Annotated in this window: 56 protein-coding genes; 21 read left to right on the forward strand and 35 right to left on the reverse strand. The window is 69.3% G+C overall.

The window, feature by feature from the left end; genetic code table 11:
• The first annotated feature begins 248 nt into the window (after positions 1-248).
• The gene (locus ACIRON_RS29620; RefSeq protein ID WP_402998616.1) at positions 249-1421 is read left to right on the forward strand and encodes a glycoside hydrolase domain-containing protein; all 1173 of its coding nucleotides are present in this window, start codon (positions 249-251) and stop codon (positions 1419-1421) included.
• 47 nt (positions 1422-1468) lie between these two features.
• Here the strand turns inward: ACIRON_RS29620 and ACIRON_RS29625 are convergent, their stop codons facing one another.
• From ACIRON_RS29625 to ACIRON_RS29650, 6 genes are all read right to left on the reverse strand, one after another.
• Positions 1469-2020 (reverse strand): hypothetical protein, encoded by a 552-nt coding sequence (locus tag ACIRON_RS29625; protein ID WP_402998619.1) that lies wholly within the window; start codon positions 2018-2020, stop codon positions 1469-1471.
• An 81-nt stretch (positions 2021-2101) separates the two neighbouring features.
• A complete protein-coding gene (locus ACIRON_RS29630) occupies positions 2102-2734 on the reverse strand; it encodes a hypothetical protein (RefSeq protein ID WP_402998622.1) in 633 nt (210 codons plus the stop codon).
• A gap of 2 nt (positions 2735-2736) precedes the next feature.
• Entirely contained in the window at positions 2737-4527 is a 1791-nt protein-coding gene (locus ACIRON_RS29635) for a M91 family zinc metallopeptidase (protein WP_402998624.1), read from the reverse strand.
• Positions 4528-4537: 10 nt separating this feature from the next.
• On the reverse strand, positions 4538-4957 hold the full coding sequence (locus tag ACIRON_RS29640) for a hypothetical protein (RefSeq protein WP_402998627.1): 420 nt from the start codon (positions 4955-4957) through the stop codon (positions 4538-4540).
• A gap of 103 nt (positions 4958-5060) precedes the next feature.
• A complete protein-coding gene (locus ACIRON_RS29645) occupies positions 5061-5567 on the reverse strand; it encodes a general stress protein (RefSeq protein WP_402998629.1) in 507 nt (168 codons plus the stop codon).
• 24 nt (positions 5568-5591) lie between these two features.
• Positions 5592-6143 (reverse strand): TetR/AcrR family transcriptional regulator, encoded by a 552-nt coding sequence (locus tag ACIRON_RS29650; RefSeq protein ID WP_402998632.1) that lies wholly within the window; start codon positions 6141-6143, stop codon positions 5592-5594.
• 173 nt (positions 6144-6316) lie between these two features.
• Here ACIRON_RS29650 and ACIRON_RS29655 point away from each other — a divergent pair, with 173 nt between their 5' ends.
• Positions 6317-7756 (forward strand): MFS transporter, encoded by a 1440-nt coding sequence (locus ACIRON_RS29655; RefSeq protein WP_402998635.1) that lies wholly within the window; start codon positions 6317-6319, stop codon positions 7754-7756.
• A gap of 63 nt (positions 7757-7819) precedes the next feature.
• Here the strand turns inward: ACIRON_RS29655 and ACIRON_RS29660 are convergent, their stop codons facing one another.
• Complete coding sequence (locus ACIRON_RS29660) at positions 7820-11212, reverse strand: alpha-N-acetylglucosaminidase TIM-barrel domain-containing protein (RefSeq protein WP_402998638.1); 3393 nt, start codon at positions 11210-11212, stop codon at positions 7820-7822.
• A gap of 224 nt (positions 11213-11436) precedes the next feature.
• On the opposite strand from ACIRON_RS29660, the gene ACIRON_RS29665 reads away from it, so the two are divergent.
• Positions 11437-12708: an ROK family protein gene (locus ACIRON_RS29665; RefSeq protein WP_402998641.1), complete on the forward strand. Its 1272-nt coding sequence runs from the start codon at positions 11437-11439 to the stop codon at positions 12706-12708.
• Here the strand turns inward: ACIRON_RS29665 and purQ are convergent.
• Positions 12674-13345 (reverse strand): phosphoribosylformylglycinamidine synthase subunit PurQ, encoded by a 672-nt coding sequence (purQ, locus tag ACIRON_RS29670; protein WP_402998642.1) that lies wholly within the window; start codon positions 13343-13345, stop codon positions 12674-12676. The two genes, ACIRON_RS29665 and purQ, sit on opposite strands and share 35 nt — an antisense overlap.
• The gene (gene purS / locus ACIRON_RS29675; RefSeq protein WP_402998644.1) at positions 13342-13593 is read right to left on the reverse strand and encodes a phosphoribosylformylglycinamidine synthase subunit PurS; all 252 of its coding nucleotides are present in this window, start codon (positions 13591-13593) and stop codon (positions 13342-13344) included. Before purS ends, purQ begins: the two co-directional genes overlap by 4 nt.
• An 80-nt stretch (positions 13594-13673) precedes the next feature.
• Here purS and ACIRON_RS29680 point away from each other — a divergent pair, with 80 nt between their 5' ends.
• Both ACIRON_RS29680 and ACIRON_RS29685 read left to right on the forward strand, forming a co-directional pair.
• Positions 13674-14918 carry an MFS transporter gene (locus ACIRON_RS29680; RefSeq protein ID WP_402998646.1) on the forward strand — a complete coding sequence of 415 codons (1245 nt, stop codon included), beginning with the start codon at positions 13674-13676 and terminating at the stop codon, positions 14916-14918.
• A gap of 205 nt (positions 14919-15123) precedes the next feature.
• Positions 15124-15642 (forward strand): hypothetical protein, encoded by a 519-nt coding sequence (locus tag ACIRON_RS29685; protein ID WP_402998649.1) that lies wholly within the window; start codon positions 15124-15126, stop codon positions 15640-15642.
• Between the two features lie 43 nt (positions 15643-15685).
• Here ACIRON_RS29685 and ACIRON_RS29690 read toward each other — a convergent pair whose 3' ends face one another.
• The 4 genes from ACIRON_RS29690 to ACIRON_RS29705 form a co-directional block, all read right to left on the reverse strand.
• The gene (locus tag ACIRON_RS29690; protein WP_402998652.1) at positions 15686-16330 is read right to left on the reverse strand and encodes a hypothetical protein; all 645 of its coding nucleotides are present in this window, start codon (positions 16328-16330) and stop codon (positions 15686-15688) included.
• On the reverse strand, positions 16317-16658 hold the full coding sequence (locus ACIRON_RS29695; protein WP_402998654.1) for a type IV toxin-antitoxin system AbiEi family antitoxin domain-containing protein: 342 nt from the start codon (positions 16656-16658) through the stop codon (positions 16317-16319). Before ACIRON_RS29695 ends, ACIRON_RS29690 begins: the two co-directional genes overlap by 14 nt.
• A 102-nt stretch (positions 16659-16760) precedes the next feature.
• Positions 16761-18323, reverse strand: a complete 1563-nt coding sequence (locus ACIRON_RS29700) for a long-chain fatty acid--CoA ligase (RefSeq protein WP_402998657.1) — start codon at positions 18321-18323, stop codon at positions 16761-16763.
• 94 nt (positions 18324-18417) lie between these two features.
• Complete coding sequence (locus ACIRON_RS29705) at positions 18418-19326, reverse strand: phosphoribosylaminoimidazolesuccinocarboxamide synthase (protein WP_402998659.1); 909 nt, start codon at positions 19324-19326, stop codon at positions 18418-18420.
• A gap of 83 nt (positions 19327-19409) precedes the next feature.
• On the opposite strand from ACIRON_RS29705, the gene ACIRON_RS29710 reads away from it, so the two are divergent.
• Positions 19410-20396, forward strand: a complete 987-nt coding sequence (locus ACIRON_RS29710; protein ID WP_402998662.1) for a sulfotransferase family protein — start codon at positions 19410-19412, stop codon at positions 20394-20396.
• Here ACIRON_RS29710 and ACIRON_RS29715 read toward each other — a convergent pair.
• Complete coding sequence (locus ACIRON_RS29715) at positions 20380-21279, reverse strand: hypothetical protein (protein ID WP_402998665.1); 900 nt, start codon at positions 21277-21279, stop codon at positions 20380-20382. The genes ACIRON_RS29710 and ACIRON_RS29715 overlap by 17 nt on opposite strands.
• 161 nt (positions 21280-21440) lie before the next feature.
• On the opposite strand from ACIRON_RS29715, the gene ACIRON_RS29720 reads away from it, so the two are divergent.
• Positions 21441-22037, forward strand: coding sequence for a hypothetical protein (locus ACIRON_RS29720; protein ID WP_402998668.1), 597 nt, complete (start codon positions 21441-21443; stop codon positions 22035-22037).
• Positions 22037-22636 carry a nucleoside deaminase gene (locus tag ACIRON_RS29725; protein WP_402998671.1) on the forward strand — a complete coding sequence of 200 codons (600 nt, stop codon included), beginning with the start codon at positions 22037-22039 and terminating at the stop codon, positions 22634-22636. Before ACIRON_RS29720 ends, ACIRON_RS29725 begins: the two co-directional genes overlap by 1 nt.
• An 8-nt stretch (positions 22637-22644) precedes the next feature.
• Here ACIRON_RS29725 and ACIRON_RS29730 read toward each other — a convergent pair whose 3' ends face one another.
• Positions 22645-23853, reverse strand: a complete 1209-nt coding sequence (locus tag ACIRON_RS29730) for an MFS transporter (protein ID WP_402998673.1) — start codon at positions 23851-23853, stop codon at positions 22645-22647.
• 84 nt (positions 23854-23937) lie between these two features.
• On the opposite strand from ACIRON_RS29730, the gene ACIRON_RS29735 reads away from it, so the two are divergent.
• Positions 23938-24270, forward strand: coding sequence for an ArsR/SmtB family transcription factor (locus ACIRON_RS29735; protein WP_402998676.1), 333 nt, complete (start codon positions 23938-23940; stop codon positions 24268-24270).
• Here the strand turns inward: ACIRON_RS29735 and ACIRON_RS29740 are convergent.
• Positions 24267-24851 carry an antibiotic biosynthesis monooxygenase gene (locus ACIRON_RS29740; protein WP_402998679.1) on the reverse strand — a complete coding sequence of 195 codons (585 nt, stop codon included), beginning with the start codon at positions 24849-24851 and terminating at the stop codon, positions 24267-24269. The two genes, ACIRON_RS29735 and ACIRON_RS29740, sit on opposite strands and share 4 nt — an antisense overlap.
• Positions 24852-24909: 58 nt before the next feature.
• On the opposite strand from ACIRON_RS29740, the gene ACIRON_RS29745 reads away from it, so the two are divergent.
• Positions 24910-25227 carry an antibiotic biosynthesis monooxygenase family protein gene (locus tag ACIRON_RS29745; RefSeq protein ID WP_402998682.1) on the forward strand — a complete coding sequence of 106 codons (318 nt, stop codon included), beginning with the start codon at positions 24910-24912 and terminating at the stop codon, positions 25225-25227.
• Here ACIRON_RS29745 and ACIRON_RS29750 read toward each other — a convergent pair.
• From ACIRON_RS29750 to purB, 3 genes are read right to left on the reverse strand one after another with little or no spacing between them, the layout of a single operon-like run.
• On the reverse strand, positions 25214-26122 hold the full coding sequence (locus ACIRON_RS29750; RefSeq protein ID WP_402998684.1) for an oxygenase MpaB family protein: 909 nt from the start codon (positions 26120-26122) through the stop codon (positions 25214-25216). The two genes, ACIRON_RS29745 and ACIRON_RS29750, sit on opposite strands and share 14 nt — an antisense overlap.
• A 40-nt stretch (positions 26123-26162) precedes the next feature.
• Complete coding sequence (locus tag ACIRON_RS29755; RefSeq protein ID WP_402998687.1) at positions 26163-26555, reverse strand: NUDIX domain-containing protein; 393 nt, start codon at positions 26553-26555, stop codon at positions 26163-26165.
• 5 nt (positions 26556-26560) lie between these two features.
• Positions 26561-28003: an adenylosuccinate lyase gene (gene purB / locus ACIRON_RS29760; RefSeq protein ID WP_402998756.1), complete on the reverse strand. Its 1443-nt coding sequence runs from the start codon at positions 28001-28003 to the stop codon at positions 26561-26563.
• Between the two features lie 39 nt (positions 28004-28042).
• Between purB and ACIRON_RS29765 the strand changes: the two genes are divergently transcribed.
• Genes ACIRON_RS29765 through ACIRON_RS29775 form a run of 3 tightly spaced genes read left to right on the forward strand, consistent with a single transcriptional unit; the run spans position 28043 to position 30881 of the window.
• Positions 28043-29257 (forward strand): DUF4032 domain-containing protein, encoded by a 1215-nt coding sequence (locus ACIRON_RS29765; RefSeq protein WP_402998690.1) that lies wholly within the window; start codon positions 28043-28045, stop codon positions 29255-29257.
• Positions 29258-29287: 30 nt separating this feature from the next.
• Complete coding sequence (purD, locus tag ACIRON_RS29770) at positions 29288-30574, forward strand: phosphoribosylamine--glycine ligase (protein WP_402998693.1); 1287 nt, start codon at positions 29288-29290, stop codon at positions 30572-30574.
• 22 nt (positions 30575-30596) lie between these two features.
• Entirely contained in the window at positions 30597-30881 is a 285-nt protein-coding gene (locus ACIRON_RS29775) for a hypothetical protein (protein ID WP_402998696.1), read from the forward strand.
• Positions 30882-30904: 23 nt separating this feature from the next.
• Here the strand turns inward: ACIRON_RS29775 and ACIRON_RS29780 are convergent, their stop codons facing one another.
• The 6 genes from ACIRON_RS29780 to ACIRON_RS29805 all read right to left on the reverse strand — a co-directional run bounded on the left by ACIRON_RS29780 (position 30905) and on the right by ACIRON_RS29805 (position 36095).
• Positions 30905-31153: a hypothetical protein gene (locus ACIRON_RS29780; protein ID WP_402998698.1), complete on the reverse strand. Its 249-nt coding sequence runs from the start codon at positions 31151-31153 to the stop codon at positions 30905-30907.
• 10 nt (positions 31154-31163) lie between these two features.
• Complete coding sequence (locus ACIRON_RS29785) at positions 31164-31556, reverse strand: hypothetical protein (RefSeq protein WP_402998700.1); 393 nt, start codon at positions 31554-31556, stop codon at positions 31164-31166.
• Positions 31557-31622: 66 nt separating this feature from the next.
• A complete protein-coding gene (locus ACIRON_RS29790) occupies positions 31623-32921 on the reverse strand; it encodes an adenylosuccinate synthase (RefSeq protein ID WP_402998703.1) in 1299 nt (432 codons plus the stop codon).
• Between the two features lie 159 nt (positions 32922-33080).
• Complete coding sequence (locus tag ACIRON_RS29795) at positions 33081-34061, reverse strand: helix-turn-helix domain-containing protein (protein ID WP_402998706.1); 981 nt, start codon at positions 34059-34061, stop codon at positions 33081-33083.
• A 72-nt stretch (positions 34062-34133) separates the two neighbouring features.
• Positions 34134-35636, reverse strand: a complete 1503-nt coding sequence (gene lysS / locus ACIRON_RS29800; RefSeq protein WP_402998709.1) for a lysine--tRNA ligase — start codon at positions 35634-35636, stop codon at positions 34134-34136.
• A gap of 45 nt (positions 35637-35681) precedes the next feature.
• A complete protein-coding gene (locus ACIRON_RS29805) occupies positions 35682-36095 on the reverse strand; it encodes a DUF3151 domain-containing protein (RefSeq protein WP_402998711.1) in 414 nt (137 codons plus the stop codon).
• A 61-nt stretch (positions 36096-36156) separates the two neighbouring features.
• Here ACIRON_RS29805 and ACIRON_RS29810 point away from each other — a divergent pair, with 61 nt between their 5' ends.
• Complete coding sequence (locus tag ACIRON_RS29810) at positions 36157-37623, forward strand: DHA2 family efflux MFS transporter permease subunit (protein WP_402998714.1); 1467 nt, start codon at positions 36157-36159, stop codon at positions 37621-37623.
• Here ACIRON_RS29810 and ACIRON_RS29815 read toward each other — a convergent pair.
• The 4 genes from ACIRON_RS29815 to fbaA all read right to left on the reverse strand — a co-directional run bounded on the left by ACIRON_RS29815 (position 37620) and on the right by fbaA (position 42413).
• Positions 37620-38279 carry a cache domain-containing protein gene (locus ACIRON_RS29815; RefSeq protein ID WP_402998716.1) on the reverse strand — a complete coding sequence of 220 codons (660 nt, stop codon included), beginning with the start codon at positions 38277-38279 and terminating at the stop codon, positions 37620-37622. The two genes, ACIRON_RS29810 and ACIRON_RS29815, sit on opposite strands and share 4 nt — an antisense overlap.
• The gene (locus tag ACIRON_RS29820) at positions 38276-38998 is read right to left on the reverse strand and encodes a FadR/GntR family transcriptional regulator (RefSeq protein WP_402998758.1); all 723 of its coding nucleotides are present in this window, start codon (positions 38996-38998) and stop codon (positions 38276-38278) included. The genes ACIRON_RS29815 and ACIRON_RS29820 overlap by 4 nt, the downstream gene beginning before the upstream one ends.
• A gap of 439 nt (positions 38999-39437) precedes the next feature.
• Positions 39438-41126, reverse strand: coding sequence for a fibronectin type III domain-containing protein (locus tag ACIRON_RS29825; protein ID WP_402998719.1), 1689 nt, complete (start codon positions 41124-41126; stop codon positions 39438-39440).
• A 264-nt stretch (positions 41127-41390) separates the two neighbouring features.
• A complete protein-coding gene (gene fbaA / locus ACIRON_RS29830; protein WP_402998721.1) occupies positions 41391-42413 on the reverse strand; it encodes a class II fructose-bisphosphate aldolase in 1023 nt (340 codons plus the stop codon).
• 160 nt (positions 42414-42573) lie between these two features.
• Here fbaA and ACIRON_RS29835 point away from each other — a divergent pair, with 160 nt between their 5' ends.
• From ACIRON_RS29835 to ACIRON_RS29850, 4 genes are all read left to right on the forward strand, one after another.
• A complete protein-coding gene (locus ACIRON_RS29835) occupies positions 42574-43719 on the forward strand; it encodes a hypothetical protein (protein ID WP_402998724.1) in 1146 nt (381 codons plus the stop codon).
• Positions 43716-44207, forward strand: coding sequence for a SigE family RNA polymerase sigma factor (locus ACIRON_RS29840; RefSeq protein ID WP_402998726.1), 492 nt, complete (start codon positions 43716-43718; stop codon positions 44205-44207). Before ACIRON_RS29835 ends, ACIRON_RS29840 begins: the two co-directional genes overlap by 4 nt.
• Before the next feature lie 56 nt (positions 44208-44263).
• Positions 44264-44827: a dihydrofolate reductase family protein gene (locus ACIRON_RS29845; protein ID WP_402998727.1), complete on the forward strand. Its 564-nt coding sequence runs from the start codon at positions 44264-44266 to the stop codon at positions 44825-44827.
• Between the two features lie 209 nt (positions 44828-45036).
• Positions 45037-45813 carry a septum formation family protein gene (locus ACIRON_RS29850; RefSeq protein WP_402998730.1) on the forward strand — a complete coding sequence of 259 codons (777 nt, stop codon included), beginning with the start codon at positions 45037-45039 and terminating at the stop codon, positions 45811-45813.
• A gap of 60 nt (positions 45814-45873) precedes the next feature.
• Here ACIRON_RS29850 and ACIRON_RS29855 read toward each other — a convergent pair whose 3' ends face one another.
• Positions 45874-46563, reverse strand: coding sequence for a TrmH family RNA methyltransferase (locus tag ACIRON_RS29855; protein ID WP_402998733.1), 690 nt, complete (start codon positions 46561-46563; stop codon positions 45874-45876).
• 104 nt (positions 46564-46667) lie between these two features.
• Here ACIRON_RS29855 and ACIRON_RS29860 point away from each other — a divergent pair, with 104 nt between their 5' ends.
• On the forward strand, positions 46668-47411 hold the full coding sequence (locus ACIRON_RS29860) for a DedA family protein (protein WP_402998736.1): 744 nt from the start codon (positions 46668-46670) through the stop codon (positions 47409-47411).
• Here the strand turns inward: ACIRON_RS29860 and ACIRON_RS29865 are convergent.
• Complete coding sequence (locus tag ACIRON_RS29865; RefSeq protein ID WP_402998738.1) at positions 47408-48574, reverse strand: aminotransferase class I/II-fold pyridoxal phosphate-dependent enzyme; 1167 nt, start codon at positions 48572-48574, stop codon at positions 47408-47410. The genes ACIRON_RS29860 and ACIRON_RS29865 overlap by 4 nt on opposite strands.
• Positions 48575-48593: 19 nt before the next feature.
• Between ACIRON_RS29865 and pyrE the strand changes: the two genes are divergently transcribed.
• Positions 48594-49130 (forward strand): orotate phosphoribosyltransferase, encoded by a 537-nt coding sequence (gene pyrE / locus ACIRON_RS29870; protein WP_091046265.1) that lies wholly within the window; start codon positions 48594-48596, stop codon positions 49128-49130.
• 64 nt (positions 49131-49194) lie between these two features.
• On the forward strand, positions 49195-49869 hold the full coding sequence (locus ACIRON_RS29875) for a DedA family protein (protein WP_402998742.1): 675 nt from the start codon (positions 49195-49197) through the stop codon (positions 49867-49869).
• On the opposite strand, the gene ACIRON_RS29880 is transcribed toward ACIRON_RS29875, so the two are convergent.
• From ACIRON_RS29880 to ACIRON_RS29895, 4 genes are all read right to left on the reverse strand, one after another.
• On the reverse strand, positions 49866-50537 hold the full coding sequence (locus ACIRON_RS29880) for a hypothetical protein (protein WP_402998745.1): 672 nt from the start codon (positions 50535-50537) through the stop codon (positions 49866-49868). The genes ACIRON_RS29875 and ACIRON_RS29880 overlap by 4 nt on opposite strands.
• 42 nt (positions 50538-50579) lie before the next feature.
• On the reverse strand, positions 50580-51638 hold the full coding sequence (locus tag ACIRON_RS29885) for a hypothetical protein (protein ID WP_402998748.1): 1059 nt from the start codon (positions 51636-51638) through the stop codon (positions 50580-50582).
• Between the two features lie 152 nt (positions 51639-51790).
• A complete protein-coding gene (locus ACIRON_RS29890) occupies positions 51791-52336 on the reverse strand; it encodes a chloramphenicol phosphotransferase CPT family protein (protein ID WP_402998750.1) in 546 nt (181 codons plus the stop codon).
• A gap of 23 nt (positions 52337-52359) precedes the next feature.
• Positions 52360-52896, reverse strand: a complete 537-nt coding sequence (locus ACIRON_RS29895) for a hypothetical protein (protein ID WP_402998753.1) — start codon at positions 52894-52896, stop codon at positions 52360-52362.
• Positions 52897-53106 lie beyond the last annotated feature (210 nt).

Genomic DNA, 53106 nt, shown 5'->3' on the forward strand with positions numbered 1-53106 from the left:
TTGGCCCCCCCCCCCGCGCGGGGGGGGGGCCCCCCCCCGCCGGTGCGTTGGGGGGGGGGGGGGGGTTTTTGTGGGGGGGGGGGGGGGTGTTTGGGGGGGGGGGGGGGGGGGGGGGGGGGTGGCGGGGGGGGGGGGGGGGGGGGGGGGGGGGGGCGCCCCCCCCCCCCGCGGCCGCCGCGAACCCGGTCACGCCGGGCAACTTCACCGGCTACGGCTTCGACCAGTGCCAGGCGCCGTCCCAGACCGCGATGGACCGTTGGTGGCAGCACTCCAACTTCGGTGCGGTCGGCATCTACATCGCCGGTAACTCGCGCGGCTGCCGCACCCAGACCAACCTCAGCGCGACCTGGGTGCGCAAGCAGCAGGCCCGTGGCTGGCGGCTGCTGCCGATCACGCTCGGCCCGCAGGCCTCCTGCAACCCGCACTTCCCGCGCTACCGCGACGACCCGCGGATCAGCGCCAACTCGACCAACCAGTACGCCAAGGCCAAGAGCCAGGGCGTCAGCCAGGCCAACGCGACCGTCGACGCCGCCAAGCGCTACGGCATCGCCGCCGGAAGCACGATGTTCTACGACCTCGAGGGGTTCGACCTCGGCAACCAGCGCTGCCGCGAGTCGGCGATGTGGTTCGTCTCCGCCTGGAGCCACCGGATCAAGAAGCTCGGCTACCGCCCGGGGATGTATTCGAGCGCGTCGTCGGGGATCAAGGCGATGTACGACGTCTGGCACGCGCAGCCGCGCGGCTTCGTCTATCCCGCCGACCTGTGGATCGCCGACTGGGACGGTCGCGCCGGCACCTCGACCAAGTACATCCCCGCCAAGCCCTGGAGCCCGCACCGCCGCGTCAAGCAGTACCGCGGCCCGCACAAGGAGACCCACGGCGGCACCACCATCGAGATCGACTCCAACTTCGTCGACCTCGGTCGCGGCTCCTACGCCCGCCCGGTGACCCACTGCGGCGGCGTCCCGGTCAGCTTCACCTCGTATCCCGCTCTGAGGCCGCGCACCAGCTCCTACACCCCGTCGCCGATCTACACGAAGGCCCTCGAGTGCATGCTCCGTGAGCGCGGGGGCTTCGGCGGTCCCATCGACGGGACGTACGACGCAGGGCTGGTGCGCTCGATCAACGCCTGGCAGCGCTCGCACGGGCTGACTGTGCGCAAGACCTGGACCATGGGTGCCTGGAAGACGCTGTGGGCGGCCAACAGCCGACCGCTCCTCAAGCGCGGCTCCGCCGGCGAGACCGTCCGCGACCTCCAGCGCGCCCTCAGCGCCACTTCCGCACCCGAGCGCCCGAAGATCACTGGCGTCCTCGACTGGAACACCCAGGTCGCCCTCGTCGCCTACCAGAAGCGCCTCGGCCGCACCGCGAACGGCATGGCCACCGAGGTGACCTGGTACGACCTAGCCCACGGCCGCTGAGTCCGAGGGTTGTGAAGCCGAGAGTGACCTATGGACCACTCCCAGCTTCACAACTCCGCGGCATCTGAGCAGAAGATCTGCTGGGACTCGGCGGCCGAGTCGGAGTGGGCGAGACCGGTGACCTCGGTCGGGACGCCCTCGGGGTAGAGCTCGCCGAGGTCGAGGATACCGATGCAGAAGATGACCTCCTCGACCGAGTCGGGGAGCTCCGGGACCGAGTCGTCGGCGAACGGGCGATATCCCTCGAGCGGCAGCGGCACGCGTACGTCTCGCTCCATCTCCTCGCCCGCAGCAAGCTCGGCCCAGCCGACCGCCGGCATCTGCGCGAAGGTCTTGTCGTCCGGCAGAGCGAAGACTCGCTTGCTCAGCTCGGCCCGCTTCCCGCCGCTGCCCAGGGCGTAGACGGTGTCGGCCGATGGCGGCTGCACCTCCCCGTTGACGTACGTCGGCACCGAGTCGATCACGTAGACGTCGGTGTCCGCGTCGTTGACCACCCGATAGCTGATCTCGAGCGCGTCCCCCACCGTGGTGATCTCCGACTCGAACCGGACCCCCTCGATCTCCCGCTCCCCCTCGGGGACCTTCGAGCAGCCGCTCATCAAGGCAACGAACACCACCGTGGCCACCAACGTCCTGGTCAGTCCGCGGAGGGGTGACCGCCACAGTGTCACTCCGTCCACCTAACCGAACGCTGCCGACTTCGAGCAGAACAGGTGCTGCTCGGCGCTCGCGTGTCCGACGGTCTGCGTTCCGTCCGCCTCGGTGCGCAGCGTCATCGACTCGGGGAACGGCGAAGAGACCACGCCGAGGCAGAACCGGACCTCGTCGACATCGTTCGGGACCGACATCGGCCCGGACCCGAAGTCGCTTCCGAACGGATGGAACCAGGTCAGCGGCACGGCTGATCTCACATCGACCTCGACAGCCTCGCCCGGAGCCACCTCCGTGACCCCGACCCGTGGAATCGACTCCCAGGTCTGGTCCGAGTCGGGGACCCCGAAGAGCGCCTGCGACAACAGCGCCCCACCGTCGGCATCCTCGGTCACATACGCCGCGTCCTCCCGATAGCGGACGCCGGCCCCAGCCGCCACACCCGGCCGGTTGATGAGCATCAGCGGTTCGTCACCGTCGTTGACGAACCGGTAGCTCACCTGGACCTGAGTGTCGCTGACCGCCACGTCGGCGTCGAACGTCGCCTCCGGCGCCGACGCCGAACTCGACGGACCGAACTCACCGTAGGGCGACTCCGCCTTCCCCTCAGCACATCCAGCCAGCAGCAGGAGTGGCAGAGCCGCGACACCGAAACGAATCATCCTCAACCCCTGTAATGCTCGCGCGGGTCCCAATGGAACTCCTCGCGCAAGCCGTTCTCTGTGTAGACGCTCGGGTGATCCGGATCCACGATCTCGGGAGTGCTCGGGTCATCGTCATGATCGATCGGTAGACCCACGGCCTGCCGCTCGCCCACCTTGATGTCGTTGTCCGGATCGCCAGTGGTGTTGCGGTCGACTGCATCGTCGCCCTCGTAGACGTCATCTTCGAAGGTGTCGTTCATGTAGTCGTAGACATGCGCCATCTCGTGGTAGAGCCCGACCACCGGCGGCCGGTCACCGGTGGAAACGTCGCGGCTCGGGTTGTACTCGATCCGGTTCCCGCCGAACGCGCCGTCGTGGGCCTTGTTGTTGTCCCCGACGTACTCGCTGATGGTGAGGCCTTCCTTGCCCATGCCGAGGATTCCGGAGTCGTCGTGGTTCTTCTGGAAGTTGGCGAGCATCTGCTGGCCGGTCGGCGAAGCAGCCAGCATCTCGAGGTCAGCGCGAGTGCGGGCAACGAACTCAGGCGATCCCTCGATCTTGATCCAGTCCGGGACCTCTTTGATCTCAACCGTGACACGGTGCTCCGAGTCATTCGTATCACCGGACTCGTCGTTGGACGTGTCATCGCCAGAACCACCGTACGTGGTGTCGGTGCCTCGGCCGGAGTACGTCACGTCATCGCCGGCGCCCCCGTGAATCCGGTCGTTGTCGTCGCCTCCCGAGAGGATGTCGGCGTCGTCGCCGCCGACCAGGACATCATCACCATCAGCGCCCTCCAGATAGTCGCGTCCGCTACCACCTGCAAGTCGATCGTTGCCACCCAGGCCGTAGACCGTATCGTCCCCGCCAGCTCCAGTGGCCAGATCATGACCGCCTTGACCGTCGATGTAGTCGCGGCCCGTGCCACCCGAGACTTGGTCATTGCCTTCGCCCGCGAAGATCTTGTCCCCGTCTTGGCCACCCACGATGCGGTCTTCTCCTGCTCCGCCATGGAGCTTGTCCTCGCCTCGACCACCGAGCAGCGTGAGATCGACGTTGGTGCCCTGCGGGACGTTGATCTCGTCGTTGCCCTCGCCGGCGCGGATGACGATCTCGTTGCCGGGAGGTACGTCGTACATCTGACCGTTGACGGTGACAACCTGCTTCCCTGTCAACGGATTGATCCCGACCGTGACGACGTCGTCGCCGCTGCCGGTGTTGATGTAGGTCTTTCCGTCGACGTTGATCATGCCGACCGAGTCCACATCGGCGGGGAGGTGGAACGGGTCCTGTCCGGACTCGGCGATCGCAGCCATGCTCGTCGCCAGCCCCCGCCAGGCAGCGGTGGTGTCGATCAGCACCTGCCGGTCTGCGCTGAGGTCGCGATCGAGGCCGGTCCGGAGCTCGGAGGCACGCGTGATGGCGTCGGTGACCAGCTTGCCGTCCTCGGGAGATTCGGGCTCGAACCGGATGTCGCCCGAGGGGCTGCCCTGGTGCGGGATGTGCGCCACCGTCGCCCAGGACTGGTCGAGATGGCCTTGAGCGATGCGTACGGTGCCGGCGATCCGGGCCGTCGCCGAGGACGCCTTGTCGGCAAGCTCGCGCGCCTCGTCGAGGTCGGCCAGGATCGTCTTGCGATGCCCTTCGTAGGACTCGGCCGTCTGGCCCTCCCAGTCGGCGACGACGTCCTTGGAGCCGCTGATGAACGCCTCGGTGACGCCGTCGAGCGCCTTCGCGATCGACGTCCAGCCACGCGATGCGTCGTCGATCGACGCCGCGTCGTCCCACAGCTTCCAGGTGCCTTCGGACATCTCGTGCTCCTCAGCGCGGCGTCGGGGTGGGGCCCGGGGACGGGCTCGGCGTGGGTGAGGGCGGCGTCGGCCCCGGAGTCGGCTCCGGCGGACGCGGCGTCGGTCCGGGAGGCAGCGAGTTGCTCGACTGGGCGGCCCGGGCGACCTCCTCGTCGGTCGAGGAGATGTCGAACGCGCACAGCATGAGGGCGTCGGCGTCCGCCTCGAAGACGGCCGCGAACGACTCGAGGGCGCTGGACGCGGCCTCGACCAGCGGCCCGTGGACAGCCGTCGTGTCGTAGCCGCCCTGGGTGTTGCCGGCGTCGCGTGAGGCGACCTCGAGTGCGCCGGCGTTGTCCGTTGTCGCACCCGTCAGGTCCATCGCCCAGTCGATGCAGCGGTCGGCGAGCCTGACGAGCTCGGCGGGACGTACGTTGATCTGAGATGACATCGGGACCTCCTTCTCCATCGGAGTTCTTCCCCGGAACACGCGTGACTACACGGAATCACCGCGCCTGTCTCACGGTCCGAGACACGGGAGAAGGGTGTGCCCGTCAGGAGAAGGGGTTGGGGAGGGCGCCGGGGAGATCGGCGAGGAGCTCGCGGGCGCGGGCGGCGACCTTGTGCTCGACGAGGACCTCGTACTTGGTCGGCACGATGACCTTGACGCTCGAGAAGTCGCGGGTGCCGCGGGTGGCGGCGTAGCCGATCAGCGACCAGATGAGGCCGAAGACGACGCCGAGGAGCACCGTCGACAGCAGGATGAAGAGGAAGTTCTCGTTGCCGAAGAGCGACATGATCAGGCCGACGAACACGCCGAGCCAGGCGCCGGAGAGGACGCCGGCGAGGGCGACCTTGCTCCAGGTGAGGCGGCCGGTGATCCGCTCGATCTGCTTCAGCTCGGTGCCGACGATCATGCAGTTCTCGACCGGGAACTCCTTGTCGGAGAGGAAGTCGACCGTCTTCTGCGCGGCCGCGTAGTCGTCATAGGTCGCGAGCGACTGGGGAAACTCCAGCTTCAGCGGGCTCTGCGGGCCGTTGACCGGCGAGGTGAAGGACATACGCCCAGTGTGCCCCAGGCGGGGTCAGTTCTTGAGGACGCCATTCGCGATGACGTCGAGCATGGGACGTACGTCCTTGGCCTCGAGCGAGGAGTGGTCGGCCATGGTCGCGACACCGCCGAGGAGGCGGCACACGTCGAGGTTGTCGACACCCTCGCGGAGCGCGCCGTGCTCGGCCATCTCCGTCAGGACGCTCTCGTTGGCGTCGGCGTAGGTCTGGCACTTGGTGCGCAGCGGGGAGTCCTGGCAGCCCAGGGAGGCGGTGATCTTGGCGGCGGCGCCCTGGTGGCGGGTCAGCAGCGAGACGTACTCCTCGAACCAGGCGAGCAGCTTCTCCCGGCACCCGCCCTCGGTCGCCATCGCCTTCTCGACGTGAGCGGAGACCTCTTCGATCCAGGTGGCCATGATCGCCTCGTGGAGCGCCTCGCGGGTCGGGAAGTGGCGGTAGAGGGTGCCGGGGCCGACACCCGCACGCCGGGCCACCTCGTCGAGAGGCGCGTCGAGACCGCGCTCCTTGAAGACCGCATGGGCGACCTCGATGAGCCGCTCGCGGTTGCGCTTCGCGTCGGCTCTCATCCAGACCTCCTCAGTGGCTCCCGCGGCTTTGCGGGGGCCTCAGTTAACAGCAAGCACCGCCATCGCATCTAAATGCGTTGCTAAACGGAGACACCCTCCGGTAGTGTTCCAGTCAAGCGGAGACTTCCTCCGCTTCACTGTACTCCTTCTCCGCCTCCAACAGGAGCTCTTGAATGACATCCACCGTGGCACCACCCAAGCCACCCGCGGCCACCAAGGCCGCCGGCGCCGGGATCGCGCTGGTCCTGGTCGCCCAACTGATGATCGTGCTCGACTCGGCGGTCGTGAACGTCGCGCTCCCCCGGATCGCCGACGACCTCGAGTTCACCCCGGCGGCACTCACCTGGGTGCTCAACGGCTACACCCTCGCCTTCGGCGGCCTGCTGCTGCTCGGCGGTCGCCTCGGCGACGTCTTCGGCAGACGGCGTACGTTCGTCGCCGGCCTCTCCGTCTTCACCCTCTTCTCCCTGGCCGGCGGGCTCGCGCCGACCGACGACCTGCTGGTCATCGCCCGAGCCCTGCAGGGCTTCGGTGCGGCGATCGCCGCGCCGCAGGTGCTCGCCCTGCTCACCACGTCGGCGAAGGACGAGGCCGGTCGCGCCCGGGCGATCGCGCTCTTCGCGGCCGTCTCCTCCAGCGGTGCCTCGATCGGGCTGATCCTCGGCGGCATCCTGACCGACATCGCGTCGTGGCGCTGGACGCTGTTCATCAACGTACCGATCGGGCTCGTGGTGCTCGCGCTCGTCGGCCGTCTCGTCGCCGAGACCGCGCCGCGACCGGGACGCTTCGACATCGTCGGCGCCGTGACCGCCACCGGTGGTGCGGCCGCGATCGTCTGGTCGCTGATCGGCGCCCCGGAGCACGGCTGGACCTCCGCGCGCACCCTCGGCGGGATCGCCATCGGCCTGCTCCTGCTGGTCGCCCTCGTGCTCACCGAACGCCGGGTCGCCCACCCGCTGCTGCAGCTCCACCTCTTCGACAGCCACCGCCGCGTCGCCGCGTTCATCGCCGCGGTCGGGCTGGTCGGGGCCCAGTTCTCGACGTTCTACCTGACCGTGATCTACCTGCAGGGCGCGCTCGGCATGGGACCGCTCGCCTCCGGGCTGGCGTTCCTGCCCCTCACCCTGATGATCTTCGCGATGTCCCGGGTGGCGCCTCGGATCGCAGCCAGGATCGGGATGCCGCGGGTGCTCGTCCTGGGTGCCACCGGCCTCACGGTGTCGTTCCTGTGGCTGAGCACGCTGACGGAGTCGAGCACGTACGCCGGCGCCGTCCTGGCTCCGTTCCTCCTCAACGGCGCCTTCGCCTCGCTCGTCTTCACCTCCACCACGGCTCTCGGCCTGGAGGGTGTCGACGCCGCCCACGCCGGGTCGGCCTCGGGTCTGGTGCAGACGATGCAGCAGCTCGGCGGCTCGATCGGGCTGGCCGTGATCGCCTCGGTCTACGTCGCCAACGGAACTCCCGGCGAGGTCGTCCCGGGGATGCGCGAGGCGTTCTACGCCGCGGCCGCACTGGGCGCGCTCGGCATCATCGCCTCGCTGAGCGTGGTGCTCCGCCGCCCCTCCGGGATGCGTGCGTACGCTCCCGGGCGGACGGCGGTCGAGGTCGACTGAGTCGTGCACCGAAGCTCGGCCCCGGCTCGCGATCGCGAGCCGGGGCCGATGCGTACGCCAGGTTCAGTCGCCGTAGACGGCCAGCTCCTGCAGGTGCAAGGCGTAGGCGTTGCTGGTGTTGCCGGTGCCGGTCACCCGGACGTATCGGAAGCTCCCGTTCACCGGATACCAGTCCCCCACGTCGGTCTGCGGGGAGTCCGCGGTCTTGGCGGCGATCGGCGTGTAGGTGATGCCGTCGACGCTGCCCTCCACGGCGTAGCGATAGGACCGTCGATCCGCGTAGTAGGGCGTCACCCTGACCCCGGAGACCGGGTGCTCAGCACCCAGGTCGACCTGCAGCCACGCGGGCTTGCCGGAGCACTGCGCCGGGTTGCACAGCCAGTTGGTGTGCAGCTTGGCGTCGACCGCGCGGTCCGGGGTCGACGTGCCCTCGCTGCTGGACGCGGTGGCCGGCTTGCCCTCGCTGAGCGGCATGGGAAGCTCACCGGTGCAGGACAAGGTCGGCACCCCGAACGAGGCAGCATCGAAGGAACGGTTGCCGTCGGAGCGATCGATCACGATCCGGAGCTGACGCACGCCGCTGATGTCCACGTCGAGGCGGATCGCCTCGGTTCCGGTCGTCGCCAACCCGCTGCGCAGCACCGCTGTGGCGTGGATCCGCCGGCCATCGCCCCACACCTCCACCACCACGTCGCCGTCGGCGGCATGGTTCATCGCGTCGTCGATGCCGACGACGGTGACGAACCGTTGGCACGCCTGGCCCAGCTCGAACCGAACCTCGCCGGCGGCGTTGGTGCCCAGACCCTTGGAGTAGGCGACACCGTCGAGCAGGATCGGCGCACCGGCACCCGACGGCGTCGCCGGGGTCACGGTGTCGCGGGCGACCGGATGTTCCCCGTCGTGGTTGCGCGAGGAGGAGAACGGCACGTCGCTGACCTGGATCCGGCCGGGTCCCTCGACCGGCAGCACCGCACCGGCCGTCTTCTTCTTCGTCCCGGCCTGCTGGTCGTACGTCACCTCGACGCCGACCTCGGCCTCGGTGGTCTCCGACGGCAGCTCGGTGCCGGCCGCGACCTTCCAGCTCACCGTCGCGGTGCCGCCCGGTGCGAGTCGCGACGGCAGCTCGCCGGTTGCGGTGGCCGCGATGCCGTCCGGAGCGGTGACCCGGGCCGCCATGTTCTCCAGGGCGGCGAAGGGGTTGTTGTTGACCACCGTCAACGCGATCGTGCCCGGGTCCTTCCCGATCGTCCCGGTCGGGCGGACCGACACAGCCGCACCGAAGTCCGCCGCAGACAGCTGCTGGAAGGCACGGGTGGCTTCGGCGTAGGTGTCGCCGCGCGGTCTGCTCGGGTAGCGATCGGTTGCCCGTGACCACTCGTCGGCGACCGCCTGCCAGTTGATCGCCGTCGGCGCCTCACCGGTGCGCAGGGACTCGCGCAGCGTGGCGAAGTAGCGTTCCCACCGAGGTGCGTAGTAGCCGTTGAGCAGACCGGACCAGTCGCGGTAGGCGTAGTCGGTCAGCGACAGGGTCAGCGTCCACGAGGTGAGGATGCGGCGGGCGTCGTGCTCGAGGGCGGTGGCCTCGTCGGGCGACGAGGCGAAGGCACGAGCCTTCGCCAGCCAGGGGCCGACCATCTGATCGGCTCGGGTGGCGCTGACCCGGTCGGCGGTGTCGATAGCCTCGATCCATGCGTCGGTGAGCCGGTCGAACTCCGCAGCGTCACGCTCGGCGTACGCCTGCCGGATCTGGGTCAGCAGCGGGTGGGAGTATTCGATGACCACCTGCCGCGCGATCTCGGCGAGGTCGTGCCGATAGGTCTCGCTGGCGCGCAGCGACGACTTCACCTGCAACAGCGACGGCAGGGCCGCCGCGAAGTCCGTCGGGTCGTAGCGGTTCCCGGGAGCCGTGTAGTTGCTGGGCCGGGTGGCCGTCAGCGACGGTACCGCGGCGAACAGACCGCTGGTTCCGGCCGAGCGGTTGTTGTTCGGCGCGATCGAGTAGGCGGTGTCCTGCAGGGTCTTCCACGCGGCGCGCGCTGCCGGGTCGGTCGCGCCGTAGCGCGCATCCGCGTACTCGGCGAACCAGGCGTCCAGGTCGACCGGCCCGGTCTGCCAGGGCAGCTCGGCGAGGAACTCCATCGCGACCGCGTTGTTGTAGCTGGCCTCCGGAAGGATCGCGATGCCGTCCAGTGCGCTGTTCGGGCGGGCCCGGAACTCGAAGAACCGTTCGTTCCAGGCCTTGATCGGGGCGCCGACCGTCGAGTTCCCGCCGAAGTTCCAGATCGACCCGAAGGCGTACGGCGTGCCCTTCCACTGGGTGTCTCGCTGCGGATCGAGGTTCCGGTCGGAGAGCCCGTCCACGATCAGCATCCGGCTGCGGTCCACCGCGTCGAGGGTCTCCTGGCGCGGGTTGCTCTGCCAGCCGAGGGCCACCCAGATGGCACCGGGATGGGCGGCGTCCAAGGCGTCCTGGACCGCCACCGACGCCTGGCCGACCGGGACGGAACCCGGCGACCCGCCCTCGTGCAGCAGGTCCATCTTGTACATCGTCGACGCTCCGACGACGTCATTCTGGATCTGATAGAAGCGTTCGGCCACCTGACCGAAGAGCTCCTGCGTAGGGGCCAACCAGTCCGGCCGCCGCAGACCGGACCAGGTGCCCTGCGGGACGGTGACGGCGCCCGGGTTTCGGGTCGCGAAGTCGGTCGGCACAGTGCCGAAGTAGCCCGGGAGCACCGGCGTGATCCCCATCGAGCGCATGTAGTCGGCGATACGTCGGCCGAGGTCGGCGCGCTCTTCCAATAGAGCGGGAGTGACCGGGTCGGTGAAGTTCCACATGTTCTGCATCAGCCACCACTGCTGATAGGCCGGCGACGGGATCCAGGCCCGGGCCTCGGTCTCGGAGTAGCCGTACTCCTGCAGCAACCGGTAGTAGACCATCTCGGACCCGACCGGGAGGAACATCTCGTTGACGCCGTGCATGGCGTTGACGTCGACGAGCTCTCGCCAGTCGTCGAAGGTGCGGAACGGCCCCGAGTAGCCGTCCTCGGTGTCGTTGCCGGAGAACCGGTGCGACACCACGGACGTGCCTTCGATGGGGTGCTTGGGCAGGGGCAGCGAGCCGCGGACCGGCACCTGGGTCCCGGTCCAGGAGACATCCGCCTTGGCAACCTTCTTCAGGTAGGCGTTGACCCCCATCAGGAGTGCCGGGGTGCTCGTCCCGTCGACCACGATCCGGCTCCCGCGGGAGCTGACCCGATACCGGTCCGTGCTGTCCGGGCGCAGCGACAGCTGGAACCTGGCTGCGTGCCGACTGCCGAGGAGCCTGACCAGGGCCTCACGGGCGGGACGGGTGTCGGCCGGGTGCGACGAGGCCGCGAACCCGGGCGTCTGCTTCGTCGGGCCGGCCGCCGTGGCGGTGACCGATCCGGTGGCGGCGATCAGGCCGAGCAGCATCGCCACGATGATGCCGACGGTGCTTCCTCTGGTACGCAGCGGTCTCTGCCGACGATCGCTCGTCGGATGAGCCTGTTGACTGCGTCGATGGCGTAGCGGCATCGTGCCTCCAGGATTATGAAGAACATTTTCGTAATGTGCGCCACATACTCCTCCCGCACCGCGTGGCGGTCAAGGGATCTGGGGATATCAGCCGAGCAGAGGGAGCCGGTAACTTGTGGGTCATGGCTGAAGATCGGGGCGCGACGAGGGGAGAGTCGAGCGGGAACGGCGTGCTGCGACGGCTCAACACCACCGCGGTCCTCGAAGGCGTACGAGCCGCCGGGGCGGCCGGAGCGCGCATCACCGAACTGGCTGCCGACAACCGGCTGACCCGGCCGACCGTCTCACAGGCGATCGACGAGCTGGCCTCCGCTGCCGTCGTCGAGCCACTGGCCCCGTCGGAACCGTCCGGAGCCGGCAGGCCCGCCACCCGGTACGTGCTGCGCAGGGGCCTGCTGCCCGTGCTGGGACTGGACATCGGACCCCACCGGGTTGCGGCTTCCATCGTCAACGTCCAGGGCGAATCGCTGGCGCACGAGACGATCGAAGTGTCGCCGGGCGCCGACCCGGCCGCCGTCCGAGGTCAGGTCAGCACGCTGGTCGACGGCGTACTTCTGGCCGCACGGCTGCCTGCAGATCGGATCGGAGCGGTGGTTGCCGGGTCACCCGGCGTCGTCGGCCCCGAGCTGAGCCGCGTGACCATAGCGCCCTCCGCGCCCGGCAACACCGATGCCGGCCTGTTCGCCGACCTCGCCGAGCGATTCCCGGCCCGGCTGCTGGTGGAGAACGACGCGAACTTGGCTGCCATCGCTGCCAGCGTCGAGCACCCCGGCCGGACGCTGGTCGTGATCCACTGGGGTGAGCGACTCGGGGCCGGGGTGGTGATCGATGGCGCCCTCCACCGTGGGGCGCACCGAGCGGCCGGCGAGGTCGGCCTGATCCCGGTCTCGTCCGACGGCGTTCAGTTCGACGAGCACGGCCGGGGGCCGCTCGAGCATGCCCTCGGCGCTGCGGGAATTGCCGAGCTGGCCAGGGCGGAGGCGTCTCGGCACCCCGGCGGGGCACTGCCCGCCGACCGACCCCTGACGGCCCAGCAGGTCTTCGCCGCAGCCGCGGAGGGGGATCGGGCGGCCGTCGCGGCCGTGTCGGCGGTAGCCACGAAGATGGTGGAGCGGCTGGCTCCGGTCTTCCTGACGATCGATCCGGATGTCGTGGTCCTCACCGGAGGCGTCGCCAATGCCGGCGAGTTCCTGGTGGACCAGCTTCGCCGGCTTCTGCCCAGGTTCACCCTGGTCCCACCGGAGCTTGCCCTGCTGGTCCCTGCCGACCGTGCCGTGCTCGCCGGCGCGCTCACCCTGGCGGCGAGCAGGGCCTGGGACGAGCTGATCGCCTCGGTGCAGCCAGGTCACCCCTGGTCGGTCAGCGAGCCAGGACCTTCTCGGCCAGCGAGGTGAAGAAGCCGAGGCCGTCGGTGCCGGAGCCGGTGAGGGTCTCCACGGCGTGCTCGGGGTGGGGCATCAGGCCGACGACGTTGCCGGCCTCGTTGGTGATGCCGGCGATGTCGTTGACCGACCCGTTGGGGTTGACGTCGAGGTAGCGCGCGACGACGCGGCCCTCGCCCTCGAGCCGCTCGATGGTGTCGGCGTCGGCGACGTACTGCCCCTCGCCGTTCTTCAGCGGGACCACGATCTCCTGGCCCTGGGTGAAGGCGGAGGTCCAGGCGGTCGAGGCGTTCTCGATGCGCAGCTTCTGGTCGCGGCAGATGAACTTGAGGTGGTCGTTGCGCAGCAGGCCGCCGGGAAGCAGGTGGGACTCCACCAGCATCTGGAAGCCGTTGCAGATGCCGAGGACCGGGAGGCCCTTCTGGGCACCCTCGATGACCTCGGTCATGATCGGGGAGAAGCGGGAGATGGCACCGCAGCGCAGGTAGTCACCGTAGGAGAAGCCACCCGGCAGGATCACCGCGTCGACGCCCTGCAGGTCGTGGTCGCCGTGCCACAGCGCAACGGCCTCGTTGCCGCCGACACGGACGGCGCGCTGCGCGTCGACGTCGTCGAGCGTGCCCGGGAAGGTGATGACGCCGATCTTCACTTGGCGGACTCTTCCACGCGCACCACGAAGTTCTCGATCACCGTGTTGGCCAAGAAGGTCTCGGCCAGCTTCTCGATCTGGGCGAGCGCATCGTCGGTGACCTCGGGGATCTCCAGCTCGAACCGCTTGCCCTGACGGACCTCGGTGACCCCGGTGAACCCGAGCCGCGGCAGGGCGCCGAGTACGGCCTTCCCCTGCGGGTCGAGAATCTCGGGCTTGGGCATGACGTCGACGACAACGCGAGGCATGGCTGCAGTCTAGGTCGGCCCTACGCCGCTCACCTAAACCGTTCGCACCCCGCCCCACCCGGTCTTTACGATCGATCCTCGTGCGCCATCTGCTGATCGACATCGCCCCGCTGCGTACGTCTCCTGCTTTCCGCCGCTTCTTCGTCGGGCGGACGGTGTCGGGGCTCGGTGGGCAGATCTCGATCGTCGCGGTGATGTACCAGGTCTGGGAGGCGACCCACAGCCCGTTCTGGTCCGGCAGTGTCGCAATCGCGCGGCTCGTCCCGATGCTCACGATCGGGCTCTGGGGCGGGGCGGTGGCCGACCGCGCGGACCGGCGCTCGATCCTGCTGGTCACCAACCTCGCCCAGCTCGTCCTGGCGCTGCTGCTGATGGCACAGGTCCTCTGGCTGGGCACCTCGCCGTCCTCGCTCGGACTCGTCCTCGTGCTGGTCGCGCTCATGGCCGCCGCCGGCTCGGTCGCGGCCCCCGCGGCCATGAGCGTGATCCCGCGGCTCCTCTCCACCGACCAGGTGGCCGCCGGGCTCGCCCTCAACCGGCTGAGCTTCCAGGGGTCGATGCTCCTCGGCCCCGCGCTGGGCGGGCTGATCATCGGCTACGCCGGCCTCGAGATCGCGTACGCCGTCGACGCGGCCTCCTTCGTCGCCGGGTTCCTCGGGGTCCTCGGCCTCCCCGCTCTCGCGCCCGCGACGAGGACGAGCGGTGGCGGAGTCCTCGAAGGCCTGCGCTTCGCGGCCACCCAGCCGGTCGTACGCGGCGTGCTCCTCGTCGACCTGGCGGCCACCGTCCTGGCCATGCCCGTGAGCCTGTTCCCGCTGGTCAACGAGGAGAGGTTCGGCGGCGACCCACGTACGCTCGGCCTGTTCCTGACCGCGATCGCGGTCGGCGGGGTGGCCGCCTCTCTCGTCTCCGGTTCGTTCACCGGACGCAGCCGCCCCGGCGTGATCACGATCGGCGCCGCAGCCGTGTGGGGTGCCAGCGTCGGCGCCGTCGGGCTGGTCACCTCACCGTGGCTGTGCCTCGCCCTGCTCGCCGTCGCCGGGGCCGCCGACTCGGTCAGCGTGGTCACCCGCGGCACCCTGATCCAGCTCGCCGCGCCCGACGACCTACGCGGCCGGACCGCCGCGATCGAGATGATCGTCGGCGCCGGCGGGCCGGAGATCGGCAACCTCCGCGGCGGTGCCGTCGCCCAGCTGACCTCCGGCTCGTTCGCGCTGGTCAGCGGGGGCATCGCCTGCCTGCTCGCCCTCGCCGCGGTCGGCGCGATCTCCCGGCCGCTGCTCCGATTCCAAGCACCGTCGCGGCGTGAGCCAGTCGGCGGGTGACCGCCACAGGGCTTCACCGCCCCATGGAGGCCAGCGGTCCCGCAAAGGCATGGCCAGCCACGTTCCTACACGCGATGATTCGGTGCTCATGGAGACCGGAGATCCCGCGATGACCTCGCCACACATACGGCTCAACAAACGTGCAGAGCGTCGCAACCATCTTGTGAAGGTCACACTCGGGGTCGTGCCACTTGCTGTCTTACTGATGGCCCGGACGTTCGGCGCCGACGGCAGAGCCATCGAGGTCCTGATCACCGTGGCCGTGTCCTGGGCTCTGATCGCGGTCGGGATCGCCCTGGTTACGCCGATGATGACCCGGCGCCGACGCGTCCTCGCGGGACGCATTCGTGCGGCGCATCCCGATGCCTCCGTCGTAACAGGGTTCGCGTCGAAGGGCACCAGGGATCACGCACGAGCGCTGGGTGTGAACCTGGTCGGTCTCAACAACGGTGCGGCGATCGCTCTCGGCGTCCGCCCTGGTCTCATCGAGGTCTGGGGCATGGGCGACTCGGAGCCGAGATGGGTCCTCGACCGGAGAGCGCGAGCTTTCCAGGTGCGGGTCGAACGGCTCCCTCATGCCGACCGCACCCTCCTGGGCATCCGGATCGCCGACGGTCACGCTTCCGTCGAGCTCATCCCGGCCGACCGAGCCGGGCGGATCGCCGCTGTCGAGGCGGCTCTCGACGCGCTCGGTGTGGATCGCAACGATCACATCAGACGGTAGGTCGAAGATCGCAGCCACGGGGTGACTGCGATCTTCGAGCTGATCATGCAGCGGCCGTCGGACAGTCCGGGCACGAGCGAACCTGACCTTCCCAACCCCCGAGCCGAAGCAGCTCACCGATGCGAGCCGCCGTCCGGCACGGGTCACCGAGCACCTGGCCGTAGGTCAGCCGAGCGGTCCGAACCTTGCGGGCGACGGCAGCATCCAGATCACGAGCATGGTCGGCGTCTCGAGCCGCAGCACTGCCGTGGAAGGCACGGCCGTCGAGTTCCACGACCAGCCCGTACGCCGCATACGCAACGTCACGCTCAACCGAGACGCCCCCGATCGAGTCGGCGACCTGGCGCTCGCCCGCCGGCAGACCATGGGCGTATTCGACGCGGCGGAGGTACTCGCGTTCGAGAACCGAGCACGCGCCGGATCTCAGGTCCTCGAGCAGCTCGGTCAGAAGGCTCCGGTTGGTCAACCGGTTGCGGTAGCCGAGAGCCTGGATCAAGGCCGATGCCGTCGCAGCCTTGGACTGAACGAGGTCGGCAAGCATCGAGAACGCCTCACCGACATCACTCCCCTCGGCCGCAGCGTCGATCGCCGCCTCCGCGAGGAACTGCCTCGGCGGGTAGGCGGCCCAGTCGACATACCCATCGAAACGGGCGCGCCGCCGGACGATCACGCCATCAGGTGCGCGCACCAGTACGACTCACCGGAACCATCACCTCGATCGGACCTCGCTCCAGCGGCTTCGGCAGCGCCGATCTCCCTGTCAGCGCCGCCGGCCAGCACACCAGCACCGCTGCCCAGGCACGCTGGCCCCAGGTCGGATTGCCGGTGTGATTGACATAGACGCCCGGATGAATGACCGCGAGCTCACGGTTGCGTACGAGGCGCCGGATGTCGTGGTCCTGCGCATGCAGGTCACGTAGCTGTCGCCGCGAGATGACACCGCCCTGGATCTCGTCACGCAGTCGCACCATGCCGTCATGGTCGAACGGCTGCTTCGCGTCCCCCGAGTGCTCCACGAAACCGTTCTACCCCAGATCAGACCTTCGTAAACTCGAAGATCGCAGCCACCGGGTGACTGCGATCTTCGAGTTACGGCTGCTGTCGGCGTACGGAATGCCCTACTTGAGCTCGCGCTTGAGGATCTTGCCGGTGGCGGTCATCGGCAGGGCGTCGACGATCTCGACGATGCGCGGGTACTTGTAGGCCGCCATCTGCTCCTTCGACCACGCGACGATCTCCTCGGAGGTCGCCGAGGCGCCGGGCTTGAGCACGAGGACCGCCTTGATCTCCTCGCCGTGGGAGTCGTGCGGGACGCCGATCACGGCGGCCAGCGAGACCGCCGGGTGGGTCAGCAGGACCTCTTCGATCTCGCGCGGGTAGACGTTGAAGCCGCCGCGGATGATGAGCTCCTTGGCGCGGTCGACGATGTAGTACCACCCGTCCTCGTCGCGCTTGGCGAGGTCGCCCGAGCGGAACCAGCCCTCCGAGGTGAGCACCTCGGCGGTGGCCTCGGGACGGTTGTAGTAGCCCTTGAAGATGTTGTGGCCCTTGATCGCGATCTCGCCGATCGCGTCGGCGGTCCACTCGATGTCGTCCCACGACGCCGGGTCGATCAGGCGCATCTCGACACCGGGGATCGGGACGCCGATCGAGCCCGGCCGCACCGGCTGGCCGTAGAGCGAGAACGACGCCACCGGCGAGGTCTCGGAGAGTCCGTAGCCCTCGAGGATGGTCACGCCGAAGCGCTTCTCGAACTCCTTGTGGATCTCGACCGGGAGGGCCGAGCCACCGGCGGCCGCGACCCGCAGGTTCTTGGCGAGCGTGGCCACGTCGACGTCCTCGGAGAGGGCACCGAGCAGGCCCCAGTACATCGTGGGCACACCGGCGAAGAAGGTGACGCCCTCCTTGAGCATCGTCGCCAGCGCGGCCGCGGCGTCGAAGCGGGGCAGCAGCACGACGGTGCCACCGAAGGCGATCGCGCCGTTCTGCACCACGGTCTGACCGAAGGCATGGAAGAGGGGCAGCACGGCGAGATAGGTGTCGGGCCGCTCGGCCGAGGCACCGAAGAGCTCGGCGCCGGCCAGCGCGTTGTCGCGCATGTTGCGGTGACGCAGCTCGGCGCCCTTGGGCTGCCCGGTGGTGCCGGAGGTGTAGAGGATGACCGCGGTGTCGTCCTCGTCGGTGGCCACGGTCTCGAAGGTCGGCGGCTGGGCCCCGATGCCCTGACCGAGCGTGGTCACACCCTCGATCGGCGACGCGGCGGTCGGGTCGGCGGTGATCAGGAAGAGGTTCTCGACCCCGGCCTCCTGCGCACCGGCGTGGGCCTCGGCGCCGATGGCGAGCTCCGGGGTGCCCTCGAAGGCGAAGAGGGCCTTCGCGTCGGAGTCCTTGAGGTGATAGGCCACCTCGCGTCCCTTGAGCAGCACGTTGAGCGGGACGACGGTGGCTCCGGCCTTGAGGATGCCGAAGTAGACCATCGTGAAGTAGGGCAGGTTCGGGCTCATCAGGGCGACCCGGTCACCCGCACCGATGCCCTTGCTCGCCAGCAGGTTCGCGACCTGGTTGGCGGCACCGTTGATCTGGGCGTAGTTCAGGCGGATGTCGCCCAGGACGATCGCGGTGCGCTCGGGATAGGTCGCCGCCGAGTCTTCGAGCAGCGAAGCGAGGTTGTACGTGGACACTTGGCCTCCAGTGGTGTGCGTGTTACGCGTCACAACTTACCCGCTGGTAGCCAACCAAGAAACAAGGTCCGCGGTTTTTAGTGCGACACGTGTCTCAGAATCGGTGCCCGGTCAGTTTCTCGTACGCCTCGACGTACTTCGCCCGCGTGCGCGCGACGATCTCCTCGGGCAGCTCCGGCGGCGGGCCACCGGCGGCGCGGTCCCAGCCGGCCTCCGGCGAGAGCAGCCAGCGCCGGATCACGTCCTTGTCGAAGCTGGGGATCGCGGTGCCGGGGTGCCACTGGCTCGCGTCCCAGTAGCGGGAGGAGTCCGGAGTGAGCACCTCGTCGGCGAGCACGATCGTGCGGATGCCCAGGTCGTCCTGACGTACGCCGAACTCGAACTTCGTGTCGGCCAGGATGAGGCCGCAGCCGCGGGCGATCTCGTCGGCGCACTGGTAGACCGCCAGGGTGAGCCGGCGGACCGCGGCAGCGTCGTCCTCGCCGATCAGCTTGGAGATGTATTCGTAGGTGACGTTCTCGTCGTGGTCGCCGAGCTCGGCCTTGGTGGCCGGGGTGAAGATCGGCGGGGTGAGCCGGGAGCCGTCGACCAGGCCGGCCGGGAGCCGGATGCCGCAGACCTCGCCGGTGGCCTCGTACTCACGCAGGCCCGACCCGGTCAGGTAGCCGCGCGCGACACACTCGACGGGCAGCATGTGGAGCTTCTGGGCGACCACCGCACGGCCCTCGACGGCCGCAGGGACGTCGGTCGAGAGCACGTGGGTCGGGACCAGGTCCTCGAACTGCTCGAACCACCACATCGACAGCCGGGTGAGGATCTCACCCTTGTCCGGGATGACCGTGTCGAAGACGTGGTCGAAGGCCGAGATGCGGTCGCTGGCGACCATCAGGAGCTGGCCGGCGTACGGCCCCTCCTCGAGCTCGTAGAGGTCGCGCACCTTGCCGGAGTGGAGGTGCTTCGCGCCCGGGATCGCCGGCGCCGGCGGGATGTTGAGTTCAGCCACAGGATCAGCCTAAGAGATAGTCCTCCCGAACCGTTTCTCGCTTAAGTAGACTGTTTCGAGCGATTTAAGCGAGAGGGCCGCCCATGGAACGACGACCACAGCCAGACTTCTTGATCATCGGGGCGCCGAAGGCCGGGACCACGGCCCTGCACTCGGCGCTGGCGAGGCACCCGCAGGTGTTCGCCACGACACCGAAGGAGCCGAAGTACTGGCTCTGCGACGACGCTCCGCCGCCGCACTGGCGCGGCCCCGGCGACAAGCACTCCCAGCAGGAGTGGGTCTGGCGGCGGCAGGACTACGACCGGCTCTTCGCCGCCGCCCCCGAGCACGCGGTCCGGGGCGAGAGCACGCCGTTCTACCTCTGGTCCACCAGCGCCCAGCGGCGGATCGCCCAGGAGCTTCCGGAGGTGAAGCTGATCGCCGTCGTGCGCGACCCGATCGATCGCGCCTACTCCAACTGGATGCACCTGTGGTGTGACGGACTGGAGCCCGTCGCCGACTTCCCCGCCGCGTTCCGGCTCCAGGACCGGCGCGCCGACGACGGCTGGGCGCCGTTCTGGCGCTATCGCGAGCTCGGGCTCTACGGCCGGCAGCTCGACCACCTCTACGGGCTGGTCGGCGAGGACCGTGTGCTGGTGGTGCGCTACCGCGACATCGTCGACGAGCCGGCCGCGACCGTCGACCGCGCGTGCCGCTTCCTCGGCATCGAGCAGGGCCACGTCGACCACATCCCGAAGGACAACCACAGGACGTACGTCGAACCCGGCTGGCGCCCGAAGGTGCTCGGTCCGGTGATCCGGGGCGGAGCCTGGCTCGGTCAGTTCGCCCCGCCGGAGGTGTGGCGTCGGAGCTACCCGCCGCTGCTGCGTCAACTCTCCGGGCCGGGCGACCACCACCGGCCCCGGCTGAGGCCGGAGCAGCGCGAGCAGCTGCTGCCCGCCTTCGCCGAGGACATCGAGCTGCTCACCAAGGTGAGCGGTCAGGACTTCTCCGACTGGCTCTCCACCGCGAGCCGGGGATCGTTCCAGGAGCGCGCAAGACTCGCGGAGAACCTCAGCGAACCAGCGTGATCAGGTCGTGGGCGCCGTCCTCACGGGCGGCCTCCACGTAGTAGCGGATCCGGCCGTCGGGCAGCGCCACCGCGCTGGCGTAGCGGAAGGCGCCGTCGGAGTGCGGGCTGGTGACCGGGCCGGCCGCCGGGTCGGCGACCAGGCGGGTGCCGTCCCAGCGGGCGACGCCGGTGGTCTCGTACCAGTTGGACTCGGCGTCGGCACGGCCGTCGTAGAGGACGACGAGCGGATCATGGGAGACGACCGTGGTGACCCGGGCCCCGCGGGCGTCCCAGCGACCGGGACGTCCGGCGAGGACCTCACCGTCGTCGTGCCACTCCAAGCCGTCGGTGGAGGTGAGGTAGCGGGTCGTCATCCGGTCCTCGTGGCCGGGCTCGGTGAGCGGGTGGCAGCACAACCACATCTGCCAGGTCTGGGTCACCGGGTCGATCGCGATCACCGGGTCCTTGACCGCGACGGTGTCGCTGCCGGGATGGACGACCTGACGGTGGCCCTCGGGGAGCCCCTCGACGGTGTCGGCGGTGAGGCTGTCGACCCACCAGTGCTTGGAGTCCCAGGTGGCGCAGGAGAGGTAGAGCCGCCAGCCTCCATCGTCAGGAAGCGGCACCAGCACGGGTCGCTCCAGCGACTCGCAGCCGAACTGGTCGCGGTGGACCTCGGTCACGGTCTCGAACCGCACCCCGTCGGTCGACCGGGCGACACTGACCGTCACCCCGCGCCCGTCCGAGAGCGGGCGCCGGTTGCGCCAGGTCAGCCAGAAGACCCCGTCGACCAGGACCGCGCTCGCCGCGCCGGCCCAGTTGCCCGGCCCCTCGCCCGGTGCGGGGACGACGACCTCGGCGCCGTCGTAGGACGGCAGGGACGACAGCGTGGCGATACTCATGGAGCCAATGATAGTCAATCCACTCACTCGACTAATCAGCCGCGCCGTGGTCACACGGGCATGTAACACGTCGTTGGTAGGACTCCTCGCCCTATCGGAACGCCCGGATAGTCCGCCAAACAGCGTGTTACTTCTCCGCCCGCTGTGGCATCGTTCGAGCCATGGCCGAGACAGCTGATCAGATCTATGCCCGCGTCCAGGCCGGCGGCGACCTGCCCGCTCCGAGCGTGACCGAGTGGGACGTCTTCCCGTGGGTCGTACGCGACGGCGAGATCGCTCCCAAGCCGCTCGCTCCCCCGGCGCCCGAGGAGTCGCGAAGCGGCGAGGACGGCGTGGACTGCAACCTGTGCGGCACCGATCTGCCGGGCGTGATCTGGCAGGACGAGAGCTGGCGGGTGAAGCACCTGAAGCAGTCCGGCCTGCCGCTGGTGCTGATCCTCGAGCCGCTCGAGCACTACGACCTGCCCGATCTCGACGAGCACCAGGCGGCCGAGTTCGGGGTCCTCACGGTGCGGCTCGCCAGGATCGTGGAGAGCCTGCCCAACATCGCCCGTTGCCACGCGATGCGGATCGGCGACGGCGCCGAGCACCTGCACATGTGGTTCCTGGCCCGCCCGAAGGACCTGCTCTCCGTACGCGGCAGCTTCTCGCCCGACTGGGACGACATCCTCCCGCCCGGCCCCGAGGAGGTCTGGCGCGCCGACCTCGCCGAGGTGGCCCGCAAGCTCACCACCCACGGCGGCGAAGCCCTGGTCTGATGGACCTGACCGACGAGGCGGACGTACGTCGCCTGCTGGATGTGATCGAGCAGGAGATCGTCCCGCTGACCCGTGCCGGCGTGGCCGCGGGCAACAAGATCTTCGGTGCCGCGATCGTGCGCCGCGCGGACCTCTCGACGGTGGTCGCCGAGACCAACAACGAGACCGAGAACCCGCTGTGGCACGGGGAGATCCATGCCATCAAGCGCTTCTTCGAGCTGCCGGCCGAGGACCGGCCGGCGCCCGCCGACTGCCTGCTGCTGGCGACCCACGAGCCGTGCTCGCTGTGCCTGTCGGGGATCGCCTGGTCCGGGTTCCCCGAGTTCGCCTACCTCTTCAGCCACCAGGACTCGGCCGACTCCTTCGCGATCCCCTACGACCTGGCGATCCTGAAGGGCGTCTACGCCGTCCCGGACCCCGACCGTGACGAGGTGGCCCCGGGACGCGACCTCTACAACCGCACCAACGCCTACTTCGTCAGCACCGGGCTCGCCGCGCTCGCCGACCCCGACCAGCTCGTCCGGATCGCCGTGATCTACGACGAGCTCTCGGCGGCCTACCAGGCGGGGAAGGGCGGCGGCGCGATCGCCCACCCCTGAGGTACGACTCAGTCGCCGCTGCGCCAGCGGAGCAGCCCGGCCGACGCGGAGAGCGCCACGACCACGGCGCCGTAGACGTAGGTCGTGGTCGCGAGGCCGATCTGCGGCGTCAGCACCCCGGCGATGACGGCGGGGACGCCGAAGGCCAGGTAGGACACGATGAAGATCACCGCGAAGACCTCGGCCCGCTCATGGGCCGGGAGGAGCGGCATGATCGTGCGCAGGATGCCGAAGAAGGCCGTGCCGAAGCCGGTGCCCGCGACGACCACGGCGACGAGGTAGGCGGTTGCCGAGCCGGTCGCGAGGGCGAGCAGGCTGAGCACCGTGCCGACGGCCAGCGCGGCCGTGCCGTAGAGCGTCGTCGCTCGCGCCGAGCGGTTCCGGAAGGCGTACGCAGCCGCCGCTCCGGCACCGGCCAGGGCACCGATCGCCAGCCCCTGGAGGATGTGGCTGGAGGCGCCCAGCTCGGTGCGTACGATCGCCGCGCCGAGCGAGAGGAACAGCCCACCGGTGGCCCAGCCGGCGAAGATCGCCGGGGCGCTGCGGGCGAGCAGGCCCCGGATCGCCGGCGGCACCGCGATCCGCGGACGCAGCGAGGCGACCAGCCCCTCGTGACGCGGAGCGGTCTCCGGGGCGAGCCACACTCCCGCCGCGAGCAGGAGCGAGAGCACGACGAGCGCATCAAACACGATGAGCCGCGCGTCGCCGCTCATCTGAAGGGCCACGCCGGCGGCGACGGCACCGACCGCCAGGCCGGCCATCGGCGCGACGGCGTTGACCACCGCCGCCGATCCGGGCCGCGAGGGCCGCTCGAAATCGGCCACGGCGGCCGAGAGGGTCGAGAGCAGCAGGCCGCTCGCGACCCCCTGCAGGATCCGCGCCTCGAAGAGGGCGGCGGCGGTGTCGGCACCCTGGAAGAGCGCGAAGCTGGCCGCCAGCAGGAGGAACCCGACGGTCACCACCGGACGCCGGCCGACGTGGTCGGAGACCGAACCGAACACGAGCAGGGTGGCCAGCAGAGCCACGGCGTAGACGGCGAAGACCGCCGTCATCACCCAGGGCTGCAGCCCGAGGGTCACCTGGAGGTCGGGATAGAAGGGCGAGGGCGCGCTGGCCCCGGCCATCATCAGCACGACCGCCCCGAGGGCCACTCCCGCGCCGAGTCGCCGGCCGACGACGGCGTCCGTCGTCGTACCGCTCACTACCTCTGCCGACATCACCACTCCATCCATCGTTCGAATTATTTCGAACCTTTTAGGAGAGTACGTGCCTTCCACTGACTGTGCAACTATTATCGAACCATGAGTTCTTCCCCGGACCTTCCGCATCCCGATCGGTCGGAGATCTCACTGACGACCGTGCTCTTCGCGCTCAGCGACCCCGAGCGCCTGGCGATCGCCCGTCAGCTGGTCGACGGACCTCTCGACATGGCGGAGTGCCACCTGAGCAACCCGGACGTGCCGAAGTCGACCAAGTCGCACCTGATGAAGGTGCTGCGTACGGCCGGCGTGGTCCGCAACGAGGCCAACGGCCGCGCCCGGCGGCTCTCGCTGCGCCGCGAGGACCTCGACGCTCGGTTCCCGGGGCTCCTCGATGCCGTGCTCTCGGCCGAGAAGGACAGCGCGAACCCCTAGCCGCGGCGCGCGCGCCAGGGGGCCGGGCGTCCGTGCAGGAACCACTCCATGTTGCGGGTGATCCACGGCAGCCCGAAGTAGGTCATGAACGGCAGCGTCACGACCATCACCCCGAGCACCTTCAGCGGCAGCGCCCATTCCCCGACGAGCGGTCCGATCAGCCAGTTGGCGAGCAGGCTGACCGGATAGAACATCAGGAAGATCGTGATCGTCTGCTTCCACCGCGGCGGGGCCGTCGCGACCCCGGAGACCTGCTCGACGTCGTAGGTGCTCGGCGGGTCGAACCAACCCTCGATGCCCGTACGCCGCTCGATCCTGGTCTCCTCGACGAACGGCTCGCCCGCACCGAGCCACCAGCCGCGCTGGCGGCTGTTGTCCCAGCTCCCCAAGGTCTCGTGGGAGTCGAACCGGTAGAGCAGGTGCCACTGGTCGGAGTCCGGCGACGGCCGCACCCAGCCCGCCCCCAGGAAGCCGGGGAACTCGCTGGCCAGCCGGATCCCCGCCTGCATCCAGGCGACCATCTCGTCGCGGCGCTCCACGGAGACTCGACGGGCGATGGTCACGGTTACCGGGTCTGACATGCCATCCATCGTCGCAGCCACGTACGCCACCTCCCCAGCCCTCGCATAGGTTTGCGGCATGTCTGTGGTGAAGATCAATGCAATCCAGGTTCCGGACGGTGCGGGCGCCGAGCTCGAGAAGCGGTTCGCGGCACGCGCAGGGACCGTCGACAAGTCGCCGGGGTTCCTCGGCTTCCAGCTGCTGCGCCCGGTCGCCGGCGACGACCGCTACTTCGTCGTCACCCACTGGGACTCGGAGGAGTCCTTCGCCGCCTGGCGCGACGGGGATGCGCGCGCCGCGCATGCGACCCCGCCGGGTGAGGCGCCGCGCAAGCCGGTCTCCACCGGTGCCGACCTGCTGGAGTTCGAGGTCGTGCTGGACGTCAAGCCGGCCTGACGTCGGAGACGTCCGAGACGCCGGGGATGCTGACGCCTCCTCGGCGCACCAAGGCCTGTTCACCCCGCTGGACGACCTTGTAGAAGTGCTCGCTCCTCCCGCGCAGCAGCGGCGTAGATCCGAGGAGCGAGAGGCGGCCGTGGGCGAGACGGCTGGCGGTGCGTACGCCCCGCCATCTCCTCTCGGCCGCGGCCGACCACGGGATGCCGTAGTGCTCGCGGACGGTCGCCGGGAGACTGCCCTGGACGACGGTCCGGAGCGTCTCGGAGGTCGGTGACCCACCGGGGAGGTGGTAGCCGGCGGTGCCGGCGATGTGCCGGCCGACCAGGCGAGCCTCGTCGACGAGATGCGGCTCGTCCGAGGCCAGCCAGGCGTCGAAGCGGCGGCGGAAGTCGGGATAGGACGTCGGGGCGGCGTCGGCCGGCATCCCGAAGAGACCGGCCCAGGTCACGAACCCCTCGAAGAGCTGCTCGCGCTCGTCCGGACGCAGCGGCCTGACCAGGGCGTCGTACATGAACTCGACCGAGTCCAGCGCGAACGCCGCCGTCCACCACATCAGCCCGGGGTCGGCCGCGGAGTAGGTCGCGCCCGCCGGGTGCGCGGGGCCGCCGTCGACCTCCATCGCGCCCTCCACGGGCACATGACGGCGCGCCGTGAACGCGAGCGCCCGGTCGGCCTCCTCCGTGGTGCCGAGGAAGACCGTCTCCATCAGCCGAGCGGTCAGCGCGAGCCTCGTGTAGGGCGTCGCTCGGTGTGCCGTGTGCTGCGCGGTGCCGACGAAGAGCCGCGGGTGCAGGCCGCCGATCACCAGCGCCCGTTGTCCCCAGGTCAGCCCGACGGCCCGCTGACGCATCGCACGGACGACCATCGAGTCTGCGGCGAAGTACCCGGGCATACCGACAGTGTGGCACTGCGTGGCGGCAGGTCGCGGGGGTTCAGGCCGGCTGCAGCGCCGGGACGACGTACTCCCTGGTCAGCGGCGCGAAGTCGGCGCCCTCGGTGATCTCGGCGAGCGTCGCCCAGCGCAGCTCCGCGATCTCGGCAGCTGCGTCCGGGGTCACCTCGCCGGTCCAGGTGAAGACCGTCGAGCGCACCATGTGCCCAGGCTCGTTGGCGGCGGCCGCCTCGAACTCGCCGAGCAGGGTGAGGTCCTTGACCTGCAGGCGTACGCCGAGCTCCTCGGCCACCTCACGGACGGCCGCCTGCGCGGCCGACTCCCCCGGCTCCAGCTTTCCGCCGGGGAGCATGAAGCTCGCGGTGCCGTTCTTGCGGACGGTCAGCATCCGCCCGTCACCGTCGCGGAAGACGACCGCCGCGACGGTGATCACGGGACTCAGAGGATCTCTCCGGGCGCGTAGGCGGCAGCCTCGGGGTGGCGGGCGGTGACGGCCTCCACGCGGCGTACGACCTCCTGGACCTGCGCGACGGCGGCACCGGTGAACTCGATCGGCGCCGCGACGAGCGACGTGATCTGTTCCTCGGTCAGGCCCAGGCGCGGGTCGGCGCCGAGCTTGGCGAAGACGTCGTTCTCCGCCTGGCCCTTGCGCATCGACAGCGCGGTGCCGACGGCGGCCTCCTTGATCGCCTCGTGGGCCTCCTCGCGGCCGACGCCGTTGCGGACCGCGGCCATCAGCACCTTGGTGGTCGCCAGGAACGGCAGGTAGCGGTCGAGCTCGCGCTGGATCACGGCCGGGAAGGCGCCGAACTCGTCGAGCACGGTCAGGAAGGTCTGGAAGAGGCCGTCGGCGGCGAAGAAGGCGTCCGGGAGTGCGACGCGGCGCACGACCGAGTCGGAGACGTCGCCCTCGTTCCACTGGTCGCCGGCCAGCTCGGAGATCATCGAGAGGTAGCCGCGGAGCACGACCGAGAGGCCGTTGACCCGCTCGGTGGAGCGCGAGTTCATCTTGTGCGGCATCGCCGAGGAGCCGACCTGGCCCTCCTTGAAGCCCTCGGTGACCAGCTCGTTGCCGGCCATCAGCCGGATCGTGGTCGAGAGGTTGGACGGACCGGAGATCAGCTGGACCAGCGCCGAGACCGCGTCGAAGTCGAGGGAGCGCGGGTAGACCTGGCCGACGCTGGTGAAGACGTTCTCGAAGCCGAGGTGGTCCGCGACCCGCTCCTCGAGCTGCGCGAGCTTGTCCGCGTCACCGTCGAGCAGGTCGAGCATGTCCTGCGCGGTGCCCATCGGGCCCTTGATCCCGCGCAGCGGGTAGCGGGCGATGAGCTCCTCGACCCGCTGGAGCCCGACCAGCATCTCGTCGGCGACGGTCGCGAACCGCTTGCCGAGCGTCGTCGCCTGGGCCGCGACGTTGTGGCTGCGGCCGGCCATGACGGTCGTCTCGTGCTCGGTCGCAAGCCGGGCCAGGCGGGCCAGCGTCGCGACGGCACGGTCGCGGATCAGCTTCAGGCTCGAGAGGACCTGGAGCTGCTCGACGTTCTCGGTCAGGTCGCGGCTGGTCATGCCCTTGTGGATGTGCTCGTGACCGGCCAGCGCGGCGAACTCCTCGATCCGCGCCTTCACGTCGTGGCGGGTGATCCGCTCACGGGCCGCGATCGAGTCGAGGTCGACACCGGACTCACCTTGGGCGACGACCTTCTCGTACGCCTCCACCACCCCGTCGGGGACGTCGATGCCGAGATCCTTCTGGGCCTTGAGCACAGCGATCCAGAGCTGACGCTCCAGGACGATCTTGTGCTCGGGACTCCAGATCCCGGCGAGGTCGGCCGCGGCATAGCGGTTGGCGAGAACGTTGGGCACCACAGTCACGGCGGATATTCTCCCATGCTCCGTGCCCACCCCCACTAACGTGGCGGTATGGCCCTGCGGATCCTCGCCAGCCGGCCCGATCCGGCGATCTACACCCTGCCCTGGTCACTCCCCCTGGAGGAGTGGCCGGACGACGTCGTGGTGCCCCTGACTCGCGGGCTGAGCCGCCATGTCGTACGCATCGTGCGGGTGCGCAACAACATCTACGCGGTCAAGGAGACCCAGGCCGACATCGCCCGCCGCGAGTACGACATGCTGCGCGAGCTCCAGCGCCTCGGCCTGCCGACCGTGGTCGCCAAGAGCGTCGTCACCGGTCGCAAGGACCACGACGGCAACGACCTCGGCGCCGCGCTGATGACCGAGCACCTCACCTACTCGCTCCCCTACCGGGCGCTGTTCGAGAGGGGCCTGGCCGCCGACCGGCTGCCGAGCCTGATCGACGCCCTCGTCGTCCTGCTCGTACGCCTCCACCTGGCCGGCTTCTACTGGGGCGACGTGTCCTTGTCGAACGTCCTGTTCGTGCGCGACGCGGCTGGCTTCGCCGCCTACCTGGTCGATGCCGAGACCGGCGAGCTGAAGCCCGAGCTCTCCGACCGGCTGCGGGAGTACGACCTCGAGGTCGCCTACCAGAACATCTACGGCGAGCTGCTCGACCTGCAGGCGAGCGAGTCGCTGCCGGAGGCCTTCCCGATCGACGCGATCGTCGAGCGGCTCCAGGACCGCTACGACGCGCTGTGGCGCGAGCTCACCGAGGAGCAGGTCTTCTCCGCGGAGGAGATGTGGCACATCGAGCAGCGCATCGAGCGCCTCCACGACCTCGGCTTCGACGTCGAGGAGCTCGACATCACCGCCAGCGAGGACGGCGACACCGTGGCCCTCCGCCCGCGGGTGGTCGAGCTCGGCCACCACCGCCGCGAGCTGCGTACCCTGACCGGGCTCGACGTCCAGGACGCCCAGGCACGGCGGATCCTCAACGACATCTCCGCTTTCCGCGCCACCCGCGAGCTCGGCGACCGGCCGATCGAGGTCGCCGCGAGCCGCTGGCTGCGCGAGGTCTACGAGCCCATCGTCGCGATGCGACCGGCCGGCGCCGCCGCCAAGCTCACCCCGGCGCAGACGTTCCACGAGATCCTCGAGCACCGCTGGGTGCTCTCCCAGTTCGCCGGCGAGTGGGTCAAGCTCATCAACGCCGCCGAGTCCTACTACGAGGACGTCATCCAGCACCGCCCCGACGAGGCCGTCACCCCGCCCGCCGAGGAATGAACCACGGCCGTCGCGGCATAAGGTGGCTCCGTGAAGATCCTCGTCGTCGGCACCGGTGGTCGTGAGCACGCGCTCGCTCTGAAGCTCTCCCAGGAGGGGAACGAGGTGTACGCCGCACCCGGGAATCCGGGGATCGCCGCCTTCGCGACGCTTCGGGACGTGGACATCATGTCCGGTCCGGCGATCGCCGCCCTGGCGGGCGAGCTCGGCGTCGATCTGGTCGTCGTCGGCCCCGAGGCACCGCTGGTGGCCGGGGTCGCCGATGCGGTTCGCGAAGCGGGGATCGCGGTCTTCGGGCCGTCGGAGGCTGCCGCGCAGCTCGAGGGGTCGAAGGCGTTCTCGAAGGACGTGATGTCTGCGGCCGGCGTTCCGACCGCGGGCTCGCGCGTGGCGACCACGCCCGAGGAGGCGGCCGCCGCCCTGGACGAGTTCGGCGCTCCCTACGTCGTCAAGGACGACGCTCTGGCCGCGGGCAAGGGCGTCGTCGTGACGAAGGACCGCGACGAGGCGCTGGCCCACGCGGCCGCCTGCGAGCAGGTCGTCATCGAGGAGTTCCTCGACGGCCCGGAGGTCTCGGTGTTCGCGGTCTGCGACGGCACCCGGGCCTACGCGCTGCAGCCGGCGCAGGACTTCAAGCGGATCTTCGACGGCGGCAAGGGCGGCAACACCGGCGGGATGGGTTCCTACTCACCGCTGCCGTGGGCCCAGCCCGACCTGGCCGAGGTGGTGCTGGCCTCCGTCGTCGAGCCGACGCTCGCCGAGATGGAGAAGCGCGGCGCCCCGTTCGTCGGGTGCCTCTACGTCGGGCTCTCGCTGACCGCCAAGGGTCCGAAGGTGATCGAGTTCAACTGCCGGTTCGGTGATCCCGACATCCAGCCCGTCCTCGCCCTTCTGGAGTCCTCCCTCGCCGACCTGCTCCTCGCGGCTGCCACGGGCGCGCTGGACACCGTCACGGCGCCGACCTTCTCCGACGGCGCCTCGGTGACCGTCGTGCTGGCATCGGCGGGCTACCCGGAGTCCTCCTCGAAGGGCGACGTCATCACAGGCGCCGGCAACGCCAACTCGATCAACGACGTCGACGTGATCCACGCCGGCACCGCGATCGTCGACGCCTCCACCCCCGAGGAGCCCGACCACCGCCACCTGGTCACCGCGGGAGGTCGGGTGCTGGCGGTCCGCGCGAAGGGCTACGACATCGACGACGCGCGCTCGCGGGCGTACGCAGCCGCCGACCTGATCACCTTCGACGGTCTCCAGCGCCGCTCCGACATCGCGGCCGAGCCGCTCGGGGTCGTCGAGGGCGCCTCGCTGCTTTGAGCGTCGGCGTAGTCTGCCGGACATGACCTGGGTCGTGTTCGGCGTCGCCGTTGTTCTCGTGCTCGGCCTGGTCATCGCAGCCTGCAACAGGGCCCTACGCTCCTCGCGGCGCGGCGTCTCCGCCGGGATCGGCGACGGTCTCGGCAACTTCATCGACGTCTTCGACCCCGGCAACGCCCGCGCCGCGCGCGACCTCAAGGACCAGGACAACATCGGGCACGTCATTCCCTCGCCCGACGGCGACGACCCCGCCCACGGGGTGGACCTGAAAGCCGGGCGGGTCACCATCCGCCGCCCGGCGACCTGACCGCTTAACTCACCTGCGCGAGATCACACGGAGACGGACGCAGGCGCGGCGGCAACTCCGGGGACGTCAAGCTGGACCCAGACCCGATTGCCATCACGCCGGATGACCCGCGCCCACAGGTCCTCACCGTCGGCATCGGTCACCGACACGACGTCAGACGGCTGCGGGTCAAAGCTTCCGTCCTCGCTCCGGGGCCCTTGCGAGATCCAGCAGAGAACGACGAGATCCGCCCCGACCTCGGTCGGGTCGTAGATCAGGTCAGCCGACTCCATGACGTCCATGCTACCTCCGCCGACTCTCGTACGCCGGGTTGTCGATCGGCTCGGAGAACACCCAGCGCACCCGCTTGAAGTGCTCCTCGGTCGCTTCCGGAAGGACCAACGTCCAGTGTGGGAAGTCCAGCGTCGGGACGAGCACGAAACCCGCCGCTACGAGCTCGGCACCGAGCGCCGTCCTCACCTTCCGCCGCACCTTCAGGAGAGGGCGGAGCCGCGCGAGCTCTGCGAAGTCGCCGTGCGGCACCTCGAGAACCGAGAAGCCAAGCAGCCCGATCTCGCCATGGGCTCGCTCGCACGCGGCTGCCAACGACTCATCGCTGAGCGTGTTCACACCCTCGCGCAGCACGACCAACGTGCTCGGGACGTCGTCGTCCCGGATGGGCACCAGCCTGACCATTCGGTTCACCTCCGAGGACAGTCTGGCTGCGGCCACCGACAATTTCGGTCAGTGGCCGCGCCGCCGTCACGTCAGCGAGTTGATGATGACCGTCTCGTCGCGGGCCGGGCCGACGCCGATGACGGACATCGGGGCACCGGAGATCTCCTCGACGAACTTCACGTACGCCTGGGCGTTGGCCGGGAGGTCGGCGAACGACCGCGCCCCCGAGATGTCTTCCTTCCAGCCCGGCAGCGTCTCGAAGATCGGCTTGGCGTGGTGGAAGTCGGACTGGTTGACGGGCATCTCGTCGTGGCGGACACCGTCGACGTCGTACGCGACGCACACCGGGATCTCCTCGAGGCCGCCGAGCACGTCCAGCTTGGTGAGGACGAAGTCGGTGACGCCGTTGACGCGGGCGGCGTAGCGGGCGATGACCGCGTCGTACCAGCCGCAGCGACGCGGACGCCCGGTGGTCGTGCCGAACTCGTGGCCGTTCTCGGCCAGGTAGGCACCGGACTCGTCGAAGAGCTCGGTCGGGAACGGACCCTCGCCCACGCGCGTGGTGTAGGCCTTCACGATCCCGATCACCCGGTCGATCCGCGTCGGCGGGATCCCGGAGCCGGTGCAGGCGCCACCCGAGGTGGCGTTGGAGGAGGTCACGAACGGGTAGGTGCCGTGGTCGACGTCGAGCAGGGTCGCCTGGCCGCCCTCGAGCAGAACCGTCTCGCCCCGGTCGAGCGCCTGGTTGAGCAGCAGGCCGGTGTCGCAGACCATCGGGGCGATCCGGTCCGCGTAGGACAGCAGGTCGTCGACGATCGCCTCGACGGTGAAGCCGCGCCGGTTGTAGACCTTCCCGAGGAGCTGGTTCTTCAGCTCGAGCGCGCCCTCGACCTTGCCGCGCAGGATCGACTCGTCGAAGAGGTCCTGGACGCGGATGCCGATGCGGTTGACCTTGTCGGCGTAGGTCGGTCCGATGCCGCGGCCGGTGGTGCCGATCTTGCGCGAGCCGAGGAAGCGCTCGGTGACCTTGTCGAGCTGGCGGTTGTAGTCGGCGATGACGTGGGCGCTGGCGGACAGCTTCAGCTTGGAGATGTCGACGCCGCGCTGCTCCAGACCGGTCAGTTCCTCGAAGAGGACCGCGAGGTCGACGACGACGCCGTTGCCGATCACCGGCGTCACGCCGGAGGTCAGGATGCCGCTGGGCAGCAGGTGGAGGGCGTACTTCTCGCTGCTCCCGTCCTCCTGGCGGATCACCACCGTGTGGCCGGCGTTGTTGCCGCCGTTGAACTTGACGACGTAGTCGACCTGCTCACCGAGCAGGTCGGTCGCCTTGCCCTTGCCTTCGTCGCCCCATTGGGCACCGATGATCGTGATCGCGGGCATGTGTGTCGCTCCTTCGCTCCGGACGGAGTCCCTCCGCCATACGGCGGCTGCTCAACGCACCAATATCTAGTGTGTGTGCTGAATCCATTTCAAGAAGCAAAGAACCCTGGCAAGACCAGGGCTCTTGCGACCACACGCTAGCAAATTCGAGCGCGTACGTCACAGCCAGGCTCGCCGTGCGGCCTCCACACCCGCCTCGAACCGCGAGGTCGCACCGAGCTCCTCGAGCAGTTCGGCGACCCGTCGCCGGACCGTACGCAGCGAGACCCCGAGCCTCCGCGCGATCTGCTCGTCCTGGGCTCCGCTGGCCAGCTCGGCGAGCAACAGGCGGCGCTCGGCGTTCGGCAGGTCCTCCAGCTCGGCCGCCGGAAGGGCACGGCGCCACAGCTCCTCGAAGTAGCTGGTGACGACCTCGACGATGCCTCGCTGGCGTACGTTGATGATCGGCTGCTCCACCGGGCCGAGCGGGTCCGGGAACATCGCGTGGGTGCTGCCGACCACCATCAGGTGGGTGCCGACGCGCGGCAGGATCCGGATCTCCTCACCGATCTCGACCCGCATCCGCAGCACCTCGGGTGAGTGCTTCAGTGCCGCCACCGGGTAGATGCCGCGGCACCGGCGACCCGACTTGATCGTCGACTCGATGACCGAGATGAACCGCATCTCCGAGGGATGCACGGTCACCGCCGGGCGCAGCCACATCATGTCGCCCGAGGTTGTCGAGACCAGCCGCTCGAAGGTCTCCGGCGTGAACTCTGTCGCGATCACCTCACCCTCGATCGGGTGCTCCTCGCCGATCGGGGCCGGGAGCCGTGCGGCGGTGCCTGCGACGTACGGAACCGACTGGGAGATCTTGAGCAGGTGATCATGGGCGTCCTGGGCCCTGGTCGCGGCCCGCTCCAGCATGTGGGCGACCACTGCCGGCGGGCTGAGCACGGTCAAGGTCTCACCGATGGAGACGACACCGCTCTCGACCAGCGGCGCGGCCTCCTCCAGCAGCTCCTGCTCGGAGGTCGACAGCGTCGCCGCGACGACCACGAACGGCCACCCGTTGAGCGGGAGCAGGCGGCTGTAGAGCTGCGCCGCGTCCGGGTCGAACCCGAGCGCGGTCATCAGCGTCTGCGACCGGCCGTTCTCCATACCTGGCACTTTAGGCCCCGCTGGTCGAGCCCCGCGAGCGCCAGCGAGCGGGTGTCGACCAGCGGCCGCTGCTCAGGCCTCGGGCTTGAGAAGCGGGAAGAGGATGGTCTCGCGGATTCCGGCACCGGTGAACAGCATGATCGCCCGGTCCAGGCCGAGGCCGAGGCCACCCATCGGCGGGGCGCCGTACTCCAGCGCCCGCAGGAAGTCCTCGTCGAGCTGCATCGCCTCGGGGTCGCCGCCGGCGGCGAGGAGGGACTGCGCGGTGAGCACGTCGCGCTGCACGACCGGGTCGATCAGCTCGGTGAACCCGGTGCCGCGCTCGACACCGCCGATGATCAGGTCCCAGGCGAGCACCTTGCCCGGCTCCTCGTCGTTGATCCGCGCCAGCGGCTGGGCGATCGCCGGGAAGTCGCAGAGGAACGTCGGCTGGATCAGGTTGGGCTCCACCAGCTCGCCGCAGAGCTCCATGACGACCTTGGCCGCGTCCCAGGCCGGGTCGAGCTCGACGTCGTGCTTGTCGGCCAGCGCCCTGAGCGTGTCGACGTCGGTCTCGGGGGTGACCTCGACGCCGACGGCCTCGGAGACACCCTCGTAGACCGGCAGCCACTTCCACTCGCCGTCCAGGTCGATGACACCGGCCTCAGTCTCGACTTGGCGGCTGCCGACCGCGTCGGCGGCGGCGAGATACATCTGCCGCATCTGCTCGGCGATGGTGAACTGGTCGCCGTAGGCCTGGTAGGCCTCGATCATCGTGAACTCGGGGCTGTGCGTGGAGTCGACGCCCTCGTTGCGGAAGATCCGGCCGATCTCGTAGACCTTGTCGACGCCGCCGACGACCGCCTTCTTGAGGTTGAGCTCGAGCGCGATGCGCAGCGTCATCGGCTGGTCGAACGCGTTCATGTGGGTGTTGAACGGCCGCGCGTGCGCGCCACCGTGGATCAGCTGGAGGACCGGCGTCTCGACCTCGAGGTACCCGTCGTCCTCCAGACGGCGGCGGATCGCCTGGGTGATCTTGGCGCGCGTACGCACCATGTCGCGCGCCTCCTGGCGCACGATCAGGTCGGCGTAGCGCTGCCGGACCCGGGCCTCCTCGGACAGGTCCTTGTGGAGCACCGGCAGCGGCCGCAGCGCCTTGGACGCCATCTCCCAGCTCGAGGCCATGATGGAGAGCTCACCGCGCCGCGAGGAGATCACCCGGCCGGTGACGGCGACGTGGTCACCGAGGTCGACCAGGCTCTTCCACTCCGCGAGCGACTCCTCCCCCACCTCGGCGAGCGAGAGCATCACCTGGAGCCGGGTGCCGACGCCCTCCTGCAGCGTCGCGAACGCGAGCTTGCCGGTGTTGCGGACGAACATGACCCGACCGGCGACGGTGACCACGTCCTGGGTCTCCTCGCCGGCCTCGAGCTTGTCCTCGTAGGCCTCGCGCACCTCGGCGAGCGTGTGCGTGCGGCCGACCCCGATGGCGTACGCCTTCTTGCCCTCGGCCAGCAGCCGCTCGCGCTTCTCGCGCCGGACGATCATCTGCTCGTTGAGGTCCGGTTCGGGCGCGTTGGTGGTCTGCTCAGTCACAGGGGCAAGGCTAGGCGAAATCGCTGGTCCGACGCGATTCGGTAATCAGCCCAGCAGCGTGTCGTACGCCGTCGGGCTGCTGTCGCACAGGAACCCGCTGCAGCGCTCCCACTCCTCGGTCTCGCCGATCGCCTTGGCCTGCTCGGCGAGGAGGGCGAGGCTGGTCAGGAAGCCGCGGTTGGGCTCGTGCTCCCACGGCACCGGGCCGTGGCCCTTCCAACCGTTGCGGCGCAGCATGTCGAGCGAGCGGTGGTAGCCGACGCGGGCGTAGGCGTAGATGGTCACGTCCTCGGCGCCGGCCTCCTTGGCGGCCAGGGCGAGCGCGGCCCAGGCGGCGGGCGAGGCCGGGTGGCGGCGTACGACCTCGGCGGGCTCGGTGCCGGCGGTCAGCTCGTCGTTCGCGGGGTCGGCGGGGAGGTGGGTCGGCGGCGGTCCGGCCATCAGGTCCTGGTGGGTCATAGCCACCATTGTGCCCGCGACCACCGACACGAAAGTCGGTGGTCGGGTGTTGACTGTGTTCATGACCGAGACGACGGCGTCGCAGACTGCTGGCACCACCGTGGAACATCCCTGGCGCAGCCTGGCCGCGCTGTGCATCGGCTTCTTCATGATCCTCGTCGACATGACGATCGTGACCGTCGCGACGCCGGACATCATGAGGGACCTGGATGCGAGCACCAACGACGTGCTGTGGGTGACCAGCGCCTACCTGCTGACCTATGCGGTCCCGGTGCTGATCATGGGCCGTCTCGGTGACCGGTTCGGGCCGAAGTGGCTCTACCTGGGCGGCCTGGCGATCTTCACGCTCGCCTCGCTGTGGTGCGGGCTCTCGGGCAGCATCACGATGCTGATCGCCGCCCGCGCCGTGCAGGGCGTGGGCGCGTCCATGATGACGCCGCAGACGATGGCGGTGATCACCCGGATCTTCCCGGCGGATCGCCGCGGCGCGGCGATGGCGCTGTGGGGCGCCACGGCCGGCGTCGCGACCCTCGTCGGTCCGATCCTCGGCGGCGTGCTCGTCGATCTCGGCGGCTGGGAGTGGATCTTCTTCATCAACGTCCCGGTGGGCGTGGTGGCGTTCGTCCTCAACTGGCGGCTGGTGCCGCTGCTGCCGACCCACTCGCACGTGTTCGACTGGCTGGGTGTCGCGCTGAGCGGGATCGGCATGTTCTGCCTCGTCTTCGGCCTGCAGGACGGCGAGCAGCGGGGCTGGGATGCGCTGATCTGGGCGCTGGTGGGCGGCGGAGTCGTCATGCTGGGCCTGTTCGTGCTGTGGGAGGCGCGCAACAAGCGGGAGCCGCTGCTGCCCCTGAGCCTCTTCGGTGACCGCAACTTCTCGGTCGCCAACATCGCGATCACCTGCATGGGGATGGCGGCCACGACGATGGGCTTCCCACTGATGTTGTACGCGCAGATCGTCCGCGGCTACGACGCGCTCGAGGCCTCGCTGCTGATGGTGCCGATGGCCGTGGTCTCGCTGTTGCTCGCTCCGGTCGTCGGCAGGATCAACGACACGGTCCACCCCCGCTGGCTCACCAGCTTCGGCTTCTTCTGCTGCGCCGTGGCGATCTTCTGGGTCACCCGGCCGATGACCCCGGACTCGGAGGTCTGGGAGATCCTCGTGCCGATGGGTGTGCTCGGGCTCGGGATGGCGTTCGTGTGGGCGCCGCTCGCGGCGGCCGCGACCCGCAACCTGCCGCCCCGCCAGGCCGGAGCCGGGGCGGGCGTCTACAACGCCACCAGGACCGTCGGCTCGGTGGTCGGCTCCGCCGCCATCGCGGTGCTCATGGACGCGCGCATCGCGGCCAACGGACTGGACGCGAGCGCGGAGACCGGCGCCGGCGCCCAGATGCCCGCGGAGGTCGCCGAGCAGTTCTCCCGGGCGATGGCCCAGGCGACCCTGCTTCCGGCGATCGCGCTGGTGGTCGGCTTCGTGGCGGTGCTCTTCTTCACCACCCCGCGCCACTTGGTGAAGCCGCCCGCCTAGGACAGGGCGACCGAGAGCGGCAGGCCCCGGCACGGGATCATGTCGCGGGCCGTGGTGAGCGGGGAACCGGTGGCCAGCTGCGGGTCGGCCGAGACGATCGCCTTGCCGTGGCCGTTGACCAGCGTCGCACCGGCCTCGCGCAGCCCCGGCAGCAGCATCGTCTCGAGCGTCTCGACCAGGGTGTCGGCCCCGGCGACGCCGACCATGCGGCCGTCGACGTAGACCGGCATCGTCGTGGTCATGACGTACTCATCGGTGCAGACGAAGTCGACGTACGGCCCGACGAGGGTCAGCTCACCCGTGCGCTCCGGGGTGCGGTACCAGGGCTGGCGGGTGTAGTCGATCGCCTCGCCGGTGCCCGGCGCATCGGCGTCGCCGAGGAAGTCACGCTCCTCGCCCTGCCACCAGACGAGGTAGAGCCGGCGGTCGGTGAGCACACCCGGGGCCACGACGAAGCCACCACCGATGAGGTTGGGGTTGCGCAGGAACTCCAACGAGCCGGGCTCGAGCCGCTCCCGCAGGGAAGCGGTGGTGACCGGACCGGCCTCGAAGAGGGCGGCCACCTCGCTGCGTACGCGCTCGAGCTCGGTCACGATCGGCCCGAAATGCTGCTCGACCTGCGTCACACAGTCGATGGGTGTCATCGTCTTCGTCATCGTCGCACCGCCTCATGGATCTCGGCCAAGCGTTCAAGGGAGTGGGCGACGTGCTCGCGTACGCTCTCCCGTGCCCTGACAGCATCTCCTGCTGCGAGGGCTTCGACAAGCTCCTGGTGGCGGGTCGCCGCGGCCTCCCGGAATCCCGGCTCGTTGAGCGGGATCCGGAGCAGCGCGCCGAAGTCGGCCTCCTGGCGCACCACCTCTCGCGTCATCCGGGCCGACTGGGTCAACGCGGCCACCGACAGGTAGAGCTCGCTGTCGGCGCTGCGCCAGCGGGCCACGTCGCTGACGTTGAGCGGGATCAGCAGGTCGCGGAGGTCCTCGACCTCGTCGGGGTCCGTACGCTCCGCCGCGATCTCCGCACAGCCGGTGAGCACCACCAGGTAGACCGTCGCCCGGTCTCGCAGCTCGACCCTCGACATCGCGGCGAGCCGGTCCTCGACGAGGTCGCCGCTCTCGGGGGCACGTACGAACGAGCCACCGCCCCTCCCCCGGGTCGTCACCACCAGCCCCTTGGCGCGCAGCGCGACCAACGCCTCTCGTGCGGTGACCGTCGCGACGCCGAGCATCTGGGCGAGCTCGGGCTCGCTGGGGAGCCGCTCGCCGTGCGCGAGCACGCCAGAGCGGATCGCCTCCGCGAGCCGGTTCTCGACGCGCGCGGCCCGGCCTTCGTCGCCGATCGGGGCGAAGATGGCCGCGCGAGCTCGGGAGGTCATCACACGCACAGCGAAATCCTAATGTATGGATCCAGATGATTCGGCCCTCGAATCTGTTCGATTCTGTTCGAATGGGCACAGAAACTTCATGAATTTCGTCTTAACCATCTGGATCCATGGGCGTTTCTATGCCTAACCTGTGCGCACGGCTGACGCACACTGGTGTCGGTCACCCAAGATCGTCGGATGTCCAGGGCTTGTGGGGGGCGCTGGGCATCCGACTCTTAGGTTTTAGGGGCGGGCGGCGGTGCGGATGCTGACCGAGGTACCTCGGTCAGCGGTCACCTACTTCGGCGAACTCCACGAAGTCAGTGCGGGTTCACCGAGGTACATCGGTGAACATCGAGCCACCTCGGCGGGCTCGCCGCCTTCTCGGGAAACAAACAGGGCGGGGAGAGCCTCTCGGCTCTCCCCGCCCTGTTTCTCGGCGTGTGATCGACTAGAACACCGCGGCCACGGCGCTGGTCAGCGCGTCACCGATGCTGTCCAGCAGACCGCCCTCGTCCTCCTCGGCCGGAGCGTCCTCGGTCGCCTCGTCCGCAGGCTCCTCGGTCGTCGGCCGCGCGGCCGGGCTCTCCGACTCGCTCGGCGTCGCCTCGGGCTCCGCCGGCTCCTCGGCAGGAGCCTCAGCGGTGTCCTCGCCACCCGGGAGGATGTCGTCCAGACCCGGCAGCAGCGGCGAGTTCTCCTCGGTCGGCTGCTCCTCGGAAGGAGCGTCCTCGGCCGGGGCCTCCGGCGAGCCCGGCTTGTCGGCCGGAGCGTCGGACTTGTCCTCACCCGGGGCGTTCGGGCGGAGCGCGGTGTTGCCCTTGAGCTCCCTGGCCTCGCTGCCGTCGGAGTTCACCGTCAGCACGCGGCTCGGGGCCGACTCGTTGCCGTCACCGTCGATCGCCGTCACCGTGACCCGGGTCGTGTCCCACAGCAGGACACAGGTGGCCTGGAAGGTGGTCTCACCGGTGACCGTTCCGCCGAAGCACACTCCACCATTGACGGCGATCCGGTAGTCGATCTCCGCGGCCGGCGTGACGCCGTCCTCGTCCGTCGACGGGTTCCAGGTCAGCGTGAACCCGAGCGGACCCTCGCCGCTCGCGTCGAGACCGGTCGGGACCGTCGGCGCGATCTTCGTGGTCGTGCCCGAGACCCCGGCGGAGCGCGCGGACTCGTTGCCGGCCTCATCCACGGCGGAGACGGAGTAGGTGTACTCGGTGCCGGCCTTCAGCCCGGTGTCCTCGTACGACGTCCCGTTGACGGGGCCGACGAGGTCGCCGTTGCGGTAGAGGTTGTAGGTGACGTTGCCGACGCCGTTCTCGTTGTCCTCAGAGCGGGACCAGCTCACGTCCAGCGTGCTGTCGCTGGGGTCGCCCGCTTCAACGGTCACGTCCGCAGGCACCTCAGGCGCCGTCACGTCCATGACGCACTCGACCTCGTTGCTGTCCTCGGACTCGTTGCCGGCCTTGTCGGTCGCGGTGACCGTGAACCGGTAGGTCGCTCCGGCCCGAAGGTCGTTGAAGGTCGCCGAGGTCTTGTCGGTGTCACCCGGGTCGCCCGCGTTGGGACGCGAGGTCACCGTGTAGTGGGAGATCCCGCTCTTGTCCTGCGCCTCCGACCAGTCGATCTTCACGGAGGTGTTGCTCAGAACGTTGCAGCCGGCGATCGTCACCGCGTCGGGAGCATTCTCGTCTTCCTCGCCCGGCTCCTCACCGTCGTCGTCACACTCGGGCAGCCACGGCGCGAGCTCGCACAGCGGCGGCTCCGGCTCCTCGGTCGGCGGAGTCGTCGGCGGCGTGGTCGGCGGAGTCGTCGGCTCCTGGCACTGGTCCAGGTCCGGGCGGATCTCGCAGATGTCCACACCGGCGCCCGGCGGACGAGTGTCCTCACAGGCGCTCGGGTCGAGCTCACAGGTGGGCGTGTTCCCCGAGGGGACGTTGCCCGCGGGGATGAAGGTCACACCGGTGTTGGCGGCCGGGACGATGTCGTCGTCGACGATCTCCGGCTCGTCGGAGTCCTTCTCCGACGGCTTGTCGTCGGGCTCGAGAGTGTCAGGATCGCTGGGGAGCGAGGACTCCCCCGTGGTCGGATCCTTCGTCGGCGAGCTCTCCGGGTCGCTGTTGACGGTGCAAGAGAACAAGACGAGAAGCAGGATCAGAATGATCGCGCCTATGACGATCCCGCCGATTGTGCGGTTTCGCGCAGTGGTTTCCATACCGAGGATGTCCCTCCCAAGATCAACGCCGAAAGGACGGTCCGACCTTGGAACCCGAGGGTCGCCGTCCAGCTAGGGCATTGAATCGCTTTACCAATGACCGGCACAACGACATAAGCCCGAGTTTGCTATGCCGTGTGCCACAACGTTTTCCGAACCGGGACCATTGGCCTATCCCCGGCGTGTCGCTCAGCCGATGGAATTGCCCGCAGAACCGAGATGCTGGGCACCCTCGACGACCCGAGTGGCCATACCGGCCTCAGCGAGCTTGCCCCACGCGCGAGGATCGTACTGCTTCTTGTTTCCGACCTCTCCATCGACCTTCAGAACGCCGTCGTAGTTGGCGAGCATGTGGCCCGCGACCGGGCGGGTGTAGGCGTACTGGGTGTCGGTGTCGATGTTCATCTTGACCACGCCGTAGGAGACCGCCTCGGCGATCTCCTCGGCGCTCGAGCCGGAGCCGCCGTGGAAGACGAGGTCGAACGGCTTGGCGCCGGCCGCGAGGCCGAGCTTGGCGACGACCGCGTCCTGGGCGTCACGCAGGATCGAGGGACGCAGCTTGACGTTGCCCGGCTTGTAGACGCCGTGCACGTTGCCGAAGGTGAGCGCGGTCAGGTAGCCCTCGACGCCCAGCGCGTCGGCGGTCGCGATGGCGTCCTCGGGGGTCGAGTACAGCTTGTCGTCGATCGCCCCGACGATGCCGTCCTCCTCGCCACCGACCACGCCGACCTCGATCTCGAGGACGATGTGGGCGGCCTTGGCCACCGCCAGCAGCTCCTCGGCGATCTCCAGGTTCTCGGCCAGCGGCACCGCCGAGCCGTCCCACATGTGCGACTGGAACAGCGGGGCCTCGCCGCGCTGGACACGCTCGGCGGAGAGCTCGAGCAGAGGACGTACGAAGCCGTCGAGCTTGTCCTTGGGGCAGTGGTCGGTGTGCAGCGCGATGTTGACGTCGTAGGACCTGGCGACCTCGGTCGCGTACGCGGCGAAGGCCACCGAGCCGGTCACCATGTTCTTGACCGTGGGGCCGGAGAGGTATTCCGCGCCGCCCGTGGAGATCTGGATGATGCCGTCCGAGCCGGCCTCCGCGAAGCCGGCCAGTGCCGCGTTGAGCGTCTGCGACGAGGAGACGTTGATCGCGGGGAAGGCGAACCCCTTCTCCTTCGCGGTCGCGAGCATCTCGGCGTACTTCTCGGGGGTGGCGATGGGCATCTGGGGGTCTCCTTGAGATCCGTTGTCGACCGGGCGCTGGTGGCCAGCGTAATGCGCCCCCGACTGCCCGTTACCAACGCTCGTAGTTGGATCGATCAAGCAGGACAACCGATCTGCCACGAGATCCGTATCCACGGGTGAGACTGATCTTGGAGGCATCATGGACTGGCAGGAAACCCTGGAACGGGCGATTCCCCAACCCCCGCCCACCCACCCCGACCCGGCCGCGCTCGTGGCCGACGGGAAGAAGCTCGTACGCCGCCGGCGGCTCGCCGTCGTTGCCGGCACCGCCTTCGCGGTGGCCGCCGTGATCGGGATCGGCGCGGTCGTCGTCCCCTCCCGCGACAGCGCCACCCCGAACCCGCCGATCGCGACCCAGTCGACGGCCGAGGAATGGCCGCCCGAGGTCGACCTCCCGCTGAGCGACCTCGCCCCGGTCAAGTACGACTTCGAGACCGGCGAGACGACTCTCCAGGACGGCTGGACCGAGGTGGATCGGGTCGGTGCGCTCACGACCAGCAACTCGCTCGCGGTCGAAGTGACCAACGGAAGCAAGACGGTCTACGCCTACTTCCCCGTCCCGAGCGAGGTTTCCTTCACGGATGCATCTCGTACGACGTCGAAGGACTTCCGGGCCTGGGTCGACGGTGTTTCCACGAACCAGCCGGACATCACCTGGGAGGCCGGTCGCGAGCTCAGCGTCGGTGGAACAGGCTGGAAGGTCGTTCGCCAGATTCCCAACCCCCTCGACTTCGACCCGCCGTGGGAGTCGCTCGGGGCAGTGCTCGAGCGAGATGGAGTCGAGCAGTGGATCCTTCTCAGGGGAAGCCGCACGACGGAGGACGCGGTGTCACAGGGGATGACCGGGACCTACGCGGTTCCCGGGCAGACCATCGATGACTGGCTGGCGGAGGCGGAAGAGTCGGACCGCAAGGACTACCGCCCGGATCGGACCGACTTCGAAGGGGCCATGACCGACGTGGTCGAGTTCGGATCCGGGTCAGAGGTCGTCCCCGCCGCGGACGAGGTGGAGATCCTCGACCAGGCCGCCGATCCAGACGTCGGCACGTCCTTCTCTTCCGGAACATCGCGGACCGCGGCCGCCCGGATCACCGTGGACGGGAAGGAGCAGTACGTCCTGGTCCAGGAGAAGGAGAAGGGCGAGACGGGGAGGTCCGCCACCTGGGCCTTCTCCTACACGCTGCTCCCGGCTCCTTACGCGGAGGACCGTCGGGCCCTCGATCTGGACGAGTTCGCCGCGATGGTGAAACGTCGCACCCCTCCCGGAGGGGAGATGTGGCGATGAGCGCGCACGACGAGTCCTTCACCGCGTTCGTCGCGGCCCGGCGATCACACCTGGTGCGGGTGGCGTACGCGCTGTGCGGCGACTGGCACCGGGCGGACGACCTGGTGCAGACGTCGCTGCTGAAGCTCTACGCCGCCTGGCGCCGGGTGGAGCCCGGGTCGGAGGAGGCGTACGTCCGGACGATCCTGGTCCGCGCCCACATCGACCAGACCCGGCGGCCGTGGTGGAAGCGGGAGCGGTCGGGCGATCTGCCCGAGCGGCCGGGTCCCGCGGAGCAGGTCGAGGAGCGCTCTGAGCTCTTCGAGGCGCTCCAGGCGCTGCCGGAGATGCAGCGCAAGGTGGTCGTCCTGCGCCACTGGCTGCAGCTGTCGGTCGCCGAGACCGCGCGAGAGCTGCGGATCAGCGAGGGGACCGTGAAGAGTCACTCCTCCCGCGGCCTGACCGCGTTGCGTGCCTGCCTGGAGTCGGGGGACGCCTCCCGGGCCTAACCGGAGAGCAAGAACGGTCGGGCGGGCATGCCCCTGACGCGCCTAGCGTCGGTGGCATGCCCAAGGTCACGTACTTCACCGCAACCTCGCTGGACGGCTACATCGCCGATGAGAACAGCTCGCTGGAGTGGCTCTTCGAGACGCCGCACGGCGACGACGAGAGCTCCTGGGAGCGGCTGATGGCGGAGTCGGCGGCGCTGGTGATGGGCAGCACGACGTACCGCTGGATGATCGACCACGATCCGGAGATGCTGACCGGGCCGGAGAAGTGGCGGGAGTACTACGACGAGCGGCCGGTCTGGGTCTTCACGCACGCGACCGACCTGCCAACAGTCCAAGGCACACAGGTCCGCTTCGTCCAGGGCGACGTGAAGCCCGTCTACGACGAGATCGCGGCCACCATCGACGGTGGGATCTGGCTCGTGGGCGGTGGCGACCTGGTCGGCCAGTTCGATGATGCCGGCCTGCTCGACGAGGTGGTCGCGGGGATCTGCCCGGTCACCCTCGGCGCCGGAGCGCCACTGCTCCCCCGCCGCATCACCAGCAAGCGGATGAGCGTCATCGACGTCCTGCAGACCGCCGAGCAGGTGCAGATCCGCTACCGGATCGCGAGGCCCTGACAAGAGCCCCCGCTGCCGCCCGGCCCCGAGGCCACGCACCCTGAAAAGGGGCACATCCGGGCGACCCGGGGTTAACTTTAGCGGATCCTGTTTTCGCCGAGGACACCGGGGCGTAACCGCTTTACAACCACCCGAATTGACTATGCCCCGCCCGGCATCGCGCTGCGATGATTCAGCCCGCCACATCCCACTTATTCGAAAGCACGATCATGTCTCGTCTTCGTGCCGGCGCGCTCGCGCCTGCGCAGAAGCCCATGACGGCTGCCCTCATCCTCGGGCTCGTCATCGGTGTCTTCTCCCTCATCGGACTCACCGCCACCAAGGCCGACGCGGCGGTGCCGCCCAAGCCCACGGTCGGCACCTGCTACAACTACGGCTGGACCGCCTACGGCGCTTGGTCCCAGACCGGCAAGAAGGTCGCCTGCAGCAAGGCCCACACCGCGAAGACCATCGCGTTGGGCACCCTGCTGAGCGGTACGACCCGCACCGAGGCGTCTATCACGAGGCCGGCCAGCAACGCCCACATCTACAAGACCTGCACGCGGGCGCTCCACAAGAAGCTGGGCAGCACTTACTCGAAGCGGACCCAGTCCGCCTACAACACCGCTGTCTTCGTGCCGACCGCCGACCAGTTCAAGGCCGGTCAGCGCTGGTTCCGCTGCGACGTCATCCTCCCTGGCAACGGCTCGCTCAAGAACCTGCCGACCAACCGGGCGAAGTTCCTCGAGGGCCTCTCGCTGACCCAGCGCACCCGCGGCTGCATGAGTGCGAAGTTCGCCGGGCCGTACTCCTGCCTGAGCTCGCACACCTACAAGTCGATCTCGGCCTTCAAGAAGTCCGGTACGTCCTACCCGACCGCCGCCGCGTTCGAGAAGGCCGTCGCGAAGAACTGCCCGTCCCGGACGAGGGCCTACGCCACCCCGGGCAAGTACGACTGGCAGATCGGCAACCACTGGGTCGTCTGCTACGAGCGGAACACCAAGTGACCCGCTGACTCCAGCTGCTCCTCCGATCCCCCGGGCTTTGCCCGGGGGATCGTTCCTTTCTCAGCCCCGCCAGGCCTCGTCCGAGCCCAGATCGGCGTGCTGGACGACCCAGGAGTGCATCGCGATCGCCGCGGCGGCCGAGGCGTTGATGGACCGCGTCGATCCGAACTGGGCGATCGAGAAGGTGCCGTCGACGCTCTCGCGGGCCTGTTCGGACAGGCCTGGGCCCTCTTGGCCGAACAGGAAGCAGACCGACCTCGGCAACTCCATGGTCTCCAGGTGGAGCGAGCCGGGCAGGTTGTCGATGCCGAGGAGGCGTACGTCTCTCTCATGCAGGTACGCCGCGAGCGCGGGCACGTCCGGGTGGTGATGGACGTGCTGGTAGCGGTCGGTGACCATCGCGCCACGGCGGTTCCAGCGGCGGTTGCCGACGATGTGCACCTCGGCGGCGAGGAAGGCGTTGGCGGTGCGGACGATGGTGCCGATGTTGAAGTCGTGCTGCCAGTTCTCGATGGCGACGTGGAAGCCGTGGCGGCGCTGGTCGAGGTCTTTGACGATCGCTTCCAGGGACCAATATCGGTAACGGTCGACCACGTTGCGGCGGTCGCCGTTGGCCAACAGCTCAGGATCCCAGTGGTCTCCCTCGGGCCATTCGCCTTGCCACGGACCGAGGCCGACCTCCGGCTGCCCATGGGGCATCGGGTCGTACGGCGCTCGGGAATCGTCCTCGGACGGTCGTGTCTCGTTCATCGGCCGATAAGAATATTCGACAACAAGAGTTGTTACCTATGGGTACCGTAGGGACCGTGACAGTGGCGGGAACTTTTGCGCCGATGGTGGCCGGTTTGGAATGGATGAGTCCGGATTTTCTACTGGCCACGTTCGGCGAGCCGCTCTTCTGGATCAGCCTGATCATCATCTTCATCGAATGCGGTCTCTTCTTCCCGTTCCTGCCCGGTGACAGCCTGCTGATCGCGCTCGGGATCTTCATCGCGACCGGCAAGATCGACATCTTTCCCGGGCCACCCGGCGTCGAGATCGTGCTCGCGATGCTCTTCTTCGTCGTGGCGGCATTCGCCGGCAACGTGACCGGCTACGAGATCGGCCGCAAGATCGGTCCGCGGCTCTATGAACGCGACGGCCGGTTCATCAAAAAGCGGCATTTCGACCAGACCCGGGAGTTCTTCGACAAGCACGGCAACAAGGCGCTGGTGATCGGCCGGTTCATCGCCTTCGTACGCACCTACGTCACCGTCGTCGCCGGCGTCACCCACATGGACCGGCGGCGGTTCTACTTCTGGAGCCTCGTCGGCGGCGCGCTGTGGGTGCTCGTGGTGACGCTGTTCGGTTTCTTCGTCGGATCCCGCTGGCCCTGGCTGGCCGACAACATCGACTACCTGATCCTGCTGCTCTTCGCGCTCGCGTTCGCACCCGCGATGGTGGAGTGGTGGCGCCGGCGACGCACCGCGTCGCGGCTGGCCCGCGATCTCGACCACGACGGCCACCCGGACCGCGACATCATGGGTCTAGCGGTCCGGCCGCGCACCCCCGCGGACGACGATTCCGACCGTCGGGCCGACCGCCGGGCCGACCACTAGCGCCTCAGACGCCCTTCACCGAGTCGCTCCAGGGCCTCCTCGATCACCTCGCGCTGCTTCGTGAAGGTCCACCTGACCAGGTGTCTGCCGGCGTCGGTGTCGTAGAACCCCTGGAGCGGGATGGCCACGACCCCGGCCCGCTCGGGCAGCGACCGGCAGAACTCGAGCCCGTCTGCCCAGCCGAGGTCGGTGATGTCGGAGACGGCGAAGTAGGTGCCCTCCGGGATCGTCACGTCCAGCCCGATCTCCTTCAGCCCGTCACAGAGCAGGTCGCGTCGCCCCTGCAGATCGAGGGCGAGCTCCTTGGGCCAGTGGTCGAGATGCTCGAGCGCGTACGCGGCGGCGGGCTGCAGCGGGGCACCGGAGGTGAACGTCAGCCACTGCTTGGCACCGAGCAGCGCCCGGACCAGGTGCTCGGGACCCGTCGCCCAGCCGACCTTCCAGCCGGTGAAGGAGTACGACTTGCCGATGCTCGACAGGGTCAGGGTGCGCTCGCGCATCCCATCGAGCGTGGCGATCGGGACGTGCTCCACGCCGTCGAACGTCAGGTGCTCGTAGACCTCGTCAGAGACCACCGTCAGGTCGTGGTCCCGCGCGAACCCCGCCACCGTCTCGAGCTCCTCGCGGGTGAGCACGGTGCCGGTCGGGTTGTGCGGGGAGTTGAGGACGAGCACCTTGGCCTTCTCCGAGGCGGCCGCCTCGAGGGCCGCGCGCGGCAGCCTCCCGCCGGGTGCTTCCGGGTCCAGGCTGAGCGTCACCGGGCGACGTACGCCGCCGGCGAACTGCACCATCGCCGGGTAGCTGTCGTAGTAGGGCTCGACGAGGATCACCTCGTCGCCCGGGTCCACCAACGCGAGGATCGCCGCCGCGATCCCCTCGGTCGCGCCGGTGGTCACCGCGACCTCGCGCGCGGGGTCGAAGGTGAGGCCGTAGTGGCGTTTCTGGTGGGCGGCGACGGCCTCGCGCAGCGCCGGGATGCCGGGGCCCGGGGCGTACTGGTTCCGTCCGCTCTCCAACGCGGCCACGGCTTCCTTGATGATCTCCTCGGGGCCGTCCACGTCCGGGAAGCCCTGGCCGAGGTTGACCGCGCCGGTGGCGACGGCCAGGGCCGACATCTCGGAGAAGATCGTCGGCGGGATGCCGTGGAGTCGTCGCGCAGTCATAAGACTTAGGCTATTGATCGTGACAACTGACGCTGCCCTCGCCGCCGACATCGACGCCACCTGCCGCCTGCACGGGGAGTTCACGCTCCGCTCGGGGCAGGTCAGCGACACCTACTTCGACAAGTACCTCTTCGAGGCCGACCCCGCGCTCCTGGACCGTGTCGCGGCGCGGATGGTCGAGCTGCTGCCCGAGGGCACCGAGCTGCTCGGCGGCCTCGAGCTCGGCGGCATCCCGATCGTGACCATGGTGTCGGCCAAGACCGGCATCCCGGCGATCTTCATCCGGAAGAAGGCGAAGGAGTACGGCACCGCCAAGCTCGCCGAGGGTCCCTCCTTCGACGGCAAGCGGGTGACGCTGATCGAGGACGTGATCACCTCCGGTGGTGCCGTACGCGACGCCGTCAACGCGCTCCGCCCGCTTGGTGCGATCGTGGACACTGTGGTGTGTGCGATCGACCGGTCGCCCGCACCCGGTGAGTCCCTGCGCGACGTCTCGCTGGAGATCCGATCCGTGCTGACCCGGGCCGAGCTGGACGCGGTCAGCGCGGCCTCCTAGGGGATTCACATCCTGGGTCGCTAGGCTTCCGCCGCCCTTCCCAACCGATTTCGAAGAGAGCCTCATGATCCTCACCGCCACGCAGCCCGAGGAGCTCACCGGCGTCGCCGGCTGGGCGGTCGACCTGATGGACAAGCTCGGACCGGTGGGTGCGGGGCTCGGCATCGCGCTGGAGAACCTCTTCCCGCCGCTGCCCTCCGAGATCATCCTGCCGCTGGCCGGCTTCACCGCCGCCCAGGGCCGGTTCACGATCGCCGAGGCGCTGATCTGGACCACCCTCGGTTCGATCGTCGGCGCGCTCGCGCTCTACCTGATCGGCGCGCTGATCGGCCGCGAGCGGGTCTACTGGATCGGTGAGAAGCTGCCGCTGGTCAAGACCTCCGACCTGGAGAAGACCGAGGCGTTCTTCGAGAAGTACGGCGCCTGGACGGTCTTCTTCGGCCGCTTCATCCCGATCTTCCGGTCGCTGATCTCGGTGCCCGCCGGGGTCACCCGGATGCCGATCTGGAAGTTCCTGCTCCTGACCACCGTCGGCTCCGCGATCTGGAACACCATCTTCGTCGTCGCCGGCTACCAGCTGGGCGACAACTGGGAGAAGGTCGAGCCGATCGTCGGTCGCTTCCAGAACATCGTCATCGTGGTCGTGGCCGTCGCCGTGGTGGCCTGGATCGGCCTGCGCATCTACAAGATCGTCCGCGGATCCGACAACGGCGCCAAGGACGACTCGCTCGTCTCCTAGAACTGCTGGTGCGTCGGCGGTGTCATGCCCGGCACCGCCGGCGGCTGCAACGGGTCGACGGCGGGCCTCCTCCGGGCGAACCAGTTGCCTGCCCTGCCTGCGTACAGCATCACCAGCGCGGCGATGATCAGCGCGGGATAGACCACCACGAAGAGCGAGAGCAGCGCGGCGACCGAGCCGACCACGGTGAGCAGGATCCGGGCCACCTTGGAGCGGAACAGCACCATGATCCCGAGCGGGATCGCGATCAGGCTGAGCACGCCGCAGACGGCGAACCAGATCACCATCCACAGCGTCACGCCCTTGTCCGTGGACGTCGGGTCGTTGTAGTCGGCGATCCCCGCGGGCACCATGAACACCGCGATCAGCAGGGCGATCACCGACCCGACGATCGTCATCACCGACGCCGCGACGACCGTGCCGGGACGGGTGTCGGGATCGGGCTGCGGATAGTGAGGGCGGAGGTACGCCGGGGGCTGCTGTCCCATCGCGTACTGGCCGTAGGCCGGGGGCGCATGGCCCCATCCCTGGGGCTGCTGCGGCTGTGTCGGCTGCGGCGCGGCGTACGGCTGAGGTGTCGCGTAAGGCGTCGGGGGCGGCGGCTCCTGCCCCTCGAACGGCGGCTTGCCGCCGTAGGGGTTGTCGAAGGAGCCGAACTGATCTGACATGCCGCGGAGCCTATCCGGCCCGGGCGGCCAGCCGCTCCGTCATTACCCGCGGAACCACGCGGCGACCTCGGGGCGCAGCAGGAACGAGAAGGTCGCGACCGCGGCGCCGAAGAGGACCACCGCCGGCGGGAAGGCGAGGGCGAAGAGGAGCAGCGAGAGCGCCGAGATGCCGGCGGAGATCAACAGCGCGATCCGCGCCCAGGAGCTGCGGCGGATCGCGAAGACGGCGAACACGGCAGCGGCGACACACACGAGCGCCACCAGCACGGCCATGGTCCACACCGAGGCCACGATGATGTCGGTGGTGTAGAGCTCCGCCGCCTCCCGCATCCTCGGGTCGCTCTCCGCCTGCTTGCGCACCTGCTCGAGGATCAGGTCAGGGTTGGCGGTCGCCGTCACCGCCGAGGCGAGCATCATCAGCGCGGTCAGCCCGGAGCCGATCCAGGTGAGCACCGCCGCCGCCATCACGGCACCGGGGCGTCGCTTGGGCGCCGCCTTGGTGGTCTGGGTGACCGAGCCGGTCCACGGCGGCGGCTGCTGCGGGGAGAGCCGAGCCGGTCCGGAGGTCGAGCCGGTCGCGGTGGTCGGGGTGGTCGGGGTCTCCGGGGGTGCCGGCGCGACGTACGACTCCTGGTCGGGGTCGCCGTTGTCGAGCGCCTCCCGCTTGGTCGGCGAGACGCCGTCGAACCAGTCGCGGGTGGGCGACATCCACAGGAGTACGACGGCCACGGCGGCCAGCGTGGACCAGAACCCGCCGCCGAACATCCCGGCGAAGAAGAGCGGCGCCGCGATGACCGTGAGCGCTAGCCTCGCCTGCTTGTTGCGCTGCAGCACATGCCAGCCGAGGATCACCGCCGCTGCCGCCATGGCGCCGGTGACCAGCGCCATCACGTGCATGAGGTCGAGGATGTTGTCGAGGCCGACCCCCGAGCCGGCCAGTGGCGGCTCAGCAAGCAGCTCTTCCACCCGCTCCCGGGTGTCCAGGCTGCGCAGCCCGGAGATCTGGTCCCAGGCCGTCACCACGGTGAGCAGTGAGCCGAGCACGATGAGCCACCCGGCGAGGGTGGCCTGACCGGGGCGGGGAAGCTTCGTTTCAGACATGTCGGGAATCATTTTCTCATCCCTGCCAACCCCACCCGCCGAGAGGTCGCCCCCGTCGGCCGAGAAGTCGCTCGCGTCGGCCGAGTGGGCACGCCGGTGACACCTCGGCCGACGCGGGTGACGCCTCGGCCGACGTACGTGACGCCTCGGCCTCAGGTGTTGCGGAGGCGGTCGAACGTCTTCGGACCCGTGAGGGCGGGAATGGCCTCGGCGATCTCCTTCGCGCACGCGGCCGGGGTCGCGGTGGTGGAGTCGACGCGGAGGTCGTACGGGTGCGAGTAGACCAACGTCTGCGAGCGGGCGAGGCCCGCGGGGCGGTCGCCGCGGGCGGCCTCACGCCGTTCGAGCTCTTCGGGCGAGCACCAGACCTCGACGAGCGTGACGTCGTAGCCGTCGAGCACCTCGAGCAGATCCTCGAGCCGCCAGGTCTCGCTGAGCGGGTAGTCCATGATCACGTCGTTGCCGACCGAGGCCAGGGCCGCGACCGCGCGGTGATAGCCCAGGCGGGTCCGCCGCAGCATCTCGGCGATCCCGTCCTCGTCGAGCTCGCGCGTGTGCACCGTCGACCGCATCCCGCTGATCCCGTCGACGGGGACCAGGAACCACGGGTCCTCGAGCAGCGGCAGCAGCTCCCGCCCGATGCTGCTCTTGCCCGAGCTCGACGCTCCGTTGAGCAGGATGATCCGACCGTTGCGCACGCGGCAAACCTACCGGCGAGCGCTCAGACCGCGTCGAGGTGATCCTTCGGATTCTCACCCAGATCGCTCAGCGCCCGTACGAGCGCCCGGCGCGTACGTCGGCCAAACCTGGCGTACGGGACGACGATGACCGATCGGTCACCGTCGGTGAGCCAGAGACCGGCACAGACATCGTCTCCACCGAGCTGACGGAGCCAGATGCCCTCCCGCCTGACCTGCAACCGCCGCCGGTCCAGCACGATGTCGGCGGCCTCGACACCCTTGCCCCATAGCTCCAAACGGTCCGGCAGCACAGCCACCGCCGTGGTCTGCAGCCACCCGGACCTCAGCTTCACGACCTTTCCGACCCGATCATCGTCAGTCACCTCGGCAGCCTCACCAGCGATGACCGGGGCGCCGGGAAACATCTCCTCGAGCCGCGTCACGAGCCTCCGCATCGACGCCTCGTAGTGGACTGTGATCGCGAGTATCACCACAGGTGGGCCGACAAAGACCGCGATGAGGAAGTAACCGACGTCGTCGTACGCCCGGGCGAATCCACTCAGCAGCTCGTCCAGCATGGCACTCCTCGGCTCGTGCTCGGCCCCCGATCATCCCAGCGTGGCATCGCCGGCGGAACTGAATTGCCGAGGCGTCACGTACGTCGGGCGCGGGGGGGCCCCGGGGGCCCCCCCCCCCCCCCCGGGGGGGGGGGGGGGGGCGCGGGGCCCCCGGGGGGGGGGGGGGGCCGGGGCCCCAGGCCCACCCCACGGCCCAGCCCGGGGGGGCAA

The sequence above is a fragment of the Nocardioides sp. NPDC101246 genome, from assembly GCF_044767415.1.
GTDB lineage: Bacteria > Actinomycetota > Actinomycetes > Propionibacteriales > Nocardioidaceae > Nocardioides.

Excerpts from the sequence above, each read along its gene's own strand:
- ACIRON_RS29620 (WP_402998616.1), top strand. The coding sequence starts at position 249 with ATGGACCGTTGGTGGCAGCACTCCAACTTCGGTGCGGTCGGCATCTAC.
- ACIRON_RS29625 (WP_402998619.1), bottom strand. The coding sequence starts at position 2,020 with ATGAGCGGCTGCTCGAAGGTCCCCGAGGGGGAGCGGGAGATCGAGGGG.
- ACIRON_RS29630 (WP_402998622.1), bottom strand. The coding sequence starts at position 2,734 with ATGATTCGTTTCGGTGTCGCGGCTCTGCCACTCCTGCTGCTGGCTGGA.
- ACIRON_RS29635 (WP_402998624.1), bottom strand. The coding sequence starts at position 4,527 with ATGTCCGAAGGCACCTGGAAGCTGTGGGACGACGCGGCGTCGATCGAC.
- ACIRON_RS29640 (WP_402998627.1), bottom strand. The coding sequence starts at position 4,957 with ATGTCATCTCAGATCAACGTACGTCCCGCCGAGCTCGTCAGGCTCGCC.
- ACIRON_RS29645 (WP_402998629.1), bottom strand. The coding sequence starts at position 5,567 with ATGTCCTTCACCTCGCCGGTCAACGGCCCGCAGAGCCCGCTGAAGCTG.
- ACIRON_RS29650 (WP_402998632.1), bottom strand. The coding sequence starts at position 6,143 with ATGAGAGCCGACGCGAAGCGCAACCGCGAGCGGCTCATCGAGGTCGCC.
- ACIRON_RS29655 (WP_402998635.1), top strand. The coding sequence starts at position 6,317 with ATGACATCCACCGTGGCACCACCCAAGCCACCCGCGGCCACCAAGGCC.
- ACIRON_RS29660 (WP_402998638.1), bottom strand. The coding sequence starts at position 11,212 with ATGCTGCTCGGCCTGATCGCCGCCACCGGATCGGTCACCGCCACGGCG.
- ACIRON_RS29665 (WP_402998641.1), top strand. The coding sequence starts at position 11,437 with ATGGCTGAAGATCGGGGCGCGACGAGGGGAGAGTCGAGCGGGAACGGC.
- purS (WP_402998644.1), bottom strand. The coding sequence starts at position 13,593 with ATGCCTCGCGTTGTCGTCGACGTCATGCCCAAGCCCGAGATTCTCGAC.
- ACIRON_RS29685 (WP_402998649.1), top strand. The coding sequence starts at position 15,124 with ATGGCCCGGACGTTCGGCGCCGACGGCAGAGCCATCGAGGTCCTGATC.
- ACIRON_RS29710 (WP_402998662.1), top strand. The coding sequence starts at position 19,410 with ATGGAACGACGACCACAGCCAGACTTCTTGATCATCGGGGCGCCGAAG.
- ACIRON_RS29715 (WP_402998665.1), bottom strand. The coding sequence starts at position 21,279 with ATGAGTATCGCCACGCTGTCGTCCCTGCCGTCCTACGACGGCGCCGAG.
- ACIRON_RS29720 (WP_402998668.1), top strand. The coding sequence starts at position 21,441 with ATGGCCGAGACAGCTGATCAGATCTATGCCCGCGTCCAGGCCGGCGGC.
- ACIRON_RS29725 (WP_402998671.1), top strand. The coding sequence starts at position 22,037 with ATGGACCTGACCGACGAGGCGGACGTACGTCGCCTGCTGGATGTGATC.
- ACIRON_RS29730 (WP_402998673.1), bottom strand. The coding sequence starts at position 23,853 with ATGTCGGCAGAGGTAGTGAGCGGTACGACGACGGACGCCGTCGTCGGC.
- ACIRON_RS29735 (WP_402998676.1), top strand. The coding sequence starts at position 23,938 with ATGAGTTCTTCCCCGGACCTTCCGCATCCCGATCGGTCGGAGATCTCA.
- ACIRON_RS29740 (WP_402998679.1), bottom strand. The coding sequence starts at position 24,851 with ATGTCAGACCCGGTAACCGTGACCATCGCCCGTCGAGTCTCCGTGGAG.
- ACIRON_RS29745 (WP_402998682.1), top strand. The coding sequence starts at position 24,910 with ATGTCTGTGGTGAAGATCAATGCAATCCAGGTTCCGGACGGTGCGGGC.
- ACIRON_RS29750 (WP_402998684.1), bottom strand. The coding sequence starts at position 26,122 with ATGCCCGGGTACTTCGCCGCAGACTCGATGGTCGTCCGTGCGATGCGT.
- ACIRON_RS29765 (WP_402998690.1), top strand. The coding sequence starts at position 28,043 with ATGGCCCTGCGGATCCTCGCCAGCCGGCCCGATCCGGCGATCTACACC.
- ACIRON_RS29775 (WP_402998696.1), top strand. The coding sequence starts at position 30,597 with ATGACCTGGGTCGTGTTCGGCGTCGCCGTTGTTCTCGTGCTCGGCCTG.
- ACIRON_RS29780 (WP_402998698.1), bottom strand. The coding sequence starts at position 31,153 with ATGGAGTCGGCTGACCTGATCTACGACCCGACCGAGGTCGGGGCGGAT.
- ACIRON_RS29785 (WP_402998700.1), bottom strand. The coding sequence starts at position 31,556 with ATGGTCAGGCTGGTGCCCATCCGGGACGACGACGTCCCGAGCACGTTG.
- ACIRON_RS29790 (WP_402998703.1), bottom strand. The coding sequence starts at position 32,921 with ATGCCCGCGATCACGATCATCGGTGCCCAATGGGGCGACGAAGGCAAG.
- ACIRON_RS29795 (WP_402998706.1), bottom strand. The coding sequence starts at position 34,061 with ATGGAGAACGGCCGGTCGCAGACGCTGATGACCGCGCTCGGGTTCGAC.
- ACIRON_RS29805 (WP_402998711.1), bottom strand. The coding sequence starts at position 36,095 with ATGACCCACCAGGACCTGATGGCCGGACCGCCGCCGACCCACCTCCCC.
- ACIRON_RS29810 (WP_402998714.1), top strand. The coding sequence starts at position 36,157 with ATGACCGAGACGACGGCGTCGCAGACTGCTGGCACCACCGTGGAACAT.
- ACIRON_RS29815 (WP_402998716.1), bottom strand. The coding sequence starts at position 38,279 with ATGACGAAGACGATGACACCCATCGACTGTGTGACGCAGGTCGAGCAG.
- ACIRON_RS29820 (WP_402998758.1), bottom strand. The coding sequence starts at position 38,998 with ATGACCTCCCGAGCTCGCGCGGCCATCTTCGCCCCGATCGGCGACGAA.
- fbaA (WP_402998721.1), bottom strand. The coding sequence starts at position 42,413 with ATGCCCATCGCCACCCCCGAGAAGTACGCCGAGATGCTCGCGACCGCG.
- ACIRON_RS29835 (WP_402998724.1), top strand. The coding sequence starts at position 42,574 with ATGGACTGGCAGGAAACCCTGGAACGGGCGATTCCCCAACCCCCGCCC.
- ACIRON_RS29840 (WP_402998726.1), top strand. The coding sequence starts at position 43,716 with ATGAGCGCGCACGACGAGTCCTTCACCGCGTTCGTCGCGGCCCGGCGA.
- ACIRON_RS29845 (WP_402998727.1), top strand. The coding sequence starts at position 44,264 with ATGCCCAAGGTCACGTACTTCACCGCAACCTCGCTGGACGGCTACATC.
- ACIRON_RS29850 (WP_402998730.1), top strand. The coding sequence starts at position 45,037 with ATGTCTCGTCTTCGTGCCGGCGCGCTCGCGCCTGCGCAGAAGCCCATG.
- ACIRON_RS29855 (WP_402998733.1), bottom strand. The coding sequence starts at position 46,563 with ATGAACGAGACACGACCGTCCGAGGACGATTCCCGAGCGCCGTACGAC.
- ACIRON_RS29860 (WP_402998736.1), top strand. The coding sequence starts at position 46,668 with ATGAGTCCGGATTTTCTACTGGCCACGTTCGGCGAGCCGCTCTTCTGG.
- ACIRON_RS29865 (WP_402998738.1), bottom strand. The coding sequence starts at position 48,574 with ATGACTGCGCGACGACTCCACGGCATCCCGCCGACGATCTTCTCCGAG.
- ACIRON_RS29875 (WP_402998742.1), top strand. The coding sequence starts at position 49,195 with ATGATCCTCACCGCCACGCAGCCCGAGGAGCTCACCGGCGTCGCCGGC.
- ACIRON_RS29880 (WP_402998745.1), bottom strand. The coding sequence starts at position 50,537 with ATGTCAGATCAGTTCGGCTCCTTCGACAACCCCTACGGCGGCAAGCCG.
- ACIRON_RS29885 (WP_402998748.1), bottom strand. The coding sequence starts at position 51,638 with ATGTCTGAAACGAAGCTTCCCCGCCCCGGTCAGGCCACCCTCGCCGGG.
- ACIRON_RS29895 (WP_402998753.1), bottom strand. The coding sequence starts at position 52,896 with ATGCTGGACGAGCTGCTGAGTGGATTCGCCCGGGCGTACGACGACGTC.